Raw genomic sequence first — 57,671 nt, 5'->3', positions numbered from 1 at the left:
CGATCTCCATTTATTGTTGAAGGAATTATTATTGGATTGATTGGTGCAATGATCCCATTGTTTATTCTTTATCTGATCTATAATCAAGCAATTACCTATATTGGACAGAAGTTTAGTATTTTGTCGAATATTCTACACTTTTTGAATATTAATCATGTATTTGGTACGTTGATCCCAATATCATTAGCAATGGGAGTGGGAATTGGTTTGATTGGTAGTATTATCACAGTAAGAAAACATTTACGCGTGTAACTCATTGAAATGTATGCAGATTAAGAAAGGTATGTGCAAAATGAAAAGATGGAAGCGTTGGAATCAGCTCGGAATCTTTCTTCTTGTATCTCTTTTAACATTTACCTCCGTTTATACTGTTTTTGCATCAGAGATTAACGATGCAAAAACGGAAAAAAGTGATTTGGAAAAAAAGAAGAAAGAAACAGAGGCTAAGATTCAACAGTTAGAAAAAGAAAAAGGGAATATTGTCTCGTACATTGAGAAGATGGATCAACAACTGAATGAGTTGAATAAGGAGATTGTAGATCTGACAGAACAAATCGAAACAGAAACTGCAGAGTTAAAAACGACAAAAAAGAATTTAAAAAAGGCGCAAAAAACTGAAAAAAACCAGTATGAGACAATGAAAAAGAGAATAAAGTATATGTATGAGAATGGAAACACCAATTACATAGATATTATTCTCGGCGCAGCAGATATGTCAGATATGCTAAATCGTGCGGAATATATTGAGAAGATCATGGAATATGATCGTACGATGTTAACGAATTATAAAGAAACGAAGGTTGAAATTGAGAAAACAAAAAAGAAAATTGAAGAAAAGATTGATGAACTGGAACAGTTGAATGAAGAAGTTACTTACGAGAAAGAAACTGTTGAAAAGTTGATTGATAAGAAGTCAAAAGAAGTTGAAAAATATAATGCCAATATCGATGCTTCAGAAACAATGGTAAACAATTATACCAATGCAATTCAAGAACAGGAAAATCTGATTGAAAAGCTGTTGGAAGAAGAAAGAAAACGAATTGAGGCAGAGGAAAAGAGAAAGAAAGAAGAAGAAGAGAGGAAGAGAAAAGAGGAAGAAGAACGGAAGAAAAAAGAAGAGCAGAGCCAACAAAGTAATAATTCTAATAATTCGAGCAATAATAACTCCAATGGAAATAACTCGAATAATAATTCTGACTCCAATGATTCTAATTCTGGTGGTTCCAATTCCAACTCCCAAAGTGGATTTACATGGCCAGTACCTTCTAGTCATAAGATCACTTCTTACTTTGGTAACCGTGGGCAACCAACAAGTGGAGCTAGTACGTATCATCAAGGAATTGATATTGGTGCTCCTACAGGTACAGCAATCGTTGCTGCAAAAGCAGGTACCGTTGTTACAGCTTCATATAGTGCAGGAGCTGGTAATTACATTATGATCTCCCATGGCGATAGCGTTTACACTGTTTACATGCATTGTTCACAATTGCTAGTATCAGTGGGGCAGAAGGTTAGTGGGGGAGAAAAGATTGCTCTTGTGGGATCCACAGGAATATCAACTGGTCCACATCTACATTTTGGTGTTAATGTGAATGGAACATATGTGAATCCACTGAATTATGTGAATTAAGTTTGTTTGGTGAACCAGATGAAACATAGATTTACAAGATAGAAAAATGAAGCTCAAAGGAATCGAACGGACAAAAATAGGCTGACAAAGAAATCGGACTGACAAAGAAAGGATATGACAGCGTTTATGAAAAATCGTTATTTTCAAGGTATGCTGGTTGGATTGTTAGTATCAACATTGTTTTTTGGTATATTATTTGCTGGATACGTAAAGAGCACTTCAACAGAAGGCACAAGTGATGGAGGATCAAATACAGCTATAAGCGCATCAAATGATAGCGCCCTCTTGAATTCGAAGGTTCAAACAAAGGTAAATCAACTTACGGCTATAATTGACAAATATTATTTAAATACAATTGATAAAGAGAAGATGGCCGAAGGTGTGTACAAAGGAATACTAAATAGTTTAGAAGATCCCTACTCCGTATATTATACGGAGTCAGAATTTGCTGATTTGATGGAATCTTCTTCTGGAAGTTATTGTGGAATTGGAGCATATGTTAGCCAGGATATAAAAACAGGTATTATTACGATTGTCAAACCATTTGAGAATGGTCCTGCATATGAAGCGGGTATCTTACCTGGTGATATTGTATACAAAGTGTTAGGAGAAGAAGTTACAGGTAAGGATTTATCAGAGATTGTTGGTAAGATGAAAGGCAAGGAAGGTACAACCGTTGATATGGAGGTTGTACGAGAAGGGGAAGCAGATCCAATCAAGCTGACCATTACCAGACGTGAGATTGAAGTACCAACTATTACGTATGAAATGCTAGATGACCAGATTGGTTATATTCAAATTGCAGAGTTTGATGAAGTTACAGGTCATCAATTCCGTTCTGCTATTGATGATTTGGAAAAACAGGGTATGAAAGGTCTTGTTATCGATCTTCGTAATAATCCAGGAGGTTTGTTGGATACTGTATGTGATATGCTGGATCGAATGTTGCCGGAAGGGTTAATCGTATATACAGAAGACAAGAATGGAACTCGTACCGATGAAGTACGTTCTACGGCAAAAGAATCTTTTGATAAACCACTTGTTGTTATGGTAAATGGTAATAGTGCAAGTGCATCAGAAGTATTCGCAGGAGCAATTCAGGATTATGGTATTGGAACAATACTTGGTACTACAAGTTTCGGAAAAGGAATTGTACAATCGGTAATTCCTCTACCAGATGGAAGTGGCGTTAAAGTGACCGTTTCCAAATATTATACACCTAATGGTCGAAACATTCATGGAACCGGTATAGAACCAGATGTAGTAGTGGAACTTGATGAATCGTTGAAGACTAAGGTTACCGTAGAAAAATCAGAAGATAACCAATTACAGGAAGCAATCAAAGTGATTGAAGAAAAAGCTAATAAATAAAAGGCAATTAATTAACTAAAAGGCAAATACGTGAAGATTTAATACGGGAATATGAATATAAGGATAATGATGTAATTTTGTAATAAGGTAAGCGGTCAATAGGCAAGAAGAATGCAGATCAAGAATGTGTATTCTTCTTGCCTTTATTTGTGTACTTATCGTTATGATTCTCGATGAATAAGAAAAAAGTATAGAAAATCGGATAATTGTCATGGGTGACTTAATTTAGCAGTGTATGAAGTTATCAGAAATGTTTATATTATATAAGAAAGAAGCTTATTCGAAAATGAAAACATCACAATTGTACGGATGTGATGCTTAGAAGTAAATGTATATGAAGGTTAATCATATTCAATCTACTAATTACATGGAAGATACGAAGTTATAGTATTTCTGGTATAACATTATGTTTTGAGGGGGCTGGGATGAACAAAGTATACTTTTTAAAAACAGAACAAACATTCGAAAATATGTTGATTTTAGGAAATGCATATGATATAATTGGCATCAAAGTATGGATACGGAAAATAAATTATTTCAGTGATACAGTTACAAAAGAAAGGAAAGAGCATGGATCATTTTAATCTTGTATCAGAGTTTGCTCCTACGGGAGATCAGCCACAAGCGATTGAAGATTTGGTAAAAGGATTTCAAGAGGGAAATCAATTTCAAACGCTACTTGGTGTTACCGGTTCCGGTAAAACATTTACAATGGCCAATGTTATTCAAGCATTGAATAAGCCTACATTGATCATTGCGCACAATAAAACACTTGCTGCTCAGCTATACGGAGAGTTCAAAGAGTTCTTTCCAGATAATGCAGTCGAGTATTTTGTAAGTTATTATGATTATTATCAACCAGAAGCATATGTACCTTCTACAGATACATTTATAGAAAAGGATTCAGCCATCAATGATGAAATCGATAAACTGCGACATTCTGCTACAGCAGCGTTGACTGAACGGAGAGATGTTATAATTGTAGCAAGTGTCTCTTGCATCTATGGATTAGGTGCACCAGTAGACTACCAGAACATGACGTTGTCGTTGCGACCGGGTATGATGAAAGATCGTGACGATGTTTTGAGAAGATTAGTAGATATTCAATATGCCAGAAATGATATGGATTTCAAACGTGGTAGTTTTCGTGTACGCGGGGATGTAGTGGAGATATTTCCAGTTTCATCAACAGATACAGCGGTGAGAGTTGAGTTTTTTGGTGACGAGATTGATCGTATCACAGAAATTGATGTATTGACAGGAGAAGTAAAGTGTTCATTGGAACATATAGTTTTGTTCCCTGCCTCTCACTATGTTGTTCCACCTGATAAACTTAAGGAAGCCATTGGAAAGATCGAAGCAGAACTAGATGAACGAGTAATGTATTTTAAAAAAGAAGGAAAGTTATTAGAAGCACAAAGAATAGCGGAACGGACAAATTTTGATGTAGAGATGCTACGGGAAACAGGTTTTTGTTCTGGAATTGAAAACTACTCGGGACCGATGTCTGGACAAGCACCGGGGAGTACCCCTTATACGTTGATGGACTATTTTCCTGATGACTTTTTAATCATTGTGGATGAATCCCATATAACGATACCACAGGTACGAGGTATGTATTCTGGTGACCGATCCAGAAAAGAAACACTTGTAAACTACGGTTTTCGACTTCCATCTGCATTGGATAATCGTCCACTTAATTTTCAAGAGTTTGAGAGCAAGATTAATCAAATGATGTTTGTATCTGCAACACCGAACGTTTATGAGAAAGAACATGAACTTTTACGTACAGAACAGATTATTCGTCCAACAGGATTATTGGATCCAATCATCGAAGTGAAACCGGTAGAAGGACAGATTGATGATCTAATAGGAGAAGTGAATAAAGAGGTTGCCAATAAGAATAAGATCTTAGTTACTACATTAACGAAACGTATGGCAGAAGATCTGACAGATTATATGAGAGAAGTAGGAATCCGAGTTAAATACCTGCATTCAGATATCGACACCTTAGAACGTTCCGAGATTATTCGTGATATGCGACTTGATGTATTCGATGTCTTGGTTGGTATTAACTTATTGCGTGAAGGACTTGATATTCCAGAGATTACATTGGTCGCTATTCTTGATGCAGATAAAGAAGGTTTCTTACGTTCGGAGACTTCCTTAATTCAGACAGTTGGTCGTGCTGCACGTAACTCTCAAGGTCGTGTCATCATGTACGCGGATAAGATTACGGATTCCATGAATAAAGCAATTACAGAGACCAATCGTCGTCGAGAAATCCAACAACGTTACAATGAGGAACATGGAATTACACCTACAACCATTAATAAAAAGGTTCGTGAGTTGATTAGCATTTCCAAGAAAGTAGAAAAGGAAATGTACAGCATGGAGAAAGATTATGAATCCATGACAAAGAAGGAATTAGAAGCGGTAATTAAGAAGATAACCAAAGAGATGCATACAGCAGCTGCAGAACTAAACTTCGAATTGGCGGCACAATTGAGGGATAAACTACTTGAATTAAAGAAGCATCTTAATGAATTTTAAGAAAACATGGTGATGAGATGATAAAAGAAGAGATAAATCATAAAAAGTATATAAAGATCCGTGGTGCAAAAGAACATAATCTAAAAGATATCAGCCTAGATATTCCGAGAGATGAGTTTGTTGTACTTACAGGACTAAGTGGATCAGGTAAATCCTCTCTTGCATTTGATACCATTTATGCGGAAGGTCAGAGAAGGTACATGGAATCGCTATCTTCCTATGCTAGACAATTCTTGGGACAGATGGAAAAACCAAATGTGGAGAATATTGAAGGATTACCACCAGCGATATCCATTGATCAAAAATCAACCAATCGTAATCCAAGATCAACAGTAGGTACGGTTACCGAAATCTATGATTATTTTCGTCTGCTATATGCAAGAGTAGGTACGCCACATTGTCCAAAGTGTGGAAAAGAGATCAAAAAACAGACCGTAGATCAAATGGTTGATGAGATTATGAAACTGCCAGAGCGCACGAAGATACAGTTGTTAGCGCCTGTTGTCCGAGGAAGAAAGGGAGAACATGTTAAACTGTTTGAGCAAGCAAAACGAAGTGGTTATGTTCGTGTAATGGTTGATGGCTCTCTTTATGAGTTGAATGAAGAGATTAAGTTAGACAAGAATAAGAAACATAATATTGAAATCATAGTTGACCGTCTTGTTGTGAAAGAAGGAATTGAAAAGCGTTTGTCGGATTCCATTGAAAGTGTGTTGAAACTGGCAGATGGATTGCTTTTTGTGGACGTCATTGATGGAGAACAATTAACATTTAGCCAAAATTTTGCATGTCCAGATTGCGGTATTAGTATAGATGAGATTGAACCTAGAAATTTCTCCTTTAATAATCCATTTGGTGCTTGTCCAGATTGTTATGGTATTGGTATTAAGATGGAGTTTGATGAAGAGCTTATGATCCCAAATCGATCGTTAAGCTTATCACAAGGAGCAATTACGGTATTAGGCTGGCAATCAGCCACGGATCCTTCTTCTTACACATATGCGATTTTAAAAGCTTTGGCAAAAGAGTATGAGTTCAGTTTGGACACTCCTTATGAACAATTATCGGAAGATGTTCGTAATATGCTGATCTATGGTACGAACGGAAAAAGTGTGAAGGTTTATTATAAAGGTCAACGTGGAGAGGGAGTTTATGACGTAGCATTCGAGGGATTAATCAAGAATGTAGAACGTCGTTATCGTGAAACGGGATCTGATAGTACAAAACAAGAGTATGAAACCTTTATGAAAACGACGCCATGCAAATGTTGTGGTGGAAAGCGGTTGAAGAAGGAATCTTTAGCAGTAACGGTTGGAGATCGCAATATTTCTGATCTTACAGAATTATCAGTTCGGGATTTATCTAAGTTTATGAATGAATTAACGTTGACTCCTATGCAGTTGAGTATCGGTAAATTAATCTTAAAAGAGATTCGTGCCCGACTTACATTCTTGATTGATGTAGGATTGGATTATTTATCGCTTGCAAGAGCAACGGGTACTTTATCAGGTGGAGAAGCACAACGTATCCGTCTTGCTACACAGATCGGTTCTGGTTTAGTTGGCGTGGCATATATCTTGGATGAGCCAAGTATAGGACTTCATCAGCGAGATAACGATAAGTTATTGAAAACGTTGAATAATCTGAAGGATTTAGGTAATACATTAATTGTTGTGGAACATGATGAAGATACGATGTTTGCAGCAGATTATATTGTAGATATTGGACCTGGAGCAGGTTCTCATGGCGGGATGGTTGTAGCGGAAGGAAATGCACAGGATATAATGAAAAATCCAAACTCTGTAACAGGAGCATATCTTAGTGGAAGAAAACGAATACCAATACCAAAAGAACGAAGAAAGCCAACAGATTATATTAAGATTAAAGGTGCCAAAGAGAATAACCTTAAGAATGTTAATGTAGATATACCGTTAGGAATTATGACATGTGTAACAGGGGTATCAGGATCAGGAAAGAGTTCTCTTGTTAATGAGATTTTATACAAACGGTTGGCTAGGGACTTAAATCGTGCACGTTGTATTCCTGGCAAGCATACAGATATTATTGGCATTGAAAAACTGGATAAAGTCATTGATATTGATCAATCGCCAATCGGTCGTACGCCACGATCCAATCCAGCTACTTATACAGGCGTATTCGATCAAATTCGTGATTTGTTTGCAACAACACCAGATGCAAAGGCAAAGGGTTATAAAAAAGGACGATTCAGCTTCAATATCAAAGGTGGTCGTTGTGAAGCTTGTGGTGGAGATGGAATCTTAAAAATCGAGATGAACTTCCTTCCAGATGTATATGTTCCTTGTGAAGTATGTGAAGGGAAACGTTATAATCGTGAGACATTAGAAGTGAAGTACAAGGGAAAAAATATTTATGATGTTCTAGATATGACAGTTGAAGAAGCATTAAAGTTCTTTGAGAATATGCCATCCATTCGTAGGAAGATTGAATCCTTAAATGACGTTGGTCTATCCTATGTGAAACTGGGGCAACCATCTACAACCTTATCCGGTGGAGAAGCGCAAAGAATCAAACTTGCTACAGAATTAAGCAAACGTAGCACTGGTAAGACTATTTATATATTAGATGAGCCAACTACTGGATTACATTTTGCGGATGTTCATAAATTAATTGAAATTCTAAGAAGATTATCAGATGGAGGTAACACGGTTGTAGTAATCGAACACAACCTCGATGTGATTAAGACAGCAGACTACATCATTGATATTGGACCAGAAGGTGGCGATCAGGGTGGAACAGTCATTGCCACAGGAACACCAGAGGAAATTACCAAATGCAAAAAGTCCTATACAGGAATCTATATTAAGAAACAGTTGGAGCGAGAATATCCAATGGAAGAGGAATAGAAGAATAAACGCCACAGAAAGAGAGGTCTTTTTGTGGCGTTTTAATTCCCCTTTCTATCTAGTTAAAAGATGACAGGTATGGTATAATAGGGTAGTCAAAAAGAGAATAGGAGTTCAAATAAAGGTAGAGTCATGAAACTTGAGAATAGAAAAGTGACGAGGTGAGAGTGGGATGAAAAAAGTTTTACCAATTATTTTGGTACTTTTATTATTTTGCAGTGGGTGCAGACAAAGTAAAACACCTGACGCAAACAATAAGGGAGAGCAACAAACAATAACAGAAGAGGATAAAGATAAACATAGAAATGGGGAAGAAGTACAGAGAGCTCATCTAAATCTGAAAGACAATGAATGGTATTTTATTGGAGATAATGATTTAGATTATGGATATGAAAAGGTAGTATTCTTTGATTCTGATATGAATGTAATGAAGTACTTTGAGAACGCAGTACTTCCCAATAATTCCATGGGTACTATAGATACAAGTAAACCGGTTGTTTTGGGTGTATTGGATGAGGAGAAAAGAAAAGGAACCATCATAGAACCAAATCAATATACGTATGGATTGTATGACCTAAAAAATGACTTGTGGATTATTCCTATGGAGTACAGTTCCCTTATACGATATGATAACGATTGTTATGTAGCTACACTTTATAATGAAGAGTTGGATACGACTACAATGACGATTTATGACCTTCAGGGAGATGTATTGAATGAAGGCGTTGATCTAACGAATCGATATGTAGCATGTTTGGGTTCTTATCTATGGACCGTTTCCTATGATGGAGAACAACCGATTGAAATCTATGATTCGATGGGGACTTGTACAAGAACGCTTGCAAAAAGTTATGGAATGGTACATGGTGCGTATTTTGTAGCATCAAGTATGGATACGGGCGATATTATATATGATGGCGCGGGAGAACCGGCAGTAACGAAAGAGATCGTAGTGAAAACCTGCAAGCTAAAAGATGTAGAGAACGAACATTTCTTTGTAGTGAATTACAATGATTATAGTCAAATGATAGAGGCTCAAATTGGTAAATACCAGTTGATTTTAAAGAAGGATGGCAGTTTAGTAAGCTGTATTAATCAAGAAGAATATCCAGATAAGAGAGTTTCAGTGGAATATTGGCTGTACTGTGTAACGGATAGTACGAATGTAGTGGATAGCCAGAAGGAAGACGCAGTGAAAGTTGCTGGAGTCGATGGTGTTGACTTTAATGAAGAAGCAGATGAAGAGTCTATAGGTGATGAAAGCGATTCGCTTGATTCGGATAATGAGGAATATGGAATTGTTACAGACAAGGAAGAGACAATTTATGATGAAACGAAGAACGAAGGTAACATTGCCTATTACGACCAAGAGGGAAATCATTTGGTAACTACAACAGGAGAAGAGTTCCAAGGACATCTTCAACCATATGGTGTAGACTTTACACCACATGCATTATTCTATAAAAATGAAAATGGGTTTGAAATCTATGATTATGAATGTCAAGAAACCTATCAATACGCGATTAAAGAGTTTGGAATTGTTGAGATTCAGTCTCCTTTACAAGGATACTATATGATTACAAATGAACTGGATGAAGAAACGAATATCAGCATTTATTATAAAGATACTTTACTCGCAGAAGGTTCAAACTTAGTTATCCAAGTTCTCAACGGCGATATGATCATTAGTGATTATTCAGAAGAGTATGCTTTAGATGAAGTCTCGCAGATTTATGATCGAAAAGGAAGGAAAGTTTACGAATCTCCATGTTATGAAGCAATTGAGCAGATTGGTACAAATTATCTTCTTGTACAGAGAGAGGGAATACGAACAATTGTTGATTATGATGGAAATGTAGTATGTGCTTTTGATGGAGAAATCCAGGTGCAGCCCCAAGAATAAGGAAATACAGTAAATGTTAAAAAAATATCAATTAATGGTTCCTTTTTGGATTCAAATGCGTTATAATAATAGCGATATACAACATAGGACGTTTAGTGTATGATTGTTAGTCATAACAGGCGTACCGAAGAAAATGAAATGTAAAAACATTTGACTCGTTGGATACAAAATTATCAGAATGAAAGATATGGAGGATGAAATATGTTAGTATCAGCAAAAGACATGCTTAACAAAGCAAAAGCAGGAAAATATGCAGTAGGTCAATTCAACATCAACAACTTAGAATGGACAAAAGCAATTTTACTAACAGCACAAGAAAACAATTCACCAGTAATTCTTGGTGTTTCTGAAGGCGCTGGAAAATACATGGGTGGATATCATGCAGTTGTTGGTATGGTTAAAGGTTTAATTCAAGACCTTAATATTACAGTACCAGTAGCTTTACACCTTGATCATGGCAGCTTTGAAGGTGCTAAGAAATGTATCGAAGCCGGATTCTCTTCTATCATGTTTGATGGTTCACACTATCCAATCGAAGAAAATATCGCTAAGACTACAGAACTTGTTAAAACTTGTAACGACTTAGGCTTATCATTAGAAGCTGAAGTTGGTTCAATTGGTGGAGAAGAAGATGGAGTAGTTGGTGCAGGTGAATGTGCAGATCCAGAAGAATGTAAACAAATCGCTGATCTTGGTGTTACAATGTTAGCAGCTGGTATTGGTAATATCCATGGAAAATATCCAGCTAACTGGGCTGGTTTAAGCTTTGAAACATTAGCAGCTGTAAGCGAAAAAGTTGGAGCTATGCCATTAGTACTTCATGGTGGTACTGGAATTCCAGAAGACATGATTAAAAAAGCAATCTCTTTAGGTGTTGCTAAGATTAATGTTAATACAGAATGTCAATTATCATTCGCAGAAGCTACTCGTAAATATATTGAAGCTGGTAAAGATCTTGAAGGTAAAGGTTTTGACCCTCGTAAATTACTTGCTCCAGGATTTGAAGCAATTAAAGCAACAGTTAAAGAAAAAATGGAACTTTTCGGTTCAGTAAATAAGGCTTAATAACTCAATGATTATTGCTTAAGAAATAAAGCTTTATTATATTTAATAATTTTAACTAAATAATTATAGCAATTTCGTGTAAATAAAAGGAGGTCAAAATGTATTTTGACCTCCTTTTTTAATATATAGGAAAGTTCTCGAACTTTCCTATATATTAAACCCTTTGGGGAATGCGCACTAGCACTTAACTTAAATTACGCTGTAATTAGATGAGTTTCTGTCCACAGTTAGGACAGAAGTTGGCTTCGCCAGTTTTTTGACCGCAATTCGGACAGAAATTAGGTTTGCTAGTAGAAGGATTCCCTTGAACAGGAGCTGCTTGCATAGGAGCGCCCTGCATAGTATTACCTTGATTCATATTTTGCATCATTTGATTAGCCATGTTCATACCCATCATCATACCAGCCATATCTGCAGCTGTACCACCACCACGTACATTACCATTGGCAATACCGTCAACCATTGAAACTTGCTGATAAGTATTCATATTACCGATCATGCTGTGAGAAGCATTTTTCTCAATCATTTTTTGAATACTTTCTGGGTAGTTGAAGCTCATGATCTGGAAAGCAGTTATGGTCATACCTTGATCAAAAAGTTGCATATCAAGATCTTCTTTGATACCTTTCGCAATATCAAAAGACATTGCTTGGAGGTTGAACATATCTTTTCCTTCTTTAACAATCCATTTCATAAGTAATTGATCTAATATAGCTGTAATTCTCAGCTTAACATCTTCTACAAAATAAGAAGCCTTAACACCGGCAATCTTATCGATCAGTTTAATATAGTCATTAATTTTAAAACTAAATGTACCATTCGCACGAATAGGCATTCCACCTGGCAATTGAGGAGTTGGAATATTGATTGGATTCTGCGTACCCCAGCGAACAAGGAATTCTTTTGTGTTTATGAATAATACTTCAGCACGCATACCACTATTAAACCCAAATTTGAATCCTTTTAATGTAGAAAGGAATGGAATGATCTGAGATTCAATATCATAATCCCCTTCATCTGTGAAGATACCTTCAATCTTGCCGTTGTATAGAAAAATTGCATCTTGACCAGGTCGAATAATCAAACGGCTTCCTTTCTTAATTTCTTGATTTGACCATTTATAGAAAATCATATCTTCGCGGAATTCGTTCCATTCAACAACGTTTGAAAATTGATTAGAGAATAAGCCCATAGTAATTAACTCCTTTTAAATTTATTTTATCTTGATTCACAGTATGAGGGTTGGAATGTAACCGGACCCTCATTGATTTATATTGCTACGCAATTTGTATTCTAGCAATAGGATAACACTTTTTAGCGTATGTACGCAATTCTATTAAACGAATATTTAAAAACCGCGTTCGTGTCCGCTCGAAAAAGAACTTCCAACGCCAGTTTTACCACCGGAATTATTGTTGTCTGGTTTTTTGGTTCTTGTTCGTGTGGTTCGAATGTAATTGTCAAAGCAGCCAGTAAGTTTTGAATGTCCTTGATCAAGATAGGTACCAGAGTTTGTTGTAACTTTACCACCTGAATTGAATACCATTATACCTACTACAACTGCACCAATCACCACAGCAATTAACAATTGAAACCATAGTTTGAAGAAGATATTATCAGGATCATAACCAGGTTTTAAGCCAAGGTAATAGTTTGCTTTTTGAATATATGTTTTGCAAGCCCCCTTGTAATCTCCATCATGCAGTTTTGGAGTTGTGAGATCTAAGATCTTGTCACAGCGACGGGTGTCCAAACGTTCATTTGCATTTTCGTAAGCAAAGATATTTGTTTTCCGGCTTTGCATATCAACTAAGAATAGAACACAATCATTTTGATAGCCATCTGTATCGTGGATATATTGGTCGTAGTATGCACCGGCATAATCAGTACGCGAGTAACCTTCTGTATCAGCGGTTGTAAGAACTACAATCGATACAGATTTCTTTTCGCTGTATTTCTCTGCAAGAGAAGCAAGTTCTGTTTCCTCGGCATCGCTTAATAGATCAGCTAAATCGATAATATATGGGGAAGAGCTATCCTCTGCGGAAATTTGTAATGGGTGTATAGAAGCTACAACAAAACAAATTAAAAATACAATACGAGATAGAAGAGATTTACGTAATGTTTTCATTAGAACAAGCCACCTCCCATTAACATAGCGATTATTTTAATAATGATAAAACTAATTCCTGTTATGCCACCGAACCAAGCGGCAATCTTGCCTTTGCTTAGAGGAGGCTTGCCGACGATCTTACCTGTTTCACCGTTCATAGCAAAGATGTGTTCAGAATCTTTGTAATCATAGCATACCAGCCATACGGGAAGAAGCGCATAGAAAGCATTCTTAGGTTGGATATGTATGTTGCGATTGAATACATTTACTGTTGTATACCCGTGTATACTGTTGCGAAGGTATGTATCTACATATTGTGCAACACGTTTCTGTACACGAGGGAAAAGATCTTTGTCGTTGTAGTTGTATTTCTCTGCAATATAGCCAGCTAAATATGGCATGTTAAATGGTTTTAGATTGCTATAATCAAAGGGCTCTAGCTTATCCATCAGATTATCATTCATCTTTTCGGATGCATCTACAGGAATCTTCAGATAATTCAAATCTGCGCTTCGGTAGACATTATAATGCTGTGTCTCCGTAACGATATAATCCCCTTCGGAATAGGTTCTTACACGAGTACATGCAGCGTTCATTTCTCCATTACTATGAAGGTCGTATAGCCAAAATGGTACATAAAGACCTGTCATACTTTTAATTCGATCAGCGGTCATAAAACCTTTTGGTGTAAGCCTACCATTTTTGCACCATTTTTTAAAGGCTTCTTGAGCTTGTGATTTATTGATCTTAAAAGGTATGATATAGTAAGGAGCAGATTGCCCAGAAAGACGATCTGCAAGTACAACGGGAGCTCCACAGAAACTACAAGTAGTTGCAGTGGTATCTGGTTCCGTTATTAGAACGGCACCACAATTATTACATACATATTGATTGACATCGGATTCGTAGAAACTAGATGCTGTATCATTGGAATAATCATCGGTGTGTGTAGTATTTCCTTCTGCATTTTGTTTCATCGTATCAATATTAGTTGCAAATCCGCAACTTTCACACAAGAGTTTGCCTGTTGTACTGTCGAATTTCATGTCGGCACCACAACTAGGGCATTTGTATTGTACGACCATAAGCTCTCTCCTCATTCACTAACTATTTAGTAGATAATTATTATATAAAACATTCTATGATGTAACGGACAAATTATTTGTCTAAAAACAATCGCAAGCGGCTCGTTTGCACTACCATGCTCATGTTTAAAAAATTAAACAATCAAGTGCACTTTTGTGAAAGTGCAACATGAAATCACCTCTAAACCTATGCATCATCCTATATATTCGTATAAAATGGAAATAGGGCGTTGTAAAGGAGCATACGTCACTCTACAACACCCTTATCTTTATTTGCCTAAGCTTGCTTTAAGTGCAGCTAATTCATCATCGACAGCAGAAGAGGATGTAGAATATTTGGCTGTTAGATCAGCAATATCATCTTTTGGTCCACGATTTAATTCTGCCATTGCGTTTGCAGAATCAAGCATCTTGTTAGCCTTTGCTTCCATGCGGTCAAATGCGGAGATGGAATTGTTGGCACTGTTTACACTAGAACCAATTTTGTTGATACGCTCTTGTGTTTTAGCGACAGCGATTTTACCTTTAATCATATCTTTGCGTGATTCTAATTCGTTGATATCAGCTACCAACTTATCATGCATTTGTCTCATCTGTGCTGCATTTGTACTTGCAGTTGTATAAGCTTCCTGTAAACCAGTTTGCTTATTTGTTAGGCTAGCTTTTCTTTCTAAGAACTTACGTGCATCATCTTCGTTACCAGCTTCAATCGCTTTTACAGCGAAGTTTTGCATTTTATTAATTTCGCTAGTACATTCGTCTAGTTCTCGTTTGGCGCGTTGCTCCTCTGCCATAATAGATGCAGTTTCAGCTTTTACCTTACCTAAATCGCTGTTTAAATTGCGTAAGCACTGATCTATCATCTTTTCAGGATCTTCTGCTTTATCAAGGAGTGCGTTGATATTACTTGCCATAATATCTTTAAATCTTGTTAATATACCCATTACATGTAACCTCCCTATAATTATATTTAATTTATGTGATTAACTATCAATCTTACAGTAATAGTTTAGTATTTTTTCCTAATATCGTCAAGTTAAAAAGCTATTAGAAAGCTTATGATAGTATTAAGAATTCTACTGTGAACGTATGGTTTTCTATTAAGAAGATATCTAGTAGAATAATAGGAATGTACGTACAAACTTGGTTCCGCATGTAGTTAGTATAAGTATATACAAAGTGATATGAAATCATAAAACTAGATGTGCTTGTCTAAATGGAGAAAAGCGTGTATAATCCCTAATAGTATCGCGTGAAATAGGAAAACTATGTGTGACAAGCAATTGTAAGTACAAAACGTACCTATTAATATAGAAGAAAGTGAGTTAATTAAAATGTGGTTAGCAGATGGCTGGAAAGACTATGAAGTAATTGACACGTCGAAAGGCGAAAAATTGGAGAGATGGGGAAAATACCTGTTGGTAAGACCGGATCCGCAAGTGTTGTGGGATACCCCAAGAAAAGAAAAGGGATGGAAGAAGATGAATGGACATTATCATCGCAGTAATCGTGGCGGTGGAGAGTGGGAGTTCTTTGATCTTCCGAAACAATGGACGATTCAATATAAGACCCTTACATTTAATTTACAACCATTTAGTTTCAAACATACAGGTGTATTCCCAGAGCAAGCAACGAACTGGGATTGGTTTTCGGATAAGATCAGACATGCGGGAAGACCTATAAAAGTTTTGAATTTATTTGCTTATACAGGTGGTGCAACATTATCAGCCGCCGCTGCAGGAGCAAGTGTGACACATGTAGATGCTTCTAAGGGGATGGTCACTTGGGCAAAAGAGAATGCAAAATCATCTGGTTTGGGAGATGCGCCAATACGATATATTGTAGATGACTGTGTTAAATTCGTGGAACGAGAAATAAGACGTGGGAACAAGTATGATGCAATCATAATGGATCCACCATCGTATGGAAGAGGTCCAAAGGGAGAAATATGGAAGATTGAAGAATCGATTTATCCATTCGTCCAATTATGCACAAAGGTTCTTTCGGATCACCCATTATTCTTTTTGATTAATTCTTATACAACTGGTCTACAACCAGCAGTATTGGCATATATGCTTGGAACAGAAGTAAGCCCACGTTTTGGTGGAACTGTAAGAGCAGATGAGATTGGACTTCCGGTGAAAAGCAATGGACTAGTTTTACCATGTGGAGCATCAGGAAGATGGGAATCAAAATAACAAAGTAAATATAGTTATTAATATAGGAAGAAAAAGATACGAAAAGAGTTATTGAAAAAAGATAAAGTGGGTACACTAGTGAGAAAGTAAAAGAATAGTTTCCTAATATATTATTTGACACATATGATAGTAAAATAAAAATATGAAGAAAAATATTGTGCATATTTCAATGTCAAAATTTTAAAAAAAAGCTTGCAATTCCTTTATTCTTCCTGTATAATAACTACTGTTGTGACATTGATAGCGTAGAAGCGTGAGGTTGCTGTGCAAGACACAGGTTTTCCGTGGAGCGAATGTCAAGTTATGAAACTGGCGACAAGTCACTGTACAAATCAATAATTCTGCGATTGCAGAAAAGTGTGTGTGTATGATTAGAAGGTTCTAATCGCCTCGCAAAAACGACTTCAATTATGAGATGGTTTATATGCGATACACACGGATACGTGTACAGTCACCGCTTGTCGTACTGATATTAAGTGCGAAAAGGAGGCGACTTTTTTTATGGCAAGTCAAGTAATGAGAATTACACTTAAGGCGTATGATCATCAATTAATCGATCAATCAGCTGGAAAAATTATTGAAACTGTAAAGAAGACAGGATCTAAGGTGAGTGGACCTGTGCCACTACCAACTAAGAAAGAAGTAATTACTATTCTTAGAGCTGTTCACAAGTACAAAGATTCCAGAGAACAATTTGAGCAAAGAACTCATAAGAGATTAATCGATATCATCACTCCAAGCCAAAAAACAGTTGATGCATTATCTAAATTAGAAATGCCAGCTGGTGTGTATATCGACATCAAAATGAAAACAAAATAGTTTTCAAAAGAAGTAAGTATGAAAAGCAAGTAATCCTTTAGGGTTTATATATAGAGACCAAGTGTCAGGGGATGCCTGGCCCAAGCACTCAAAAGTAAGCCATCTAGGATGATTACACGAAAATTGTGTAATCCGCTGTAGATTAAACAGGAGGTGCATTCGTAATGAAGAAGGCAATATTAGCTACGAAAGTCGGAATGACTCAAATCTTCAATGAAGATGGAGTATTAACTCCAGTAACTGTATTACAAGCTGGTCCTTGTGTAGTAACTCAAGTGAAAACAGTAGATAATGATGGATACAGTGCAGTACAAGTTGGTTATGGCGACATCAGAGAAAAATTAGTCAACAAACCACAAAAAGGACACTTTGCAAAAGCAGGTGTAGCAAACAAGAGATTCGTTAAAGAATTCAGATTTGACAATGCGGAAGAATATGCTGTAGGACAAGAAATCAAAGCAGATATCTTCACAGCAGGTGATAAAATCGACGCAACTGCTAAGTCAAAAGGTAAAGGATTCCAAGGTGCTATTAAGAGACATGGTTTATCTAGAGGACCTATGGCACATGGTTCTAAATACCACAGACATGCTGGTTCAAATGGTGCTTGTTCAGATCCAAGTAAAGTATTCAAAGGCAAAAAAATGCCAGGACACATGGGTGCTGTTAAAGTAACGATTCAAAACCTAGAAGTTGTTAAAATAGATGTAGAAAATAACCTTATCTTAGTTAAAGGTGCTGTACCAGGACCTAAGAAATCTGTGGTTATGTTAAAGAATTCAGTAAAAGCAAACTAATTGCTTTAAGGAAGGAGGAACACACTAATGGCAAACGTATCTGTTTACAATATCGAAGGAAAAGAAGTTGGTTCAATTGAACTTAACGACGCTGTCTTCGGAGTTGAAATAAATGAACATTTAGTTCATATGGCAGTTGTTCAACAACTAGCTAATAAACGTCAAGGAACACAAAGCGCAAAAACTCGTTCAGAAGTTCGCGGCGGTGGAAGAAAACCTTGGAAACAAAAAGGAACTGGACATGCAAGACAAGGTTCTACAAGATCTCCACAATGGACAGGTGGTGGAGTTGTATTTGCTCCAAAGCCTCGTAGCTATTCATTCAAGATGAATAAACAAGAAAAATTAGCAGCAATTCAATCTGCTTTAACATCAAGAGTAAATGCTTCTAAATTAGTAGTTCTTGATGAGCTTAATTTCTCTGAAATTAAAACAAAACAAATGAAAGCTGTACTTGATAACTTAAAAGTAAGCAAGGCATTAGTTGTTTTAGGAGAGAAGAATGATAATGTAGCTTTATCTGCAAGAAATATTCCTACAGTAAGAACTGCATTAACAAATACAATCAACGTATATGACATCTTAAAGTATGATACAGTAGTATTAACAAAAGATGCAGTAGCAAAAATTGAGGAGGTGTACGCATAATGGCAGATTTAAAATATTATGATGTTATACTTAAACCAATCGTTACTGAAAAAAGCATGAACGCAATGAGCGATAAGAAGTATACATTCTCAGTTCATACAGAAGCTACAAAAGCTCAAATTAAAGAAGCAGTTGAAAAAATGTTCGAAGGAACAAAGGTTTCTAAAGTTAATACAATGAATCTTGACGGAAAACAACGTAGACGTGGTGCTAGCGTTGGTAAGACTGCTAAGACAAAGAAAGCTATCGTTCAATTAACAGCTGATAGCGCTGATATCGAAATCTTCGAAGGACTATAAGATTAGGTTTTCGAAGTTAGAACGTAATTGACAATATGGTTTTTTATAACCGATAAGAATAAAAATGATGTGAGAAACGTCATCACGTAGTGAAAGGAGTGCAAAACATGGGAATTAAAAAGTTTAACCCATATACACCTTCCAGAAGACATATGACTAGCTCAGATTTCGCTGAAATCACAAAAGCTACTCCTGAGAAATCTTTAGTAGTTTCATTAAACAAAAACGCTGGTCGTAACAATCAAGGAAAGATTACAGTAAGACACCAAGGCGGTGGCTCAAGAAGAAAATATAGAATCATCGATTTCAAGAGAAAGAAAGATGGTATCCCAGCAACTGTTGTTAGTATCGAATACGATCCAAACAGAACTGCTAATATCGCATTAATCTGTTATGCAGATGGCGAAAAAACTTATATCCTTGCACCAAACGGTTTACAAGTTGGTACAAAGGTCATGAACGGTGCAGAAGCTGAAGTTAGAGTTGGTAACTGTTTACCACTTCAAAACGTTCCAGTTGGTACACAAGTTCACAACATTGAATTATATCCAGGTAGAGGTGGACAATTAGTTCGTTCTGCTGGTAACTCAGCTCAATTAATGGCTAAAGAAGGTAAATACGCAACACTTCGTTTACCATCAGGCGAAATGAGAATGGTTCCAATCATCTGTAGAGCAACAATCGGTCAGGTTGGTAACATCGATCATGAACTTATTAACATTGGTAAAGCAGGTCGTAAACGCCATATGGGTATCAGACCTACAGTTCGTGGTTCTGTAATGAACCCTAATGACCATCCACATGGTGGTGGTGAAGGTAAGACTGGTATCGGTCGTTCAGGCCCAGTTACTCCTTGGGGTAAACCAGCTCTTGGCTTAAAGACAAGAAAGAAAAACAAACAATCTAATAAGATGATCGTAAGAAGAAGAGACGGTAAGAATATAAAGTAATTTAAGGAGGTAGAACCTATGGGTCGTTCACTTAAAAAAGGACCATTTGCTGATGAAAGCTTACTTAATAAAGTAGATGCTATGAACGCAGCTGGTGATAAATCAGTAATCAAAACTTGGTCACGTCGTTCTACAATCTTCCCTCAATTCGTTGGACACACGATTGCTGTTCATGATGGAAGAAGACATGTGCCTGTATATGTAACAGAAGATATGGTTGGACATAAGCTAGGAGAATTCGTAGCTACAAGAACCTATCGCGGACACGGAAAAGACGAAAAGAAATCAAGAAGATAATTAATTATAAATGATCGTCAGTGGCGAAAACTGACAGAATTGTTTCACTTTGAAAGGAGGTTTCATCCATGGCAAAAGGACATAGATCCCAGATAAAGAGAGAAAGAAATGCGAACAAAGATACTAGACCATCAGCAAAGTTATCATATGCTAGAGTGTCAGTTCAAAAAGCTTGTTTCGTATTAGATGCCATCAGAGGTAAGGATGTACAAACAGCACTTGGTATTGTAGCTTACAATCCAAGATATGCTTCAAGTTTAATAGAAAAATTATTAAAATCAGCAATTGCAAACGCTGAAAATAATAACGGTATGAGTGTTGAAAATTTATATGTTGAAGAGTGCTTCGCAAATAAGGGACCAACAATGAAGAGAATCAAACCAAGAGCACAGGGTAGAGCTTACAGAATCGAAAAGAGAATGAGCCATATCACTGTAATTCTTAATGAAAGATAGTTTGTTCGAACAAACTAATTGAAGGAAAGGAGCTTACAATGGGACAAAAAGTTAATCCTCATGGTTTAAGAGTCGGCGTTATCAGCGATTGGGATTCTAGATGGTATGCAGAATCAGATTTCGCAGACAATCTTGTTGAAGACTACAAAATCAGAAAATATCTTAAAAAGAAATTATATTCAGCTGGTGTTTCTAAAATCGAAATCGAAAGAGCATCAGATAGATTAAAAGTGATCATCTTCACTGCAAAACCAGGTGTTGTAATTGGTAAAGGCGGTTCAGAGATCGAAAAATTAAAAGTAGAAGTTCAAAAATTCACTTCTAAGAAATTAATGGTTGACATCAAAGAGGTTAAAAAACCTGATACAGATGCGCAATTAGTAGCAGAAAGCATTGCTTCTCAGCTTGAAAATCGTATTTCTTTCAGAAGAGCAATGAAATCTACAATGGCTAGAACAATGAAAACTGGAGCAAAAGGTATCAAGACAGCTGTTTCTGGACGTTTAGGCGGAGCAGATATGGCTCGTACTGAATTCTACAGTGACGGTACTATCCCTCTACAAACATTACGTGCGGACATTGATTATGGATTTGCAGAGGCAGATACTACTTATGGTAAACTAGGTGTTAAAGTTTGGATTTACCATGGTGAAGTACTTCCAACTAAGGCAGCTAAGGAAGGGAGCGATAAATAATGTTAATGCCAAAAAGAGTAAAGCGTAGAAAACAATTCCGTGGATCTATGGCAGGTAAAGCCATGAGAGGTAATACAATCTCTAACGGTGAATACGGTATTGTAGCTTTGGAACCAGCTTGGATTAAGTCAAACCAAATCGAAGCAGCCCGTATTGCTATGACTCGTTATATCAAACGTGGTGGTAAAGTTTGGATTAAGATTTTCCCAGATAAACCAGTAACAACAAAACCAGCTGAAACTCGTATGGGTTCCGGTAAAGGAACACTAGAATACTGGGTAGCTGTTGTTAAGCCAGGTCGTGTAATGTTCGAAATCTCTGGAGTAGCTGAAGAAGTGGCTAGAGAAGCATTACGTCTTGCAACACACAAGTTACCAGTTAAGTGCAAAGTAGTTTCTCGCGCAGACTTAGAAGGAGGTGCGGGCAGTGAAAACTAAGAATTATGTTCAAGATTTAAATACAAAGTCAGTAGCTGAATTATCAGAAGAATTAGTAGCTGCTAAAAAGGAACTTTTCAACTTAAGATTCCAAAACGCAACAAACCAATTAGATAATACAAGCAGAATCAAAGAAGTTAGAAAGAACATCGCTAGAATTCAAACTGTACTTTCAAAACAAGTTAATGCTGCTGAGTAATCCTAGAAAGGAGGAATTGTTGTGGAAAGAAACCTTAGAAAGACTCGTGTAGGTAAAGTAGTAAGTGATAAAATGGATAAGACAATCACTGTTGCTGTAGTGGATCACGTTAAACACCCATTATACAACAAGATCATGAAAAGAACGTATAAGTTAAAAGCACATGACGAAAATAATGATTGTCATATTGGAGATAGAGTTAAAGTAATGGAAACAAGACCTTTATCTAAGGATAAAAGATGGAGACTTGTAGAAATTATTGAAAGAGCTAAATAATTTCTGAAAGGAGTAGTAATAGCATGATACAACAAGAATCAAGACTTAAAGTTGCTGATAACACTGGTGCTAAAGAATTACTTTGTATCAGAGTATTAGGCGGATCTACAAGAAGATACGCAGCTATTGGCGATATCATCGTTGCTTCTGTTAAAGATGCAACACCAGGCGGTGTTGTTAAAAAAGGTGACGTAGTAAAAGCTGTAGTTGTACGTACAGTAAAAGAAACTCGTCGTAAAGACGGATCATATATTAGATTTGATGAAAATGCTGCAGTAGTAATCAAAGATGACAAGAATCCAAGAGGAACTCGTATCTTTGGACCAGTAGCAAGAGAATTAAGAGAAAAACAATTCATGAAAATCGTTTCATTAGCACCAGAAGTATTATAAGGAGGTGTCGGCTGTGTCAACAACAAAAATCAAAAAAGGTGATACTGTTAAAGTAATCGCTGGTAAAGATAAAGGCAAAGAAGGCAAAGTTGTATCCGTAAAAGACGGAAAGGTATTAGTGGAAGGCGTTAACACTGTAACTAAACATGCTAAACCTAGCCAAGCTAATCCAAACGGTGGTATCTTACACCAAGAAGCACCAATTGATGCATCTAACGTAATGTACGTTGTTAAAGGCAAAACGACTAGAATCGGTTTCAAAGAAGCTGATGGTAAAAAAGTTCGTTTCGCTAAGTCAACTGGCGAAGTTATCGACTAATTAAGAGAGGAGGTCTCATAAGTTGAGTAGATTAAAAGAAACTTATTTAAACGAAATCGTTGAAGGTATGACTAAGAAATTCGGTTATAAGAATGTTATGGAAGTACCTAAACTTGATAAAATAGTAATTAACATGGGCGTTGGTGAAGCAAAAGACAACGCAAAAGTTTTAGATACAGCAGTTAAAGATCTTGAGATCATCGCTGGTCAAAAAGTTGTTTTAACTAGAGCTAAGAATTCAGTAGCAAACTTCAAAATCAGAGAAGGAATGCCTATTGGATGTAAAGTAACTCTTAGAGGCGAAAGAATGTATGATTTTGCTGATCGTCTTATTAATTTAGCATTACCTCGTGTACGTGACTTTAGAGGTGTAAATCCTAATGCATTTGATGGTAGAGGAAATTATGCACTTGGTATTAAAGAACAATTAATTTTCCCTGAAATTGAGTATGATAAGGTTGATAAAGTTAGAGGTATGGATATCATATTTGTAACAACAGCTAAAACAGATGAAGAAGCTCGTTATTTATTAACATTATTCGGTATGCCATTCAAAAAATAGTTAGGAGGGAAAATTCATGGCTAAAACGTCAATGAAGATTAAACAACAACGTCCAGCAAAATTCTCTACAAGAGAATACAACCGTTGTAGAATCTGTGGTCGTCCACATGCTTATTTAAGAAAATACGGAATCTGCAGAATTTGTTTCCGTGAACTAGCATATAAAGGACAAATTCCAGGTGTTAAAAAAGCAAGCTGGTAGAATTAAGGAAGGAGGCAATTTAAATGACAATGAATGATCCAATCGCAGATATGCTTACAAGAATTCGTAATGCGAATACTGCTAAACATGATACTGTAGATGTACCTGCTTCTAAAATGAAAGTAGCTATCGCTGAAATCCTTTTAAAAGAGGGATACATCAAGAGTTTTGAAATTGAAGAAGTAGACGGATTTAACAATATCCATATTACATTAAAATATGGTAAAGATAAAAATGTTAAGATCATTACTGGTCTTAAGAGAATCTCTAAACCAGGTCTTCGTGTATACGCAAGCAAAGAAAACTTACCAAAAGTTCTTGGAGGTTTAGGAACAGCAATCATCTCTACAAACAAAGGTGTTATCACTGATAAAGAAGCTAGAACTCTTAACGTGGGTGGAGAAGTTTTAGCATTCGTTTGGTAGAAAACGGCTAGGAAGTAGCTGTTAAGCATGAGAATCTATGATTCTCATGTGCTCATTCCTAATCAATAATAGAGTATCATTTATTATAGAGTAGGAATAAACAAACTAAAGTAACAAATATGTTACTGACACTAAAAACATGTACGCATTTGCTGGCAGGTAACTGCAACAGATACAAAGCATGCGACGTAATATCATAGGAGGTGCAACATGTCACGTATAGGAAGAATGCCTATCGCTATCCCTGCAGGCGTTACTGTAACGGTAGCAGAAAATAACAAAGTGACTGTTAAAGGTCCAAAAGGTACTCTTGAAAGAGTTTTACCAGCAGAAATGGACATTAAAGTTGAAGGCGAAGAAATTGTTGTAACAAGACCAAGTGATTTAAAGAAAATGAAATCTTTACACGGTCTTACTAGAACATTAGTTTCTAATATGGTAACTGGTGTAACAGCTGGTTATGAAAAAGTTCTTGAAGTCAACGGTGTTGGTTATAGAGCTGCAAAACAAGGAAAAACATTAACATTATCTTTAGGATATTCTCATCCAGTAATCATGGAAGACCCAGAAGGAATCGAAACTGTTCTTGACGGACAAAACAAGATCACTGTTAAAGGTATAGATAAAGAAAAAGTTGGCCAATACGCTGCTAATATCAGAGAAAAGAGACAACCAGAACCTTATAAAGGTAAAGGTATTAAATATGCTGATGAAGTTATTAGACGTAAAGTTGGTAAGACTGGTAAAAAATAATTAAAGGAGTGTAAAAACAATGGTTAGTAAAGAATCAAGAAGTAAAGTTCGTGTTAAAAAACATAGAAAATTACGTAATCGTTTCTCTGGTACTGCTCAGAGACCACGTTTAGCTGTGTTTAGAAGTAATAATCATATGTACGCTCAAATTATTGATGATACAGTTGGTAATACTTTAGTATCAGCTTCAACTTTACAAAAAGAAGTAAAAGCTGAACTTGATAAAACAAATGACGTAGCAGCAGCAGCATATTTAGGAACTGTTATTGCGAAAAAAGCATTAGAAAAAGGTATTACTACAGTTGTCTTCGATAGAGGCGGATTTATATATCAAGGAAAAGTTAAAGCATTAGCAGACGCAGCAAGAGAAGCTGGTCTAGAATTCTAGGGTAAGGAGGAGAATAGATGAAACGTACAATCATTGATGCTAGTCAAATGGAATTAGAAGATAAAGTAGTATCAATCAAACGTGTTACGAAAGTAGTAAAAGGTGGACGTAACTTCAGATTTACTGCATTAGTTGTTGTTGGTGACAAGAATGGACACGTTGGTGCTGGTTTAGGAAAAGCAGCTGAAATTCCTGAAGCAATTCGTAAAGGAAAAGAAGATGCGATCAAAAAATTAATCTCATTACCTATGGACGAGAATGGAAGTATTCCACATGACTTCATTGGTAAATTCGGAAGCGCTTCTGTATTGCTTAAGAAAGCTCCAGAAGGTACTGGTATTATCGCAGGAGGTCCAGCTCGTGCCGTTATCGAACTTGCAGGTCTAAAGAATATCCGTACAAAATCATTAGGATCAAATAATAAACAAAACGTAGTACTTGCTACAATCGAGGGATTGAATCAGTTAAAGACTCCTGAAGAAGTAGCTAAGCTTCGCGGTGTTTCAGTTGAAGAGCTACTAGGTTAGTAGGAGGTTAATGAAATGGCAGAAAAATTAAAAGTTACTTTAGTAAAATCTACAATTGGTGCCATCCCAAAACACAGAGCGACAGTTGAAGCATTAGGACTTAAAAAATTAAACAAAACTGTTGAAATGCCAGATAACGCTGCAGTTAGAGGTATGGTAAATCAAGTTAGACATTTAGTAAAGGTTGAAGAAATATAATCATTAATTAGTAAGGAGGTGCACACATGAATTTATCAGAATTAAGACCAGCTGACGGTGCAAAACACAGCGATAACTTTAGAAGAGGTCGTGGACACGGTTCAGGTAACGGTAAGACAGCAGGTAAAGGTCACAAAGGACAAAAAGCTCGTTCAGGAGCTCCAAGACCAGGTTTTGAAGGTGGACAAATGCCTTTATACAGACGTTTACCTAAGAGAGGCTTCACTTGTAGAAACTCTAAAGAAATCGTTGGTATTAATATTGATACTCTTAACAGATTTGAAGACGGCGCTGTTGTAACAGTTGAAGCGTTAATCGAAGCTGGAATCGTAAAGAATCCAAGAGATGGCGTTAAGATTCTAGGAAACGGAGAACTTACTAAGAAGCTTGATGTTAAAGTTGACGCATATAGTGCAAGTGCTGTTGAAAAAATTCAAGCTCTTGGTGGAAATGCTGAGGTGATTTAAGGATGTTGCAGACAATCCGAAATGCGTGGAAAATTAAAGATATAAGAAAAAAATTAATCTATACTTTTATAGCACTCGTTATTGTTCGAATCGGTTGTCAACTTCCTATCCCAGGGGTAAATAGAGCTGCAATATCACAGTTCTTTAGCAATCAAGCTAATTTGGGGTTCTTTGATGCATTGACTGGTGGTTCATTTACCACCATGTCAATCTTTGCATTAAATATCACACCATACATTACTTCATCAATCATTATGCAGCTTTTAACTATTGCTATACCTAAGTTGGAAGAAATGCAAAAAGACGGGGAAGATGGAAGAAAGAAGATTGCAGAGTATACACGTTATGTAACAGTTGCGTTAGCAGTGATCGAAAGTGTTGCTATGTCAATCGGATTTGGTAACTCAGGCTATTTAGACGGTGGACTTACATTTACAGGTGTTGTTATGGTTGCAGTTTCCTTAACAGCAGGTTCAGCTTTCCTAATGTGGTTAGGTGAGAGAATTACACAAAAAGGTGTAGGAAATGGTATTTCAATTATCTTATTAATAAATATCGTTTCAAGAATACCAAGTGATATGAACACACTTTACAAAAAGTTTGTTGATGTTGATAGTTCAGGAAATGTAGTTAATTCAATACTTGCAGCAGTAATCATTTTAGCAGTTATCGTTGCTATGGTAGTATTTATCATTATCTTACAAGATGGTGAAAGAAGAATACCAGTGCAATATGCTAAAAAGGTGCAAGGAAGAAAAATGGTTGGTGGACAATCATCAAGTATTCCTTTAAAAGTAAACACAGCTGGTGTTATTCCAGTAATTTTTGCTGGTTCATTATTACAATTCCCAATTATTATTGCTAGTTTATTCGGAACGAATCCAGCTTCTGGTGCAGGCGCAAGCTTTGGTCAGAAAATACTTAAAATTATGAACCAAGGTGCTTGGTGTAACTTCACAAGCTTCGGCGAATTCAAGTACACATTTGGCTTAGTGGTTTATATTGTATTATTGATTTTCTTTGCATATTTTTATACTTCTATTACTTTTAACCCAATTGAGGTTTCTAATAATATGAAGAAACAAGGTGGTTTCATTCCAGGTATTCGTCCTGGTAAACCAACCACGGATTACCTTACAAAAGTACTTAATAATATCATCTTCATCGGAGCAGTTGGTTTAACAATTGTTGCAGTTGTACCAATCTTCTGTTCAGGTGCATTTGGTGCTGACGTATCTTTCAGTGGAACATCATTAATCATTATTGTTGGTGTAGTTCTTGAGACTATGAAACAAATTGAATCACAAATGCTTGTTCGTCACTATAAAGGTTTTCTAAACGATTAATAAGAAAAGTAGTAAGCTGTAGTGATTCGTCCTGCAGCTTTTACTTCTATTATGAATTATATTTTGTTACTGATTGATCGAAAGATTGGACAGTCATCCGCTCTAATGGGGCTACTTTCTCGTATTTAAAGGGGTAATAAAGTCATGTTATTCATATTTATTTGAAGATTATGATCAGCCCTTGTATCAATGTTTTTATTAAGATAATTTAGAATAATTAGGATTGACTATCGAATCGGATGGTAATACTAGTATGTAAGGGAGGAAAATTATGAAGATTATTATGTTAGGTGCTCCAGGTGCAGGTAAAGGAACACAAGCAAAACAAATCGCCGAGAAATATAAAATTCCACATATCTCAACAGGAGATATATTCCGAGCAAATATTAAAAATGGTACAGAGCTTGGTAAGAAAGCTAAAACATTCATGGATCAAGGATTATTAGTTCCAGATGAACTTGTTGTAGATCTAGTAGTAGATCGTGTGAGACAAGAGGATTGTACCAATGGCTACGTACTTGATGGATTTCCAAGAACAATACCACAAGCAGAAGCTTTGGATGCTGCTTTGGAAGCAATTGGTGAAAAGATTGATTATGCAATCAATGTGGAAGTACCAGATGAGAACATCGTACGTAGAATGTCAGGTAGAAGAGCTTGTGTAGCATGTGGTGCAACATATCACTTGGTTCATATTCCACCAAAAGCAGAAGGAATCTGTGATAAATGTGGAAAAGAATTAATTCTACGTGATGACGATAAACCAGAAACTGTTGAAAAACGATTAAATGTATATCATGAACAAACACAACCATTAATTAATTACTATACGGATAAAAAAGTATTAGTAGAGGTTGATGGAACCGTAGATATGGCTGATGTATTTGCGGCTATCGTTAAGATTCTAGGTGAATAGAAATGTCTGTTACGATTAAATCAAATAGAGAAATTGAATTAATGAAAGAAGCAGGTAAAATACTTGCAGTCGTGCATGATGAATTAAAACAATATGTAAAACCAGGTATAACGACAAAGGATATTGATAAAAAGGGAGAAGAGATAATTCGCAGTTATCACTGCATTCCCTCTTTCTTGAATTATAATGGTTATCCTGCCTCAATATGTGTTTCGGTTAATGATGAAGTTGTTCATGGAATACCTTCAAAGCACCGTTATATACAGGAAGGGGATATCGTTAGTTTAGATGCTGGAGTTATTTACAATGGGTATCATTCAGATGCAGCAAGAACCTGGGCAGTTGGAGAGATTAGTGAAGAAGCTAAGAAACTAATTGAAGTTACTAGACAAAGCTTTTTCGAAGGGATTAAATTCGCAAAAGAAGGAAATCACCTAAATGATGTATCCAGTGCAATACAGGAGTATGTAGAGTCTTTTGGATTTTCAGTTGTTAGGGACTTGGTAGGACATGGAATAGGAACAGCATTACATGAAGATCCTGAAATCCCAAACTTCCGACAGAAAAGAAGAGGGATTAAACTGCAGGCAGGTATGACGCTTGCAATAGAACCTATGGTAAATATTGGACGTTATGATGTGGAATGGCTTGATGATGATTGGACAGTAGTTACAGAGGATGGTTCTTTGTCAGCACATTATGAGAATACGGTTTTAATTACAGATGGGGATCCCGTGATCCTGTCATCAAAAAATGAAGCGTAGGAGAATGTAAATGTATCAGAATGAAAGGTTTCAAGTTGGAAAACTGGCTTTTTCCAAGGCGGGACATGACAAAGATAGTATATATGTAATAATCAAGTCCGATCAGGAATATGTATATCTAGTGGATGGAGTTTATAAAAAACTAGAAAAGCCAAAGAAAAAAAGAATTAAGCACATTCAAATCATTAATGAAATTCCTGCAAATATAGCGGAATGCTTAGAAACAGGAAGAAAAGTAACGGATGAGGATATTAAAAGAGCAATTAAAATATTCTCAAAACAATAGAGAGATTGTAACCACGGGATAGGATATCCCCTTTGATGGAATTTAGGAGGTTTATGAAATGTCAAAAGCAGATGTAGTTGAAATTGAAGGAACAGTAATTGAAAAATTACCGAACGCAATGTTCCAAGTTGAATTAGAAAATGGTCACAAAGTATTAGCACACATCAGTGGTAAATTAAGAATGAACTTCATTCGTATATTACCAGGAGATAAGGTAACATTAGAATTATCACCATATGATCTTTCTAAAGGAAGAATTATCTGGAGAGATAAATAAATAGGTGATATCACGATATTAAATCAAAGGGTACTCTTTCTTCTATATAAGAAGTGTTCAGATACCTCAATTTGATTTTATATAAATAATGCTTGCTATTTACAATTATAAGTGGTATAATGGGAGCTGACTTTTGTGAAAGGAGTGAATTTCGATGAAGGTAAGGTCATCAGTAAAACCAATTTGCGAAAAATGCAAAGTTATTAAAAGAAAAGGAAGCGTAAGAATTATTTGCGAGAATCCTAGACACAAACAAAGACAAGGCTAATATCCAATAAAAAGCGGAAGGGCTTTTTATTGTTTCGTATATATATTTTCGATCATAAATAGTTCTTGCTTTTTGTGTTACAATCTGCTAGTTAGACTAGCACGTATGTGTAAACATACGATGAATATTTGTCATATGAAAACTTCATATAGGCGATATTCCATTGTGATATTGTGGATAACAGGAATGTTATGCACTTTTTACTGTGTTTAGCAGTAAATGGTGTGACTTGTTATTTGTTATACGTTGGCGGTTTTTTGCCTATGCAATTATCTGTTCAATGTATAAGCAAGCATGAGTTTTTACTTATGTTTGTCACAATTTAAAGCGGCTGATGTAATGAAACACCTGGAAAGGTTGTACATTACAAAATAGAAGATATGGAAGCATATGTTCTATTCTAAAGTAGGGGTACTGTCCCCCAAACGACAAGTAAAATAAAACGGCGTTAAGAAGTGACGTAGTATGCATTTCACCATGTAGGCAAATTTGCTATATGATATTACAAGCTGTCTTAACCGTATAATGAATGAAATTATGGAGGTGTAATACGCGCATGGCTCGTATCAGTGGTGTAGATTTACCAAGAGAAAAACGTGTTGAAATCGGTCTTACTTATATTTATGGAATTGGTAGAGTAAGTTCTAACCGTATATTAGCAGAAGCTAATGTTAATCCAGACACTCGTGTTAGAGATTTAACTGATGAAGAAGTTGCTAGAATTCGTGATGTAATCGATGCAAATCATACTGTTGAAGGTGATTTACGTAGACAAATCGCACTTAATATTAAGACATTACAAGAAATCGGATGTTACAGAGGAATCCGTCATAGAAAAGGTCTTCCTGTTCGTGGACAAAAGACTAAGACAAATGCTAGAACTAGAAAAGGTCCTAAGAGAACTGTTGCAAACAAGAAGAAATAATTATCTTAATTTATTTATTGTGTATACAAATTGTTCTTATGTATCTCATAGAATTACGGCTTCTATACAGAGAAGTCGATCACATGACGAGAAAGACTTGTTTTATACAATAACAGCATAGAACATAGGGAATAAGATCAAGTTGATATGTACAATTAGTTCAGCAAAATTAAAGAAATAAAAATCCAATAGGAGGGTTTGGAAATGGCTAAAAAAATAGCAAAAAAAGTGACTAAAAAACGTGTTAAGAAAAACGTTGACCGTGGACAAGCACATATTCAGTCATCTTTTAACAATACAATTGTTACGCTAACTGATGCAGAAGGAAATGCTCTTTCATGGGCTAGTGCAGGTGGATTAGGATTTAGAGGATCTAAAAAATCTACTCCATATGCAGCTCAAATGGCAGCTGAAACAGCAGCAAAAGCAGCAATTATCCATGGTTTAAAATCTGTAGAAGTTATGGTTAAAGGACCAGGTTCAGGAAGAGAAGCAGCTATCCGTGCACTTCAAGCTTGCGGTATCGAAGTAACAAGCATCAAAGATGTTACTCCAGTTCCACATAACGGTTGTAGACCACCAAAACGTAGAAGAGTGTAGTCGAAATTACGATTTTTTATAGAAACGCTATAACAACAAGAATCTTTACATGGAAGCAAGGAGCGAAGTTGTTGCAACATAGGTAAATAATGTATAAAGTACATGTTTACTGGTAAAGATTTAAGTTAATAGATTAGGAGGTAACTAATAGCATGGCAAGAGACATGAGTCCTGTTTTAAAAAGATGTAGATCACTTGGTCTTGATCCTATTTACCTAGGAATTGACAAGAAATCTAATAGAGCTCCAAGAGCTGGTAAGAAATTAAGCGAATATGGCTTACAATTAAAAGAAAAACAAAAAGCAAAATTTATCTACGGTGTTTTAGAAAAACCTTTCAGAAATAACTTTGCTAAAGCTAAGAAAATGAAGAACGGAACAGCTGGTGAAAACCTTATGATCCTTCTTGAACTTAGATTAGATAACGTTGTTTACCGTTTAGGATTAGGTAGAACTAGAAAAGAAGCAAGACAGATCGTTGACCACAAACACGTTTTAGTAAACGGCAAATGTGTTAACATCCCTTCTTACTCAGTAAAACCTGGTGATGTTATTGAAATTAAAGAAAAATGCAAGAGCGCACAAAGATACAAAGATATTTTAGAAACAACTGGTTCTAGATTAGTACCAGCTTGGTTAGAATCTGATCATGAAGCTTTAAAAGGTGTTGTTAAAGAAATGCCTACAAGAGATCAAATTGATGTTCCAGTTAACGAAATGCTTATCGTCGAGTTGTATTCTAAATAATATATAGTTTTCATTTGTATCATTGTAGAGGTAGAATTGATTTGGTTGCTGTCTCTACGGTATACTGCAGTTACTAATTATGTAGAGGTGTCTATATCAAATCACGGAAATGTGATTTGATATAGGTTGAGTATATATAATAGTTAAGTGGAAGTTATATGTTATGAATGATTACCCTCAATAATTCAACCCAAAAGGAGGGTCCAATAGTGTTTGATTTTGAAAAACCAAAAATAGAGATTGCAGAGATTTCTGAAGATAAAAAATATGGACGTTTTGTAGTTGAGCCACTTGAAAGAGGTTACGGAACAACATTGGGTAATTCCTTAAGAAGGATTATGCTTTCTTCTTTACCAGGAGCAGCAGTAAGTCAAGTTAAGATTGACGGTGTTGTTCATGAATTCAGTACAATTCCTGGTGTGAAAGAAGACGTTACGGAAATAATAATGAACATCAAGAGCTTAGCAATCAAGAATACTAGCGAAACGAATGAGCCAAAGACTGCATATATTGAGTTTGAAGGTGAAGGAGTTGTAACAGCTGGAGATATCCAGGCCGATCCTGACATTGAAATTTTAAATCCAGATTTAGTTATTGCAAACTTAAGCGGTGGTGCTGATAGCAAACTTTATATGGAATTAACAATTACTAAGGGTAGAGGTTATATCAGCTCTGACAAAAATAAAAACGATGATCTACCAATCGGTGTGATCCCTGTTGATTCAATCTACACTCCAGTGGAGCGTGTTAATTTAACAGTTGAGAATACTCGTGTTGGTCAGATTACGGATTATGATAAGCTAACATTAGATGTTTATACAAATGGTACCTTAGTACCTGATGAAGCAGTTAGTTTGGCTGCAAAAGTTCTTAGCGAGCATCTGAATTCTTTTATTGATCTTTCTGAAAATGCGAAAACTGCAGAAGTTATGGTAGAAAAAGAAGATAATGAAAAAGAAAAAGTTCTTGAAATGAATATTGATGAGCTAGAATTATCTGTTCGTTCATATAACTGCTTGAAGAGAGCTGGAATTAATACTGTTGAAGAATTAACAAACAGAACTTCAGAAGATATGATGAAGGTAAGAAACCTTGGCCGTAAATCCCTTGAGGAAGTACTTGCTAAGTTAAAAGAACTTGGTTTATCACTAAACTTAAGTGATGAATAAAATAACGATACTGAACTAGTATCCCACAATACATTGTTTTGTGGGCGCCATACTGCAAGAATGCAGAGTGGTGTATCATTTGCAATTAATATAGATGAATATAATAACTGCAAATAATAGTCATAAGGAGGTAAGAAAATGGCAGGCTATAGAAAACTTGGAAGAACTTCAAGTCAAAGAAAAGCTTTACTTCGTAATCAAGTAACAAATTTATTATATCATGGTAAAATCGTTACTACTGAAGCAAAAGCAAAAGAAATCCGTAAAATTGCTGAGGGCATGATCGCACTTGCTGTTAAAGAAAAGGACAACTTCGAAACTGTAACAGTTAAGGCTAAAGTTGCTCGTAAAGATAAAGATGGTAAGAGAGTGAAAGAAGTTGTTGATGGTAAAAAGGTAACAGTTTTTGATGAAGTTGAAAAAACAATCAAAAAAGACAACGCTTCTAGATTACATGCAAGAAGACAAATGTTAAAAACTCTTTACACTGTAACAGAAGTTCCAACTGAAGCAGCTGGAAAGAAAAAGAATACAAAATCTGTAGATGTAACAGATTTATTATTCAATGAAATTGCACCTAAATATGCTGATCGTAACGGTGGTTACACAAGAATCGTTAAAATTGGTCAACGTAAAGGTGACGCAGCTATGGAAGTTCTTATTGAATTAGTATAAGAATAACGTAGATCATATGTATAAAGGAATGGAGTAATCCAATCTTCTCATAGAAGAAGCAATCGAGCAGGAATTTATTTCTGTTTGGTTGCTTTTTTTGAATTTTTATATCTATTGGACTATAGAATTGCAATTGGATAACATGGTATAGTATAATTGTTTGGTGTGAGAGTCTAAAATTATTGTCATTCATGCGTAATAGTTATGTCGCATTAAGAGAGAATAATTTATTGATGTTCTTACCACGTAAAAATTAATGAGAGAATCTAATTGCAAAATGAGGGAGGAAAACAATGTTACAAAAGGTCAGAAAGAGTATTATGAAGAAAGCCATCATTAAAGTAATTGTGTGTATTGCAGTTATTGTAGGTGCACTATTATTTACGGATATGGCTGCGATCAAACTTGTGAAGGGTCCAGAAACGGTTAATATTAATAGTATTGATCTGGATCAATTTAAAGGGAAATATGTAGAAACGAAGATTGGATATATTTATGATTACTATCTTGAGGAAGAAACGTATACAAAATATAAAGATGGATCACGTTCTGCGGGAACAATAACAGCACGATATTATTTAACAGCAGTAAATGAACAGCAATACATAACTGTATTAGCAGACGGAAAAAAACTGATGGACAAATTTATGACTGTTCTAGACAAAACAACAGCAGCATTAGACAATGGAACAGAACTTGATGAAATTACATATAAAGGAACATTTACAAAATTAACAAACAGAGAATATTCTGAATTAAAGAGTTACATGACAAGCTATGGAATAACGGAAGATATGTACTCTGATTATGTATTTAAGGTAAATTATATTGGTAACTGTGAGGAAACCAATATGGAATTAAGTATTATTGTAATGGCAGTGGCACTACTATTCTTAATTGTGACTATCATACGTGCATTTAGTGGTCGTTATGTAAAAGCTATGAAGAAGTTTGCTGCACAAAATGGAATCACTTTTGATCAATTATGTATGGAGTTAGAAGCTGCAACAGAGATTAATGATGTATGGGTAAATGCAAGATATACAGCGTATGTAAAAGGAAATAAAATTCGTGTCTTGAAAAATGAAAATTACATCTGGGCTTATTATAAAGAAACAAAACAAAAGAGAAAAGGAGTTACCTACTATACACGTCAGGTAGCCTTAGTGGATCGTAATAAGAAAACAACACTTGTACTTGTTAAGACAGAAGATGATGCACGAAGAATTTTAGAAAGTTATTCGGCTACTCAAGAACAGATGGTTTTGGGATATAATGATGATTTAAACAATTTGTTCCGTAATAATTTTGACCAATTCGTTTTATTACCATATCAGAATAGAGAAACAAACGAAGAATCAGCATCAGCTTATGAGTATGAGCAACAGGAGAATCAAGACAACCAACAAAATCAGGGATTTGGATACCAGAACGATGGATTTAGTGATATGAATGGAACGCAAGAATTCCCAACACAAGAGAACAATACAGAAGAGTAGTTACTCATAAGACCACAACGTATTAAATAGTATGAATGTGCGTTGAATGAAAAAGATGATACAAATAGAATAAAAGGATGCAAACAGAATAAATTGAGGTGACAATCTTCTTTCCTATTCAAAGTAGTAGATCCATATGATTGGATTTCTATGAATAGGATTGGAGGTTGTCTTTTTATATTTCACTAATCATATACACAGAATATGAAATACATCGTATAGTAGTTTTTCTGAAACCTTGGAAGAAGGCATTGCATTTCCTAGGAGAATACCGTACAATGTAAAAAGTAAAGAAGCCCGTGACTCTTGTTGGGATAGCTGTATATGCAGCTGAATATGCAAGGATGGATAAATGTAGTCAAGTGATGATTTATAGAAAAGGAAGGCTTCAAGTTGTCAAATAATAAATGAAAAATGATGATTAAAAGTAATTGTATATAGAACAAAGTAGAATGATGAATGAAAAAGAGGGTAACTATTCAGAGACAATTTAGCAAACACTGCGTGATTCCTCTGAATAGTTACATATGAGGAATCGTTTATGGGAATTATTAAGGCAAAAAAGTTAGTACATGAATATATACGTAGAGACGAAGAGGGAAATGCAGTAGGAATCAATCGTGCTCTTGATGATCTTGATCTTGATATACAGAAAGGGGACTTTGTCGCTATTTTAGGACATAATGGCTCTGGTAAATCTACCTTAGCAAAACACCTGAATGCTATTCTTATGCCTACAGAAGGAACGTTGTGGGTGAATGGATACGATACGAAAGAGGAAGAACATATATGGGATATCAGACAATCTGCAGGTATGGTATTTCAAAATCCCGATAATCAAATTATTAGTACCATTGTAGAAGAAGATGTGGGATTCGGACCGGAGAATCTAGGTGTGCCAACGGAGGAAATCTGGAGACGAGTTGATGAAAGTTTACGTGCAGTTGGCATGTTAGAATACAGAAGTCATTCACCTAATAAGTTATCAGGTGGACAGAAACAAAGAGTAGCAATCGCTGGAATCATGGCGATGAAACCGAAGTGTATCGTATTAGATGAACCAACTGCAATGTTGGACCCCGATGGAAGAAAAGAAGTTATACGAACGATTACAGAGTTAAACAAGCAAGAAAATGTGACCATTCTATTGATTACACACTATATGGAAGAGGTTATCGGTGCGGATAAGGTAATCGTAATGGATCAAGGGAAAATAGTCATGCAAGGAACACCAAGGGAAATCTTCACACAGGTAGAGGAATTGAAGAAGTATCGTTTGGATGTTCCCCAAGTAACAGAACTAGCATATGAACTTCGAAAAAGTGGACTTGCAATCGCAGAAGGAATCTTGTCGGTGGATGAATTAGTGAACGAAATCACAAGATTGTAGACAGGAGGTGTAAGAATGTCAATTACCTTAGATCATATAAGTTATAGTTATAGTATTGGTACAGCATATGAAAAACATGCCCTAAAAGATATCAATCTAACCATTAAGGATGGTGAATTTATTGGATTGATTGGACACACAGGTTCGGGAAAATCAACATTAATACAGCATTTGAATGGGCTAATGAAAGCCACAAGTGGCTCAATCTATTATAATGGAAAAGATATATATGATGAAGATTATGATATGAAGGAATTACGAAGTAAAGTTGGACTAGTGTTTCAATATCCAGAGCATCAGTTGTTTGAGACAACGGTGATTAAGGATGTAAGTTTTGGACCAAGAAATCAAGGATTACCACAATTGGAGATTGACTTACACTCCTATGAGGCTTTAAAGCAAGTTGGAATAGGTGAAGACTTAATTGATTGTTCTCCATTTGAACTGTCTGGTGGTCAAAAAAGAAGAGTTGCAATCGCAGGAGTACTGGCGATGCGACCGGAAGTATTGATCCTTGATGAGCCAACAGCAGGATTGGATCCAGCAGGACGTGATGAAATTCTGGATCAGATTGCAAAACTTCATAAAGAGAGAAAGATTACGGTAATCCTAGTATCTCATAGTATGGAGGATGTTGCAAAATATGTTGATCGTATATTGGTAATGAACAAAGGGGAACTCGTATACAGTGATGTACCAAGAAAAGTGTTTGCAAATTATAAGGTGTTAGAAAGTATAGGACTTGCAGCGCCCCAAGTCACCTATGTGATGCATGGATTACGAGAACAGGGAATAGCAGTGGATACCAATGCAACAACCATTGACGAGGCAAAACGAGAAATCCTTAAATGGGCACATCGTGAGATTATAGAAGGGTAGGAAAGGACATGATTAGAGACATAACAATTGGGCAGTATTACCCAAAAGATTCCTTCATTCATAAATTAGATCCACGAACAAAGATTATTGGAACATTTGTATTTATTATTTCATTATTTTTGTTTCGAAATAAATTCCTACCATATGTTGTTGTCATTGGTTTTTTGGGTCTAGTAATTGGAGCTTCACAAGTACCAATCAAACATATAGTAAAGGGACTGAAATCAATTATATTCCTTATGGTATTTGCCATTGTGTTCAATGTATTCTTAACATCGGGTGAAGTGTTATGGCAGTGGGGAATATTAAAGATAACGAAAGAAGGTCTTGAAAATGCGGGGTTCATGGCACTTCGTTTGACCTTATTAATCATGGGATCATCAATCATGACATTTACGACCACACCGAATCATTTGACTGACGGATTAGAGAAGATTATGAACCCGTTAAAACGTATTAAGGTACCTGTTCATGAAATCTCCATGATGATGTCGATTGCCCTTCGTTTTATCCCGATTTTATTAGAAGAAACAGATAAGATCATGAAGGCACAGATGGCGCGTGGAGCAGATTTTGAGTCAGGCAATCTGATAAAGAAGGCAAAAAGCCTTGTACCTCTTTTGGTTCCATTATTTGTATCAGCATTTCGGAGAGCGAATGATCTGGCGATGGCAATGGAAGCAAGATGCTATCGTGGTGGAGAAGGAAGAACAAAGATGAAACCCCTGAAATATCGTAAAGAAGACTTTATTAGTTACTTGATTTTAGTTTTGTACCTGGTTTCATTAGTGGTTGTTAAGAAAGTAAGTCCGGTTTAAATGGAAGTTAGGAGTAATAGGTAGTATGAAACGGATTAAGTTAGTAATCGCATATGATGGAACAAATTACTGTGGCTGGCAGAAGCAGCCGAATGCAATTACCATAGAAGAAGTAGTAAATAAACACTTAACTAGATTATTAGGAGAAAATATCGAAGTAATTGGGTCAAGCCGAACGGATTCTGGTGTACACGCACTGGGAAATGTTGCGGTTTTTGATACGGAAACCAAAATTCCAGCAGAAAAGATTGCTCATGCATTAAATCAAAAGTTGCCAAAAGATATTGTCATTCAATCATCATGTGAAGTACCATTGGACTTCCATCCTAGATATCATAAGAGTTGTAAGACCTATGAATATCGAATATTAAATCGCGAGTACCCATTACCAACTATGCGGTTATACTCACATTTTGTATATAAGAAATTAGATATAGATAAGATGCAAGAAGCTGCTAACTATCTAATTGGCGAGCATGATTTTAAAAGTTTTTGCTCCATTAAGGCGCAAGTACAGAGTACAGTGAGAATCATCTATAGTTTGAAGATTCATAGAGAAGGGGATGAAGTGATTCTACGTGTTCGAGGCAATGGATTTCTCTATAATATGGTACGAATTATTACAGGAACCTTAATTAAAGTTGGATTAGGAATGACAGAACCAGATCACGTTGCTAACGTGTTGGCTTCTAAGGAACGAATGATTGCAGGACCTAATGCTCCTGCGAATGGTTTAACCCTTGTGAATATTGAATATGATTATGAAGGGGATCAAAATAACAAATAAGATAGAATGAAAGTCAATCTATATGAATTGATGGTTAAACGAGGGTGTAATTAATTACATTTACGGATATCATCGATCCATATAGATTTTTTTATGATCAAATTGTCACTTGCTTAAGGACTTAATCGTAATAAATTAGAAAAAAAATAAAGAAATATTTAGAAGCGTAAACAAATATTAATTGTGCAACATGCATATAAATAAGAAATATTATACCAAAATTTTAACAAAAACAATAATGAATATTATGGGTTAACAGTAATATAATGTAGAATTAACAAGAATTATTATATGATATGTCAAAAAACAATAAAAAAAGAAGAAATAATTTTATTTGAATTGTATAAATTCTCTATGCTATAATGAGAGTACTAATTGGGGAACGGAACATTGGGAGTTGTTCGATCATGGTACAAATAATATGATGAAAGAAGGAAAAGTAGAGATGAAGTTCACATTACGAAAGAAGATTACATGTATGGTCTTAGTTCCAATATTGATCATTGGTTTTTCCGCAATTGCAGCAAGTACAAACATCGTAACAAAAATGATAAATAAGGAAATAAAAAATCAATTAAATGCAGCTTCTTTACTAGGATTTAATCATTATCAAAGTGTAAATGAGGCAGACTATTATGTGGATATCCAAGGCACTCTAAAAAAGGGTGTTGTACCAATTAAGGGTGATAATTCTGTTGTGGAGATGATTAAGTCTTACACGGGTGTTGATGCAAGTTTCTTTTATGGTGATACCAGAATGGCAACCACTTTAAAGGATGAGAGTGGCAATCTTATGGTTGATACGAAGATTGATGAGGCCGTTTATGAAGAGGTATTCACAAAAGGAAATAAGTATTTTGCAAAAGACATTAATCTAGGTGGAAAACAGTATTATGGATATTACATACCAATTAATCAGCCAAGTACAGGAGAAATTGTTGGTTGTTTCTTTACAGGAAAACCTTCCGAAGAAGTAACTAGCCAAATTAATAGTATCAAGTGGCAGATTTTCATTATAACATTGCTTGTAGGAATCGTTACGATGCTATTAATAACAATTGTTATTAATTTCATCAATAAAGGTCTTAAGAAATCAGTAAAACAATTACAAGCTGTATCAAAAGGTGATCTTAGTGCAACGGATTACAAACGCTTAAAGAGAACAGATGAGATTTCAGAGATTGCGAATGCTACAACGGATTTACAACAATCTCTTCGCAATGTAATTGGACAGATTCTGAATTCGGTACATGGTTTACATGAGGCGGCGGAAAAGATCAGTAACACATCGAGTGCAACTAAAAATACAGTGGACATTGTAGAACGTGCAGTAAGTGATATTTCAAAAGGTGCAATGGCACAGGCAGAAGAAACGACACAAGCGAACGAACATGTTATGGTAATGGGAACGAATATTATGGAAACGGTTAATGATGTAAATGATTTAACAGAACGTGCATCATTGATGAAACAATCTGGTGGAGAAGCAATTGACATATTAGAAGAACTACGTGCTACGAATATGCAAACAAAAGAAGCAATTGAAATGATCTCGAATCAGACGAATACAACCAATCTATCTGCTCAAAAAATCAGAGAAGCAACAAATATCATTACCGATATTGCAGAAGAAACGAACCTCCTATCCCTTAATGCAAGTATTGAAGCTGCAAGAGCAGGAGAACAAGGACGTGGATTTGCAGTGGTAGCTGCACAGATTCAAAAACTTGCAGAACAGTCTGATCATTCTGCAAAACAGATTCAGGAAATAATTAGTATCTTATTAATGGATTCCAATAAAGCGGTGGAAACCATGAATATGGTTACAGAGATCATTAATAAACAGAGTGAAAAAGTTGAAATAAGTAAGGAAAAAGTGGATAGTGTAAATGAAGGTATCCATTCCTTTACGAATGGAATCATTGAAATCAAAGAACGTACAAGCATATTAGATAAAGAAAGAGAACAGATTGTTGACGCGGTTGAAAGCTTAACAGCTATTGCACAACAAAATGCGGCGAGTGCAGAAGAAACTTCAGCATCTACAGGTGAACTTGCAAGTACTATGGATGATGTAGCTGAAGCGGTAGAAACGCTACGGAATATATCAGAAACATTAACAAAAGAAGTGCAAGTATTTAAAATGTAAATCATAAAGCTAGATACAACGTATTGCTACTTTTCAATGCATTGTGTATGATAAAGGTAAGGTCATGTATTCTATACAGGTACAAGTATGAGATACATGACCTTTTTACTTTTACATTATAATATACGCAAATAAGTAAACTAATCCAAAAATTAAAATAATAAGTTAAAATTGAAAAAAACTATTGCAAAAAGTCATCAATACGAGTATAATCATATGTGCTGACAAGCAAGATTCATTGATGGGTCATCGCCAAATGGTAAGGCACTGGACTCTGACTCCAGCATTTCAAGGTTCGAATCCTTGTGGCCCAGTAAAAGATGGACGTTGTAATTTCGTTATGAAGTTACAACGTTTTTTTATTTAATAGGAAAGTTCTCCAACTTTACTAATAAATAAACCCTCCGTGGGATGCACACTCGCACAAGAGGTAGATGTTAGCTGAGCTGACTGTGCTCGGCGCGGAGAACAAAGTGTACTTTGAAGCTATCTATTTTATACATCTCATTTCATATACATCTCAAATCATGTTAATCTAGAGTGAAATTAGTCTTACTCAAATCAAATCCAAAAGTAGTCGAAGATATAGTAAATGAAATATACAGAAAACAATATTTATACAATGTTAAAAACAGAATAAAAAAACAAAAATTAAAAATAAACAGAATATAAATTAAAAAAATTCGACCAATAAATACCATAATATACAATATCAGACATTAAACGATATGATTATAAAAAATACTGTATAAATAAAGTAGATATATTTAAATAATAAACAATGTCTAAAATCAAATACAAGTAGTACGTTATCTTTACAAATTGTGTATTCAATGATAAAATCGTAGTGACTATATATTGTTAGAAAATAGTATTGGGCAAAGGGGATACCTATTTTGGACAAGATATAGGCAGTATTAATTACCATAAAGTATATTTAGATATTTGGGGTATACTTTTTAGATGAAAATAGATCATACCAAAGATGAACGACAAGAGCGATAGACATGTCATAAGTTGAGTTCCTGGGAGGAATCATATTATGAAAGAATTGAATCAATAAGGAGGATATTACACAGATGGCAAGAAAAATGAAAACAATGGATGGTAATACAGCAGCTGCACATGTATCGTATGCATTTACAGATGTTGCTGCTATTTATCCTATTACACCATCATCCCCAATGGCAGATTATACTGACATGTGGGCAACACAAGGAAGAAAGAATATATTCGGACATACGGTAGTGTTATCTGAGATGCAATCAGAAGCTGGTGCAGCAGGAGCTGTACATGGTTCATTAACTGCAGGAGCATTAACAACAACATACACGGCTTCGCAAGGTCTTTTATTAATGATCCCTAATATGTATAAGATGGCGGGAGAACTATTACCAGGAGTTATTAACGTATCTGCAAGAACACTTGCAAGCCATGCACTTTCGATCTTCGGTGATCATCAAGATGTATATGCCTGTCGTCAAACAGGGTATGCAATGCTTTGTTCGAACAGTGTACAAGAAACAATGGATTTAGGGGCAGTTGCACATTTAACTGCAATCAAAGGACGTGTTCCATTTGTACATTTCTTTGACGGATTCCGTACATCTCATGAGATTCAAAAAATTGAGATGTGGGATTATGAAGATTTAAAGGAAATGTGTGACATGGAGGCAGTGGATGCATTCCGTCGTCGTGCACTGAATCCAGAGCACCCTGTACTTCGTGGTACAGCACAAAATCCAGATGTGTTCTTCCAGGCTAGAGAGGCTTGTAATCAATTTTACGATGCGGTACCGGATTTAACACAGCAGTATATGGATATGGTAAATGCTAAAATTGGTACGAATTATAGATTATTCAATTATTATGGCGCACCAGATGCAACACATATTATTATAGCAATGGGTTCTGTTTGCGAGACCATAGATGAGACAATCGATTATCTAATGGCAGCAGGAGAAAAGGTTGGTGTAGTTAAGGTTCGTCTTTATCGCCCATTTAGCGCAAAACATTTGTTACAGGTTATACCAGATACAGTGAAACAAATCAGTGTATTAGATCGTACGAAGGAACCAGGTGCGCCAGGAGATCCATTATATCTGGATGTAGTTGCAGCACTAAAGGATAGTAAGTTCCACAATGTTCCCGTATATGCTGGACGATATGGTCTTAGTTCAAAAGATACAACACCAGCGCAGATTATTGCGGTATATAAGAATACAGAGAAGAAACAATTCACCATTGGTATTATAGACGATGTTACCCATTTGTCTTTGGAATTAACGGAGAATCCAAATACAACACCAGAAAGCACGATTAGTTGTAAGTTCTGGGGATTAGGTGCAGACGGTACAGTTGGTGCAAATAAAAACTCCATTAAGATTATTGGAGATCATACCGATATGTATGCACAAGCTTATTTTGATTATGATTCAAAAAAATCAGGCGGTGTGACCATATCTCACCTTCGCTTTGGTAAAGATAAAATTAAAGCAACTTATTTGGTTGAGAAAGCGAATTTTGTGGCATGTCATTGTCCTGCTTATATTAGAAAGTACAATATGGTACAGGATCTAAAAGATGGTGGTACGTTCCTACTCAATTGTAGCTGGACACCGGAAGAAGTAGAAAAACATCTTCCAGGGCAGGTAAAATCTTATATTGCGAAACATAAGATTAAGTTCTATACCATTGATGGAATTAAAATTGGTAAAGAAGTAGGACTCGGTGGAAGAATCAATACAATTTTACAAGCAGCATTCTTTAAATTAGCACAGATTATTCCAACAGAGGAAGCGGTTAAGTATATGAAAGATGCCGCTACAGCATCTTATTCCAAGAAGGGTGATGATGTGGTTAAGATGAACCATGATGCCATTGACCGTGGAATTGAGGATGTAGTAGAGTTTTCTGTACCAGATTCATGGGCAAATGCAGAAGCAGAGGAAGTATTAGTAGCAGCAGAAGGAAGAAGAGAAGATGTTGTAGATTATGTGAATAAAATTCAGAATAAGATCAATTCACAAGAAGGAAATAGTCTTCCAGTATCTGCATTTATGGACTATGTGGATGGTACTGTTCCAGTTGGTTCAGCAGCATTTGAAAAACGTGGAATTGCAGTTGATGTTCCGATGTGGATTGAAGAAAATTGTATCCAATGTAATTTCTGTTCTTATGTATGTCCACATGCAGTTATTCGTCCTGTTGTTATGAACGAGGAACAGGCAGCGAATGCTCCAGAAGGAGCTTCTATGAAAGATATGACAGGGGTACCAGGTCATAAGTTTGCCATCAGTGTTTCTGTTCTAGATTGTACAGGTTGTGGAGCATGTATCCAAGTTTGTCCAGGAAAGAAAGGCGAGAAAGCATTAGCCTACCAGCCAATTGAGAAAATGCTGGATCAACAAAAGATGTTTGACTATGGAGTTGAATTAGAAGTACCGGAAGTTGTGAAAGAGAAATTCAAGGAAAACACAGTGAAAGGTAGTCAGTTTAGACAACCATTATTAGAATTCTCAGGAGCTTGTGCTGGATGTGGAGAAACACCATATGCCAAATTAGTGACGCAACTTTTTGGAGAACGTATGTATATTGCTAATGCAACAGGTTGTTCTTCCATCTGGGGTGGTTCTTCACCATCAACACCTTACACGGTTACAAGTGAAGGAAAAGGACCAGCATGGGCAAATTCATTATTTGAGGATAATGCGGAATTTGGTTTTGGTATGAGTCTTGCGCAGGAAGCATTAAGAGGAAGATTAATCTCTTCGGTGGAAGCATTGTCTAAGGTAGTAAAAGAAGACGAAATCAAGGCTGCATGTGAACGATATCTAGAAACAAAAGAAAATGGAAGTGCCAATTCCATTGCTTCAAAAGAGTTAATCCAACTTCTTGAAACAAATGCATGTAAGGAAGAGGAAGCACAAGTAATTCTACGGGATAAGGATTTCTTATCTAAAAAGTCACAATGGATCTTTGGTGGAGATGGTTGGGCATATGATATTGGCTTTGGTGGATTAGACCATGTAATTGCCAGCGGTCAAAATGTGAATATCCTTGTATTTGATACCGAGGTATATTCCAATACAGGTGGACAATCATCAAAAGCAACACCAACAGGAGCAATTGCTCAATTTGCTGCAGCAGGTAAAGAAGTGCGTAAGAAAGATCTTGCAGCAATTGCCATGAGCTATGGATATGTCTATGTAGCACAGATTGCCCAAGGAGCAGATTTTAACCAATGCTTGAAAGCGTTTGTAGAAGCAGAAAGCTATGATGGACCATCTGTGATTATTGCATATTCTCCATGTATTAATCATGGAATTAAAGGTGGACTTATGGTAGCACAAGCGGAAGAAAAACGCGCCGTACAAGCAGGTTATTGGCATCTATTCCGTTTTGATCCACGTCTTGCTTTAGAAGACAAGAATCCGTTCCAACTTGATTCAAAGGAACCAACGGCTGATTTTAAAGAGTTTATTAACGGGGAAGTTCGTTATAACCGTTTATATCGAACAAATCCAGAACGTGCGGAATGGTTATTCGATAAAGCAGAAAAAAATGCGAAAGAAAAATATAAACAGTTAGCACAAAAAGCTGGTCGTTTAGAATAAGAGAAAGAAACAACCTTTGTTAAAAGAACAAATCTTTTAATAAAAGGTTGTTTCTTTTTGTTTAGAACGATTAAATCAATGATCAGGTTAAAACCTAGGCTATAGCATTTATTTGGTTTTTGAATAGTAAGATACGATGTGACAAATATACAGTAGACATTAATCATATATGTTTGTTAATATATAGACAAAATGCAAAATATAAGTATAATAAAATTATATAGAATACAGAAACATGAGATAAGATACTTTTGGAAAGGATAGGGTGATCGATGTGAAAGGATTGGTTCTGTATGGAGCAAACTGTACGGTGGAGGTATGGGAAAAATTAAAAACCCATTTAGAAGGAGAGGAACTTACATATGTGGCATATCCTCACGAAGTAACAGAACATGCCAATGGGGTAGAAGAAATTACGAAATGGGTCTTTGATACTTATGGAAAACAGCAATATGATTATATTATAGGACATAGTATGGGGGGGATAATTGGTTTAGAACTACTATCTCTCTATGATATGGAGTGCAAGAAGGTAATCTTAATCGAATCCAATCTACGTCCGGCAGAACTATTTTATCGAAATTTGTTGACGGATACACATATGGAACAGTATGGAGAAGAAGTGGTAGCGATGATCAGAGGAGAGGCACCATTCTATAGCTCGCAATTAAAGGAAGCTTTGCAAGAGGAATTTGACTATACAGAACATGTAAAGAAGTTGAATGTACATAAGAAGGATACACGCATTTTCGGTATATACGGTGATCGTGGAGTCCGAAAATATGAGAGACGATTACAGGACCTATGTCTCGATAGAGAGACAGAAAGAAAAATTACATTTTCTTTTATAAAGGATGCTTGTCACATGCCAATGCTTGAAAATCCCGTTGAATTAGCAATGTGTATACGGGAAATTATATATGAGAACGGAAGGAGACATTAAATGAATTTCCGTATGTAAGCTTATTCTATAAAGAGACCCAAGAGTTATGGAATCAACACCCAAAATTAGATTACAAAGTGACAATTGTCATATGGTTCTATGACTTCGTGCACTGTTTAATTTTTTCAGTTTGGATATAATAGAATAGAACCGGTTAATGGGGTATAAGTTACTGAGAGTAGAAATATACTTTTACAAAAAGAATAAAGGAAGCTTATGCCAAAGGATTATGTATTTTTTGCATTAAGTGAATGGAATGAGAATTTTATTGAAGAAGAGGAGATGGTTGTAAAACCGTATACCAAATTACTAAAACGAATTTCTATAAAATGGTATTATCAAAACTTAATAAAGCATCTGCCTATGAAGCTTGGAAAACTTATCTTCTTAGAAGAACATATTCCATGTGTCATGTTACCCTTTACCAAGGAAGAAAAAGCAAAACTAAATGAAGAGTACATAGAGAGATATATAGAAAAAGTTATGCAGCGGTTGGAGACAAAACGGGCGTATTGCATTGGAGAGTTGCAAGAACGGAATAAGGAAAAGATCGAGAGGGAGCGAACTTTACTTAAGTACCTGTATTTGTCACAGATTATAAAAGAAAATAAAAAACGGCTGGTTATACAAGATAAAGATGTGAAACTAGTTATCATCGATTCTGGTGATAAAAGAGTTGAGCATGTACTAGAGCGGTTTAGCGAGAATTTAAATTCTTTAACAATTATTACGGATCGGGAAGAATATTTTGCTTCATTTAGAGAAATGATATATGATACCACAGGATTAGTTGTAGAAGTTGAAGGCCTACAAGTAAGAAACCACATCGAGGGGAATATTATTATAGATTTATGCAGTGAAAGTTATAAGCTGTATAATTTCTTTCCTCATGGAGCCTGTGTGATTGATGTAAATAGTTCATCGAAGAAACGGCAGTATCTTCAGGGAAGAAGAAAAGATTTGAGAATTATTTATGATGTGGAGTTGTTGTATCAGGGGAATATCATTATGAGGGATTTGATGGTAAATTATCTTCGGGCAAAAAGTTTGCATGTTGAGGTATTGTATGCAGATTATGATCGACTAGTGAATCTAGAGGATATATATCAATTTTTGCAGGCAAGTAAAATTGCGTTCAAGGAACTTATAATCTAGTTTAGAACCCTTGGAAAAGTAGCTGAATTACTGATATTCTTGACATTGAGCGGTTCATACGTTATAATACAAGGAATGTACAATGAGAAAGTGTCAGTTACGATATATGTAATAGAATAATTTCAGAATGACTATTTTGGAGGTTGGGTTTAACATGGCAGATAAGAAAAATATTTTAACCTATGAAGGTTTGAAGTTACTTGAGGATGAACTACAAGAATTAAAAGTTAATAAAAGACGTGAAGTAGCTCAAAAAATCAAAGAAGCCAGAGAACAAGGTGACTTATCAGAAAATGCGGAATATGATGCAGCAAAAGATGAGCAAAGAGATATCGAAGCGAGAATCGAAGAAATCGATAAAATCTTAAAAAATGCTGAAGTTGTTGTTGAAGATGAAGTAGACTTGAATAAGATTAATATCGGATGTCGTGTAAGAATCATGGATATGGAATATGACGACATTTTAGATTATAAATTAGTAGGTTCGACAGAAGCAAATAGCTTAAAAGGTAAGATTTCCAATGAATCACCAGTAGGAAAAGCTTTAATCGGTAAAAAAATTGGTGATGTAATTGAAGTTGAGACACAAGCAGGTGTAATAAGATACAAGATACTAGAAATTCAAAGATCTAACTAGGCCAGTTAGGTTACATAAAGGAGTGAGTAATTTGGCTGAAGAAAAGAAAGTAGTAGAGCAGGACATTAATGAAATTCTTAAGGTGAGAAGAGCAAAATTAGCTGACCTTCAAGAAAGAGGAAAAGACCCTTTTCAAATAATGAAATATGATGTAACACATCATAGTATGGAAGTGAAAGATCATTTTGAGGAATTAGAAGGAAAAGAAGTGCGCGTAGCAGGACGTATCATGTCAAAACGTGTTATGGGAAAAGCTTCTTTCTGTAATATAGCAGATGTACAGGGCAATATTCAATCGTATGTAGCAAGAGATAGCATCGGAGAAGAAGAATATAAAGAATTCAAAAAGTATGATATTGGTGACATTGTTGGATTAGCTGGTACGGTATTCAAAACAAAAACAGGTGAGATATCAATTCATGCAACAGAAGTAATCTTATTATCAAAGAGCTTACAAGTATTACCTGAGAAGTTCCATGGATTAAAAGATACCGATGTACGTTATCGTCAAAGATATATTGACTTAATTGTGAATCCAGAAGTAAAAGATACATTCATCAAACGTTCTTTAATCCTTCGTGAGATTCGTAATTACTTAGATAATAAGAGTTTCATCGAAGTAGAAACACCTGTACTTGTACCAATCGCAGGTGGTGCTTCTGCAAGACCATTTACAACACATCACAATTCCTTAGACCAAGATATGAATCTTAGAATTTCTCTAGAATTATATCTGAAGAGATTAATCGTTGGTGGTTTGGAACGTGTGTATGAAGTAGGACGAGTATTCCGTAATGAAGGATTATCTGTAAGACATAATCCGGAATTTACTTTATTGGAGTTATACCAAGCATATACGGATTACTATGGAATGATGGATCTTGTTGAGGATCTCTATCGTACCGTTGCTATGAAAGTTCTTGGAACAACACAGATTTCTTACGAAGGTGTTCCAATTGACTTATCAAAACCATTCGAACGATTAACAATGGTTGATGCTGTTAAGAAGTATGCCGGTGTTGATTTTAATGAAATTGAATCCGATGAGCAAGCAAAAGCAATTGCAAAAGAACACCATGTAGAGTTCGAAGAGAGACATAAGAAAGGTGATATCTTAAATTTATTCTTCGAAGAGTTCGTTGAAGAAAAATTAGTTCAACCAACCTTTGTTATGGATCACCCAGTTGAGATTTCTCCTCTTGCAAAGAGAAAACCATCGAATCCAAATTATACAGAACGTTTTGAATTATTCATTACGAAGAGAGAAATGGCAAATGCATTCTCTGAATTAAATGATCCAATTGACCAACGTGGACGTTTTGAAGCACAAGAAGCAAATCGTATTGCTGGTGATGATGAAGCGGATCATTTAGATGAAGATTTCTTATGCGCATTGGAATATGGTATGCCACCAACAGGCGGTATTGGAATTGGTATTGACCGTTTTGTTATGTTACTAACGGATTCTGCAGCAATTCGTGATGTTTTATTATTCCCAACAATGAAGAATAAGAATAATGACACAAAAAGTAACGAATAAATTGAAATGATCAGAAATGTCCAATCAGTTTATATAGATGTCTATTGAAAGATAACGAAAGAATAATTCGTATTATCAAGAAATGGATAACGAATGAAAAGGGAGTTGTCACATGGAAGGTACGAGAGTCACGGAACACAGATAATGTGAGAGTGATGCCGAAATCTTTGTGTGGAACTCCCTTTTATATGATGGAAAGGCAGTGCAAACCATTGCTCGAAAAGAAAGGTGGAGTAGATATGGAGAATACATATAGAGGACCAAATAAAGCACTTATTATCATTGTCGTGATCATTGGAATCCTAATTCTAGGTTCAGAAACGGGATCAGGAAAAAAAGTAGACGATTCTTTTCAACCAAGTGGTGATATCCATAATATCGTTGTGGATAATGGAGATGCAGATATTAAGATTGTTGAAGGGGATTCATTCTTTGTAAAAGGAGAAGATTTACCAGAAGATGATTATTCTTTTACACAAGAAGGTGATACATTAAAAATAACCGTGGATTCGAATGAAAGCCATTTCCCATTTATCCATATTGGTTTTTTTGAATCATCAGCAAAAGTAACGATCACAATTCCTAGTAATACAGAGTTTGATACGATTAAGGTCGTGAATGGAAGTGGTAATCTAACAACGAATAGCAGCCTTGTAATGACAAAAGGTGATTTTGAAATTGGCTCAGGTGACGTTGAGATCTATTCTATAAAAGCGGATACCCTATATTGCAATGTAGGCTCAGGTAATATTGAAGTAACAGAATTGAATGCACTAGATATAAAAGGTTCTGTGGGATCTGGTGATCTTGCACTTGGTTATGTGGAATGTAAAACAATGAGCATGGATATCGGTTCTGGTGATATGACTTGTAAGAGCATAGAGGCTGATGACTGTATGGTAGAGATGGGTTCTGGTGATATGGAATGTGATAATATAGCCATTGTGAACATGGATGCAGAATTGGGTTCTGGAAACTTAGAGTTAAAGGGACAATTAACTGGAAGCAGTAGTTTAGAATGTGGAAGTGGCGATATTGAGTTAGATTTGGCTGGAAATATCGATGAGTATTCGTTTGTTCTCGATGGAGATGATATTCGGATTAATGGAGAAACTTATAGTGAACATTACAAGAGTGATGTGATGACGGATAAGAAATTAACGCTAAAAGCTGGTTCAGGAGAGATTGAGGTTTCTATTCGATAGAGAAAAGCACAACGGTTTGATTCATAAGAATATAAGTTGAAATTGTAAAGGAAAAGATCATGTTTTGGAAATTATGAAGCATGATCTTTTTCTATTATAGTTTCATTGTAGTGTTTTGTAGCATAAGGATTATTGAAAACATAAAAGAAAAAGAAGATTTCAAGAAAAATACCAAAGAAGAAAGGAAAAAGCATAGGTAGAAAAGTATAGGTAAAAAGCATAGACAAAAACATAGATAATTAAAAGTAGATAGGACGAAAGAAAACATAGATCAGTAGAACAAAAGCATAGATAAAAAGTATAATAATGAGTAAGATAGAAAAGATATTGAATAAAGAATAAAAGCAGTTGACAGATGTGTGAAATAGGTATACTATAAAAATATACATAAATATACAATAGTCATGTATAATGATCAGAAAATAATGTATACAATGCAAATATAGTCTAAAGAATAATGCTTTGTAGGTAAAACAAGGTAATGTTTAAGTAAATGAAACCAGTATATAAAACGAGTAAATGTATAATTATAAGGAGTGATTGTATGAATTTAAAAGGTCGTAGTTTTCTAACATTAAAAGATTTTACACCAGAAGAGATTACATATTTTATTGATCTAGCAGCAGATTTGAAAGCAAAGAAGAAAAAGGGCATTACAGGAACAAGTTTAAAAGGAAAGAACATTGCATTAATCTTTGAAAAACCTTCTACAAGAACAAGATGTTCGTTTACTATCGGTTGTATTGATGAAGGTGGACATCCAGAATATTTGGGTAAAGATGATATACAATTAGGTCATAAAGAAAGCGTGGAAGATACAGCACGTGTTCTTGGAAGAATGTTTGATGGTATTGAATTCCGTGGCTTCAAACAGGATACAGTTGAGAAATTAGCGAAATACAGTGGCGTGCCAGTATGGAATGGATTGACAGATGAATATCATCCAACACAGATTCTTGCAGATTTCCTTACCTTAAAAGAACAGTTTGGAAAATTAAAAGGATTAAATCTTGTTTTTGTTGGTGATGGAAGAAATAATATGGCAAATAGTTTAATGATTGGGTCATCTAAATTAGGAATTAATTTTACAATTCTGGCACCAGAGCAACTATGGCCAACAAGCGAATTGGTGGATACTTGTAAGGTGTATGCCAAGGAAGCGGGGTCTACGATCACAATTACAGATGATTTGAATGCAGTAGAAGGTGCGGATGCAATCTATACAGATGTATGGTGTTCCATGGGAGAAGAGGATAAGGCAGCAGAGCGTATTGCCATGTTATCTCCATATCAGGTAAATCATCAATTATTTGCGAAAACAAAGAAAGATTCTACAATCTTTTTACACTGCTTACCAGCGGTAAAAGGTAAAGAAGTAACAGAAGAATTATTTGAACAGTTTGCAGAGGTTGTATTTGATGAAGCCGAAAACCGTATGCATACCATTAAAGCAGTTATGGTAGCAACACTTGGTGAATAGACTACAATCGTAAACTTCGCACTTGAATGTTTAGAACGAGTAGGCGATTGCTACTCTGCGTGAAGTTTTGGATGAGCGAAGTTGTGTTACAATAAATAAACTCCCGATTATAATGTCGAATGAGGTGTTCTTCAAAAAGAGCTATAGGATAGTAGATTTTTGGAGGCATTCAAAACGAATGGATCGGGAGTTTTTTTATTAATATTTCATAAAGTAACGTACAAACGTATTAAAGTATGTTATACTAGTATAAATGAGCTTATATAACTGACTTCACATTTAAAATTCGTGAGAAACATGTTGTTATAGGAATATCACCCATTTTGAAAGGAGAAGCACTATGAAAGAATTTGAGTATGCTGATATTACAAAGGAGGTAAAAGAATTAGCAATTCTTTGTAAGAAAAACAGCAGGATCGACCCAGAATTATACGGAAAATACGAAGTGAAACGAGGATTACGTGACATTAGTGGTAAGGGAGTACTGACAGGATTGACGGAAATTTCGGAAATCGTTTCATATTCCATTGTGGATAGTGATCTAGTCCCTTGCGAAGGAAAGCTCTATTATCAGGGTGTGAATGTAAAAGATCTGGTAAATGGATTTATTGAAGAAAAGAGATTTGGTTTTGAAGAGACGGTATATTTACTCTTGTTTGGAGAGCTACCTGATAAAGAACAGTTAAGTAACTTAACGGGCTTACTTGCAAAATATCGAGAAGAATTACCAACAAGTTTTGTTCGGGATATTATTATGAAAGCACCAAGCCGAGATATGATGAATACATTAGCAAGAAGTGTTTTAACCTTATATTCTTATGATGAGTTGGCGGATGATACTTCTGTCGAGAATGTGTTACGCCAGTGTTTACAGCTGATTGCACTATTCCCATTACTTTCTGTATATGGATATCAGGCGTTTAGTCATTATCATGATGGAAATAGCTTATTTATACATTCACCAAAACCGGAATTATCTACAGCAGAGAATATTCTACATATATTAAGACCTGATAGCAAGTTTTCTCATTTAGAAGCAACAATCTTAGATCTTGCCCTTGTACTTCATGCAGAGCATGGCGGTGGTAACAATTCAACATTTACAACACATGTAGTAACGTCATCAGGTACGGATACGTATTCTGCAATTGCAGCATCTTTGGGATCATTAAAGGGGCCAAGACATGGGGGTGCGAATATTAAGGTCGTTAAGATGTTTGAGGATATGAAGGAAAAGGTAAAAGACTGGGAAAGCGAAGAAGAAGTTGGACAGTATCTGTCAGACCTGTTGAATAAGAAAGCGTTTGACCATGCTGGGCTGATCTATGGTATGGGTCATGCAGTTTATTCTATATCTGATCCAAGAGCAGATATACTAAAGGGATTTGTTAAAAATCTTTCAGAAGAAAAAGGACTTCAGAAAGAATATGCTTTATATAGTATGGTAGAGAGGTTAGCACCAGAAATCATAGCAAGGGAAAGACGAATCTACAAAGGTGTTAGTGCCAACGTGGATTTCTATAGTGGTTTCGTATATCGTATGTTAGACCTGCCAATGGAACTTTATACACCAATTTTTGCAATTGCTCGTATAGCAGGTTGGTCGGCACATCGTTTAGAAGAGATTATCAATGATGGGAAGATTATTCGTCCTGGTTACAAGAGTGTTGCAAAACATAAAGAATACAAAACAATGGAAGAACGGACTGTGCAGGAGGAGAACGCGGACATTCGGTTAGCGTAGATCGTATTGGGACATCGTCCTAAATTATGTATAGTTATGAATCATAAAATGAATAATGACTTATGACATAGGAATCATTAAACCAATGGCATAAGTAAAGTATAGAAAGCTGTTGTACAATTCCTTTCCGACATAGGAAAGTTAATAGTGCAGCAGCTTTCAAAATGTGTTATCATGGAAAAATAGGGTTATCTTATCGATTATGATAGGAAAATCAGATTTATTAATTGTGATCATTTGGTTATAGAAAAGGAAGAAAGGAAATAATTATATGAAATGGAAAGAATTTATTCGAGCTAATAAATTGCTACCTGATATTATTAATGTTGTATTAGGGCTTGTAGTCATCGTACTTTTTGTACTTGTAATCGTAATACCAGATAATTATGGTTTAATGGCAGCGCTTATGATCGTTTCAGGTCTGATGAGCATGTCTAATAGTCTGAGAAAGTCCAAAGTTGAAGGACAAAAAAGAATGTGTGTATTTTACGGAATTGTAGGATTTATCATCTTTGCATTTGGCTTATACTACTTTCGGTTAGCATTGGCGTAGGGAAGGGGTAAGCTGACAAATGAAGACGGAAATCTTAACGATTTTAAGTAAACAGGACGGTTATGTGTCAGGACAGGATCTTTGTGAGCAACTTGGCGTATCCAGAACGGCTATATGGAAAGTTATGAAGCGACTAAAAGAAGAAGGATACGAGATTGATTCCATATCAAACAAAGGGTATCGATTGCTTCATGAACCGGATTGTGTGACGAAAGAAGCCATTCTTAGCAGACTACAAACCAATTATATGGGGAAGAATGTATTTTCCTATGAGGAAGTGACATCAACCAATACAATTGCAAAACAATTAGCAGAAGAAGGACAACCAGAGGGAAGTTTGGTTGTAGCAGAAAAACAAACCCAAGGAAAAGGCCGCAGAGGACGAAGTTGGGTAGCTAAGAAGGGGTCAGGCGTGTTTATGACCATTGTTTTGAAACCGCAAATAGCACCAACCAATGCGGCTATGATAACTATTGTAACTGCTTTAGCACTAAACGATGCCATAAAAGAATTAACGGAACTGGATTCTAAGATCAAGTGGCCCAATGATATTGTATTAGGGAAAAAGAAGGTAGCAGGAATTCTTACAGAATTAAGTGCTGAAGTGGATTATATTAATTATGTGGTTGTGGGAATCGGTGTGAATGTGAATACAGAAGAATTTCCAGAAGAATTAGCAGATAAAGCAACCTCGATTTTTTTAGAAGCAGGAAAGAACGTGAATCGAGCCAAATTGATTGCACGTACGATGTTTTATTTAGAAACATATTACGAACAATTTTTGAAAACACAAGATTTAAGCTTATTGCAAGAAGCGTATACCAAAGTATTGATTAATATGGATCAGGAAGTACAGATTTTAGGAAGTGAAGATTCCTTTACGGGAGTTGCAAGAGGCATTACAAAGGCAGGGCATCTATTAGTGGAAAAACCGAATAAGGAGATCGTAGAAGTTTACGCGGGAGAAGTATCGGTACGAGGACTCTATTCGTATACGTAAAAATCGAATAGAGACTTACAAAGACGTATTCAAGGCCCTATTGGGATTGGTCATTTACGTATAGATCGAACCAGAGTATTGACCCTTGTCATAATGTCTGGTAAATAGGCAGTACAATTGTCACATGACAATTGTCACGACTTTGTTTTCTTGCTTTCAAGCCATTGCACAAATAAAAATTATGAAGTATAGTATTGATAGAACGTAGGGTGCACACTTACAGAAGCTATGGAATAGTAGTTATATAAATATAAAATGTGAATGAGCAAGGATAGTGTCAAATGATTTATGAAAAAAATGAGCAAAGAAAAAAGGCTCAGATGAACCTTGAAAATTGCAGATATTATAGGTTGTGGTAGCTTGCCGCCACCCTTGACAGCACGAAAAAGAACTGCT

General features: G+C 35.7%; 61 protein-coding genes and 1 tRNA gene (1 of these 62 running past the window's edge). 58 read left to right on the top strand and 4 right to left on the bottom strand.

All coding sequences use genetic code 11. The annotated features are described in order from the left end of the window. The 8 genes from ftsX to fba form a co-directional block, all read left to right on the top strand. On the top strand, positions 1-252 hold the end of the coding sequence (ftsX, locus tag HBB17_RS02640; protein ID WP_167955528.1) for a permease-like cell division protein FtsX. 657 nt of this gene lie to the left of the window's left edge; 252 of the gene's 909 nt are visible here — the last part of the coding sequence; its start codon lies off the left edge, out of view; the stop codon is at positions 250-252. Between the two features lie 13 nt (positions 253-265). Further along, the gene (locus HBB17_RS02635) at positions 266-1,630 is read left to right on the top strand and encodes a murein hydrolase activator EnvC family protein (protein WP_167955526.1); all 1,365 of its coding nucleotides are present in this window, start codon (positions 266-268) and stop codon (positions 1,628-1,630) included. 126 nt (positions 1,631-1,756) lie between these two features. Further along, on the top strand, positions 1,757-3,001 hold the full coding sequence (locus tag HBB17_RS02630; protein ID WP_167955524.1) for a S41 family peptidase: 1,245 nt from the start codon (positions 1,757-1,759) through the stop codon (positions 2,999-3,001). A gap of 425 nt (positions 3,002-3,426) precedes the next feature. After that, entirely contained in the window at positions 3,427-3,585 is a 159-nt protein-coding gene (locus HBB17_RS02625) for a hypothetical protein (protein ID WP_167955522.1), read from the top strand. Then, positions 3,572-5,554, top strand: coding sequence for an excinuclease ABC subunit UvrB (gene uvrB, locus HBB17_RS02620; protein ID WP_167955520.1), 1,983 nt, complete (start codon positions 3,572-3,574; stop codon positions 5,552-5,554). The genes HBB17_RS02625 and uvrB overlap by 14 nt, the downstream gene beginning before the upstream one ends. Before the next feature lie 17 nt (positions 5,555-5,571). After that, positions 5,572-8,439: an excinuclease ABC subunit UvrA gene (uvrA, locus tag HBB17_RS02615; RefSeq protein WP_167955518.1), complete on the top strand. Its 2,868-nt coding sequence runs from the start codon at positions 5,572-5,574 to the stop codon at positions 8,437-8,439. A gap of 172 nt (positions 8,440-8,611) precedes the next feature. Continuing rightward, a complete protein-coding gene (locus HBB17_RS02610; protein WP_167955516.1) occupies positions 8,612-10,342 on the top strand; it encodes a hypothetical protein in 1,731 nt (576 codons plus the stop codon). 201 nt (positions 10,343-10,543) lie between these two features. Beyond that, entirely contained in the window at positions 10,544-11,407 is an 864-nt protein-coding gene (fba, locus tag HBB17_RS02605) for a class II fructose-1,6-bisphosphate aldolase (protein WP_167955514.1), read from the top strand. Between the two features lie 205 nt (positions 11,408-11,612). Here the strand turns inward: fba and HBB17_RS02600 are convergent, their stop codons facing one another. The 4 genes from HBB17_RS02600 to HBB17_RS02585 form a co-directional block, all read right to left on the bottom strand. Beyond that, positions 11,613-12,599 (bottom strand): SPFH domain-containing protein, encoded by a 987-nt coding sequence (locus HBB17_RS02600; RefSeq protein ID WP_167955512.1) that lies wholly within the window; start codon positions 12,597-12,599, stop codon positions 11,613-11,615. A gap of 156 nt (positions 12,600-12,755) precedes the next feature. Beyond that, positions 12,756-13,538 carry a TPM domain-containing protein gene (locus HBB17_RS02595; RefSeq protein WP_167955510.1) on the bottom strand — a complete coding sequence of 261 codons (783 nt, stop codon included), beginning with the start codon at positions 13,536-13,538 and terminating at the stop codon, positions 12,756-12,758. After that, complete coding sequence (locus HBB17_RS02590) at positions 13,538-14,605, bottom strand: TFIIB-type zinc ribbon-containing protein (protein WP_167955508.1); 1,068 nt, start codon at positions 14,603-14,605, stop codon at positions 13,538-13,540. Before HBB17_RS02590 ends, HBB17_RS02595 begins: the two co-directional genes overlap by 1 nt. A 269-nt stretch (positions 14,606-14,874) precedes the next feature. Then, a complete protein-coding gene (locus HBB17_RS02585; RefSeq protein WP_167955506.1) occupies positions 14,875-15,549 on the bottom strand; it encodes a PspA/IM30 family protein in 675 nt (224 codons plus the stop codon). A 390-nt stretch (positions 15,550-15,939) separates the two neighbouring features. Between HBB17_RS02585 and HBB17_RS02580 the strand changes: the two genes are divergently transcribed. The 50 genes from HBB17_RS02580 to HBB17_RS02335 all read left to right on the top strand — a co-directional run bounded on the left by HBB17_RS02580 (position 15,940) and on the right by HBB17_RS02335 (position 57,275). After that, positions 15,940-16,803, top strand: a complete 864-nt coding sequence (locus HBB17_RS02580) for a class I SAM-dependent methyltransferase (protein WP_167955505.1) — start codon at positions 15,940-15,942, stop codon at positions 16,801-16,803. Between the two features lie 501 nt (positions 16,804-17,304). After that, entirely contained in the window at positions 17,305-17,622 is a 318-nt protein-coding gene (gene rpsJ, locus HBB17_RS02575; RefSeq protein WP_167955503.1) for a 30S ribosomal protein S10, read from the top strand. A 164-nt stretch (positions 17,623-17,786) separates the two neighbouring features. Continuing rightward, positions 17,787-18,419 carry a 50S ribosomal protein L3 gene (rplC, locus tag HBB17_RS02570; protein ID WP_167955501.1) on the top strand — a complete coding sequence of 211 codons (633 nt, stop codon included), beginning with the start codon at positions 17,787-17,789 and terminating at the stop codon, positions 18,417-18,419. Positions 18,420-18,446: 27 nt separating this feature from the next. Continuing rightward, entirely contained in the window at positions 18,447-19,067 is a 621-nt protein-coding gene (rplD, locus tag HBB17_RS02565; protein WP_167955499.1) for a 50S ribosomal protein L4, read from the top strand. Continuing rightward, a complete protein-coding gene (gene rplW, locus HBB17_RS02560) occupies positions 19,067-19,366 on the top strand; it encodes a 50S ribosomal protein L23 (protein WP_167955497.1) in 300 nt (99 codons plus the stop codon). Before rplD ends, rplW begins: the two co-directional genes overlap by 1 nt. Positions 19,367-19,473: 107 nt before the next feature. Then, the gene (rplB, locus tag HBB17_RS02555) at positions 19,474-20,316 is read left to right on the top strand and encodes a 50S ribosomal protein L2 (protein WP_167955495.1); all 843 of its coding nucleotides are present in this window, start codon (positions 19,474-19,476) and stop codon (positions 20,314-20,316) included. 18 nt (positions 20,317-20,334) lie between these two features. Further along, positions 20,335-20,613, top strand: a complete 279-nt coding sequence (rpsS, locus tag HBB17_RS02550; RefSeq protein ID WP_167955493.1) for a 30S ribosomal protein S19 — start codon at positions 20,335-20,337, stop codon at positions 20,611-20,613. Between the two features lie 68 nt (positions 20,614-20,681). Next, on the top strand, positions 20,682-21,068 hold the full coding sequence (rplV, locus tag HBB17_RS02545) for a 50S ribosomal protein L22 (RefSeq protein WP_167955491.1): 387 nt from the start codon (positions 20,682-20,684) through the stop codon (positions 21,066-21,068). Between the two features lie 38 nt (positions 21,069-21,106). Next, a complete protein-coding gene (rpsC, locus tag HBB17_RS02540; protein WP_167955489.1) occupies positions 21,107-21,763 on the top strand; it encodes a 30S ribosomal protein S3 in 657 nt (218 codons plus the stop codon). Next, positions 21,763-22,200, top strand: coding sequence for a 50S ribosomal protein L16 (gene rplP, locus HBB17_RS02535; protein ID WP_167955487.1), 438 nt, complete (start codon positions 21,763-21,765; stop codon positions 22,198-22,200). Before rpsC ends, rplP begins: the two co-directional genes overlap by 1 nt. After that, a complete protein-coding gene (rpmC, locus tag HBB17_RS02530) occupies positions 22,190-22,399 on the top strand; it encodes a 50S ribosomal protein L29 (RefSeq protein WP_167955485.1) in 210 nt (69 codons plus the stop codon). The genes rplP and rpmC overlap by 11 nt, the downstream gene beginning before the upstream one ends. 21 nt (positions 22,400-22,420) lie before the next feature. Next, the gene (gene rpsQ / locus HBB17_RS02525) at positions 22,421-22,675 is read left to right on the top strand and encodes a 30S ribosomal protein S17 (protein ID WP_167955483.1); all 255 of its coding nucleotides are present in this window, start codon (positions 22,421-22,423) and stop codon (positions 22,673-22,675) included. Positions 22,676-22,698: 23 nt separating this feature from the next. Beyond that, a complete protein-coding gene (rplN, locus tag HBB17_RS02520) occupies positions 22,699-23,067 on the top strand; it encodes a 50S ribosomal protein L14 (protein ID WP_167955481.1) in 369 nt (122 codons plus the stop codon). Between the two features lie 13 nt (positions 23,068-23,080). Then, positions 23,081-23,386 (top strand): 50S ribosomal protein L24, encoded by a 306-nt coding sequence (gene rplX / locus HBB17_RS02515; protein WP_167955479.1) that lies wholly within the window; start codon positions 23,081-23,083, stop codon positions 23,384-23,386. 22 nt (positions 23,387-23,408) lie between these two features. Then, positions 23,409-23,948 (top strand): 50S ribosomal protein L5, encoded by a 540-nt coding sequence (gene rplE / locus HBB17_RS02510; protein ID WP_167955477.1) that lies wholly within the window; start codon positions 23,409-23,411, stop codon positions 23,946-23,948. 16 nt (positions 23,949-23,964) lie between these two features. Further along, the gene (locus HBB17_RS02505; protein WP_002566501.1) at positions 23,965-24,150 is read left to right on the top strand and encodes a type Z 30S ribosomal protein S14; all 186 of its coding nucleotides are present in this window, start codon (positions 23,965-23,967) and stop codon (positions 24,148-24,150) included. Between the two features lie 23 nt (positions 24,151-24,173). After that, on the top strand, positions 24,174-24,575 hold the full coding sequence (gene rpsH, locus HBB17_RS02500) for a 30S ribosomal protein S8 (RefSeq protein WP_167955475.1): 402 nt from the start codon (positions 24,174-24,176) through the stop codon (positions 24,573-24,575). A gap of 210 nt (positions 24,576-24,785) precedes the next feature. Next, entirely contained in the window at positions 24,786-25,328 is a 543-nt protein-coding gene (gene rplF / locus HBB17_RS02495) for a 50S ribosomal protein L6 (protein WP_167955473.1), read from the top strand. A gap of 19 nt (positions 25,329-25,347) precedes the next feature. Then, on the top strand, positions 25,348-25,716 hold the full coding sequence (gene rplR, locus HBB17_RS02490) for a 50S ribosomal protein L18 (protein WP_167955471.1): 369 nt from the start codon (positions 25,348-25,350) through the stop codon (positions 25,714-25,716). Between the two features lie 17 nt (positions 25,717-25,733). Further along, on the top strand, positions 25,734-26,243 hold the full coding sequence (rpsE, locus tag HBB17_RS02485; protein ID WP_167955469.1) for a 30S ribosomal protein S5: 510 nt from the start codon (positions 25,734-25,736) through the stop codon (positions 26,241-26,243). A 15-nt stretch (positions 26,244-26,258) separates the two neighbouring features. Further along, the gene (gene rpmD / locus HBB17_RS02480) at positions 26,259-26,441 is read left to right on the top strand and encodes a 50S ribosomal protein L30 (protein ID WP_167955468.1); all 183 of its coding nucleotides are present in this window, start codon (positions 26,259-26,261) and stop codon (positions 26,439-26,441) included. A gap of 26 nt (positions 26,442-26,467) precedes the next feature. After that, positions 26,468-26,908, top strand: a complete 441-nt coding sequence (gene rplO, locus HBB17_RS02475) for a 50S ribosomal protein L15 (protein ID WP_167955466.1) — start codon at positions 26,468-26,470, stop codon at positions 26,906-26,908. A gap of 2 nt (positions 26,909-26,910) precedes the next feature. Next, the gene (secY, locus tag HBB17_RS02470; protein WP_167955464.1) at positions 26,911-28,254 is read left to right on the top strand and encodes a preprotein translocase subunit SecY; all 1,344 of its coding nucleotides are present in this window, start codon (positions 26,911-26,913) and stop codon (positions 28,252-28,254) included. 271 nt (positions 28,255-28,525) lie between these two features. Continuing rightward, positions 28,526-29,170 (top strand): adenylate kinase, encoded by a 645-nt coding sequence (locus HBB17_RS02465; protein ID WP_167955462.1) that lies wholly within the window; start codon positions 28,526-28,528, stop codon positions 29,168-29,170. Positions 29,171-29,172: 2 nt separating this feature from the next. Beyond that, positions 29,173-29,934: a type I methionyl aminopeptidase gene (map, locus tag HBB17_RS02460; RefSeq protein WP_167955460.1), complete on the top strand. Its 762-nt coding sequence runs from the start codon at positions 29,173-29,175 to the stop codon at positions 29,932-29,934. A gap of 10 nt (positions 29,935-29,944) precedes the next feature. Continuing rightward, a complete protein-coding gene (locus HBB17_RS02455; protein ID WP_167955458.1) occupies positions 29,945-30,220 on the top strand; it encodes a KOW domain-containing RNA-binding protein in 276 nt (91 codons plus the stop codon). A 58-nt stretch (positions 30,221-30,278) separates the two neighbouring features. Beyond that, complete coding sequence (gene infA / locus HBB17_RS02450) at positions 30,279-30,497, top strand: translation initiation factor IF-1 (RefSeq protein WP_167955456.1); 219 nt, start codon at positions 30,279-30,281, stop codon at positions 30,495-30,497. A gap of 154 nt (positions 30,498-30,651) precedes the next feature. Continuing rightward, positions 30,652-30,765 (top strand): 50S ribosomal protein L36, encoded by a 114-nt coding sequence (gene rpmJ, locus HBB17_RS02445; protein WP_167955454.1) that lies wholly within the window; start codon positions 30,652-30,654, stop codon positions 30,763-30,765. 556 nt (positions 30,766-31,321) lie between these two features. Beyond that, a complete protein-coding gene (gene rpsM, locus HBB17_RS02440; protein WP_167955452.1) occupies positions 31,322-31,690 on the top strand; it encodes a 30S ribosomal protein S13 in 369 nt (122 codons plus the stop codon). 204 nt (positions 31,691-31,894) lie between these two features. Beyond that, positions 31,895-32,290, top strand: a complete 396-nt coding sequence (rpsK, locus tag HBB17_RS02435) for a 30S ribosomal protein S11 (RefSeq protein ID WP_167955450.1) — start codon at positions 31,895-31,897, stop codon at positions 32,288-32,290. A 152-nt stretch (positions 32,291-32,442) separates the two neighbouring features. Then, positions 32,443-33,036 carry a 30S ribosomal protein S4 gene (gene rpsD / locus HBB17_RS02430; protein WP_167955448.1) on the top strand — a complete coding sequence of 198 codons (594 nt, stop codon included), beginning with the start codon at positions 32,443-32,445 and terminating at the stop codon, positions 33,034-33,036. Between the two features lie 209 nt (positions 33,037-33,245). Further along, positions 33,246-34,205, top strand: a complete 960-nt coding sequence (locus HBB17_RS02425) for a DNA-directed RNA polymerase subunit alpha (RefSeq protein ID WP_167955446.1) — start codon at positions 33,246-33,248, stop codon at positions 34,203-34,205. A gap of 138 nt (positions 34,206-34,343) precedes the next feature. Next, the gene (locus HBB17_RS02420) at positions 34,344-34,880 is read left to right on the top strand and encodes a bL17 family ribosomal protein (RefSeq protein WP_167955444.1); all 537 of its coding nucleotides are present in this window, start codon (positions 34,344-34,346) and stop codon (positions 34,878-34,880) included. 293 nt (positions 34,881-35,173) lie between these two features. Next, positions 35,174-36,379, top strand: coding sequence for a DUF6709 family protein (locus HBB17_RS02415; RefSeq protein ID WP_167955442.1), 1,206 nt, complete (start codon positions 35,174-35,176; stop codon positions 36,377-36,379). A 541-nt stretch (positions 36,380-36,920) separates the two neighbouring features. Next, positions 36,921-37,769, top strand: coding sequence for an energy-coupling factor transporter ATPase (locus tag HBB17_RS02410; protein ID WP_167955440.1), 849 nt, complete (start codon positions 36,921-36,923; stop codon positions 37,767-37,769). A 15-nt stretch (positions 37,770-37,784) separates the two neighbouring features. Beyond that, positions 37,785-38,648: an energy-coupling factor transporter ATPase gene (locus HBB17_RS02405; protein WP_167955438.1), complete on the top strand. Its 864-nt coding sequence runs from the start codon at positions 37,785-37,787 to the stop codon at positions 38,646-38,648. Between the two features lie 8 nt (positions 38,649-38,656). Beyond that, the gene (locus tag HBB17_RS02400) at positions 38,657-39,466 is read left to right on the top strand and encodes an energy-coupling factor transporter transmembrane component T family protein (RefSeq protein ID WP_167955437.1); all 810 of its coding nucleotides are present in this window, start codon (positions 38,657-38,659) and stop codon (positions 39,464-39,466) included. A 25-nt stretch (positions 39,467-39,491) separates the two neighbouring features. Beyond that, positions 39,492-40,253 carry a tRNA pseudouridine(38-40) synthase TruA gene (truA, locus tag HBB17_RS02395; protein WP_167955435.1) on the top strand — a complete coding sequence of 254 codons (762 nt, stop codon included), beginning with the start codon at positions 39,492-39,494 and terminating at the stop codon, positions 40,251-40,253. Between the two features lie 421 nt (positions 40,254-40,674). Next, positions 40,675-42,402: a methyl-accepting chemotaxis protein gene (locus HBB17_RS02390; RefSeq protein ID WP_167955433.1), complete on the top strand. Its 1,728-nt coding sequence runs from the start codon at positions 40,675-40,677 to the stop codon at positions 42,400-42,402. A gap of 242 nt (positions 42,403-42,644) precedes the next feature. After that, positions 42,645-42,716 (top strand) — tRNA-Gln (locus tag HBB17_RS02385). A 765-nt stretch (positions 42,717-43,481) separates the two neighbouring features. Beyond that, complete coding sequence (gene nifJ / locus HBB17_RS02380; protein WP_167955431.1) at positions 43,482-47,018, top strand: pyruvate:ferredoxin (flavodoxin) oxidoreductase; 3,537 nt, start codon at positions 43,482-43,484, stop codon at positions 47,016-47,018. Between the two features lie 265 nt (positions 47,019-47,283). Continuing rightward, positions 47,284-47,961, top strand: a complete 678-nt coding sequence (locus HBB17_RS02375; RefSeq protein ID WP_167955429.1) for an alpha/beta fold hydrolase — start codon at positions 47,284-47,286, stop codon at positions 47,959-47,961. 216 nt (positions 47,962-48,177) lie between these two features. Further along, entirely contained in the window at positions 48,178-49,116 is a 939-nt protein-coding gene (locus HBB17_RS02370) for a hypothetical protein (RefSeq protein ID WP_167955427.1), read from the top strand. Between the two features lie 154 nt (positions 49,117-49,270). Further along, positions 49,271-49,753 carry a transcription elongation factor GreA gene (gene greA / locus HBB17_RS02365; RefSeq protein WP_167955425.1) on the top strand — a complete coding sequence of 161 codons (483 nt, stop codon included), beginning with the start codon at positions 49,271-49,273 and terminating at the stop codon, positions 49,751-49,753. Between the two features lie 31 nt (positions 49,754-49,784). Then, complete coding sequence (gene lysS, locus HBB17_RS02360; RefSeq protein WP_167955423.1) at positions 49,785-51,293, top strand: lysine--tRNA ligase; 1,509 nt, start codon at positions 49,785-49,787, stop codon at positions 51,291-51,293. A 188-nt stretch (positions 51,294-51,481) separates the two neighbouring features. Further along, the gene (locus tag HBB17_RS02355; protein WP_167955421.1) at positions 51,482-52,498 is read left to right on the top strand and encodes a DUF4097 family beta strand repeat-containing protein; all 1,017 of its coding nucleotides are present in this window, start codon (positions 51,482-51,484) and stop codon (positions 52,496-52,498) included. Positions 52,499-53,042: 544 nt separating this feature from the next. Next, a complete protein-coding gene (gene argF, locus HBB17_RS02350) occupies positions 53,043-53,978 on the top strand; it encodes an ornithine carbamoyltransferase (protein WP_167955419.1) in 936 nt (311 codons plus the stop codon). Positions 53,979-54,318: 340 nt separating this feature from the next. After that, on the top strand, positions 54,319-55,722 hold the full coding sequence (locus tag HBB17_RS02345; RefSeq protein ID WP_167955417.1) for a citrate/2-methylcitrate synthase: 1,404 nt from the start codon (positions 54,319-54,321) through the stop codon (positions 55,720-55,722). A gap of 271 nt (positions 55,723-55,993) precedes the next feature. Further along, complete coding sequence (locus tag HBB17_RS02340) at positions 55,994-56,275, top strand: hypothetical protein (RefSeq protein ID WP_167955415.1); 282 nt, start codon at positions 55,994-55,996, stop codon at positions 56,273-56,275. A gap of 19 nt (positions 56,276-56,294) precedes the next feature. Continuing rightward, positions 56,295-57,275: a biotin--[acetyl-CoA-carboxylase] ligase gene (locus HBB17_RS02335; protein WP_167955413.1), complete on the top strand. Its 981-nt coding sequence runs from the start codon at positions 56,295-56,297 to the stop codon at positions 57,273-57,275. Positions 57,276-57,671: the final 396 nt, after the last annotated feature.

The organism is Anaerosporobacter faecicola (assembly GCF_012070565.1).
Lineage (GTDB): Bacteria > Bacillota > Clostridia > Lachnospirales > Lachnospiraceae > Anaerosporobacter > Anaerosporobacter faecicola.
Note: the sequence above shows the minus strand (reverse complement) of the source record. Positions and strands in the feature narration are given on the sequence as shown.

Excerpts from the sequence above, each read along its gene's own strand:
- HBB17_RS02635 (WP_167955526.1), top strand. The coding sequence starts at position 266 with ATGCAGATTAAGAAAGGTATGTGCAAAATGAAAAGATGGAAGCGTTGG.
- HBB17_RS02630 (WP_167955524.1), top strand. The coding sequence starts at position 1,757 with ATGAAAAATCGTTATTTTCAAGGTATGCTGGTTGGATTGTTAGTATCA.
- HBB17_RS02625 (WP_167955522.1), top strand. The coding sequence starts at position 3,427 with ATGAACAAAGTATACTTTTTAAAAACAGAACAAACATTCGAAAATATG.
- uvrB (WP_167955520.1), top strand. The coding sequence starts at position 3,572 with ATGGATCATTTTAATCTTGTATCAGAGTTTGCTCCTACGGGAGATCAG.
- uvrA (WP_167955518.1), top strand. The coding sequence starts at position 5,572 with ATGATAAAAGAAGAGATAAATCATAAAAAGTATATAAAGATCCGTGGT.
- HBB17_RS02610 (WP_167955516.1), top strand. The coding sequence starts at position 8,612 with ATGAAAAAAGTTTTACCAATTATTTTGGTACTTTTATTATTTTGCAGT.
- fba (WP_167955514.1), top strand. The coding sequence starts at position 10,544 with ATGTTAGTATCAGCAAAAGACATGCTTAACAAAGCAAAAGCAGGAAAA.
- HBB17_RS02600 (WP_167955512.1), bottom strand. The coding sequence starts at position 12,599 with ATGGGCTTATTCTCTAATCAATTTTCAAACGTTGTTGAATGGAACGAA.
- HBB17_RS02595 (WP_167955510.1), bottom strand. The coding sequence starts at position 13,538 with ATGAAAACATTACGTAAATCTCTTCTATCTCGTATTGTATTTTTAATT.
- HBB17_RS02590 (WP_167955508.1), bottom strand. The coding sequence starts at position 14,605 with ATGGTCGTACAATACAAATGCCCTAGTTGTGGTGCCGACATGAAATTC.
- HBB17_RS02585 (WP_167955506.1), bottom strand. The coding sequence starts at position 15,549 with ATGGGTATATTAACAAGATTTAAAGATATTATGGCAAGTAATATCAAC.
- HBB17_RS02580 (WP_167955505.1), top strand. The coding sequence starts at position 15,940 with ATGTGGTTAGCAGATGGCTGGAAAGACTATGAAGTAATTGACACGTCG.
- rpsJ (WP_167955503.1), top strand. The coding sequence starts at position 17,305 with ATGGCAAGTCAAGTAATGAGAATTACACTTAAGGCGTATGATCATCAA.
- rplC (WP_167955501.1), top strand. The coding sequence starts at position 17,787 with ATGAAGAAGGCAATATTAGCTACGAAAGTCGGAATGACTCAAATCTTC.
- rplD (WP_167955499.1), top strand. The coding sequence starts at position 18,447 with ATGGCAAACGTATCTGTTTACAATATCGAAGGAAAAGAAGTTGGTTCA.
- rplW (WP_167955497.1), top strand. The coding sequence starts at position 19,067 with ATGGCAGATTTAAAATATTATGATGTTATACTTAAACCAATCGTTACT.
- rplB (WP_167955495.1), top strand. The coding sequence starts at position 19,474 with ATGGGAATTAAAAAGTTTAACCCATATACACCTTCCAGAAGACATATG.
- rpsS (WP_167955493.1), top strand. The coding sequence starts at position 20,335 with ATGGGTCGTTCACTTAAAAAAGGACCATTTGCTGATGAAAGCTTACTT.
- rplV (WP_167955491.1), top strand. The coding sequence starts at position 20,682 with ATGGCAAAAGGACATAGATCCCAGATAAAGAGAGAAAGAAATGCGAAC.
- rpsC (WP_167955489.1), top strand. The coding sequence starts at position 21,107 with ATGGGACAAAAAGTTAATCCTCATGGTTTAAGAGTCGGCGTTATCAGC.
- rplP (WP_167955487.1), top strand. The coding sequence starts at position 21,763 with ATGTTAATGCCAAAAAGAGTAAAGCGTAGAAAACAATTCCGTGGATCT.
- rplN (WP_167955481.1), top strand. The coding sequence starts at position 22,699 with ATGATACAACAAGAATCAAGACTTAAAGTTGCTGATAACACTGGTGCT.
- HBB17_RS02505 (WP_002566501.1), top strand. The coding sequence starts at position 23,965 with ATGGCTAAAACGTCAATGAAGATTAAACAACAACGTCCAGCAAAATTC.
- rpsH (WP_167955475.1), top strand. The coding sequence starts at position 24,174 with ATGACAATGAATGATCCAATCGCAGATATGCTTACAAGAATTCGTAAT.
- rplF (WP_167955473.1), top strand. The coding sequence starts at position 24,786 with ATGTCACGTATAGGAAGAATGCCTATCGCTATCCCTGCAGGCGTTACT.
- rplR (WP_167955471.1), top strand. The coding sequence starts at position 25,348 with ATGGTTAGTAAAGAATCAAGAAGTAAAGTTCGTGTTAAAAAACATAGA.
- rpsE (WP_167955469.1), top strand. The coding sequence starts at position 25,734 with ATGAAACGTACAATCATTGATGCTAGTCAAATGGAATTAGAAGATAAA.
- rpmD (WP_167955468.1), top strand. The coding sequence starts at position 26,259 with ATGGCAGAAAAATTAAAAGTTACTTTAGTAAAATCTACAATTGGTGCC.
- rplO (WP_167955466.1), top strand. The coding sequence starts at position 26,468 with ATGAATTTATCAGAATTAAGACCAGCTGACGGTGCAAAACACAGCGAT.
- secY (WP_167955464.1), top strand. The coding sequence starts at position 26,911 with ATGTTGCAGACAATCCGAAATGCGTGGAAAATTAAAGATATAAGAAAA.
- HBB17_RS02465 (WP_167955462.1), top strand. The coding sequence starts at position 28,526 with ATGAAGATTATTATGTTAGGTGCTCCAGGTGCAGGTAAAGGAACACAA.
- map (WP_167955460.1), top strand. The coding sequence starts at position 29,173 with ATGTCTGTTACGATTAAATCAAATAGAGAAATTGAATTAATGAAAGAA.
- HBB17_RS02455 (WP_167955458.1), top strand. The coding sequence starts at position 29,945 with ATGTATCAGAATGAAAGGTTTCAAGTTGGAAAACTGGCTTTTTCCAAG.
- infA (WP_167955456.1), top strand. The coding sequence starts at position 30,279 with ATGTCAAAAGCAGATGTAGTTGAAATTGAAGGAACAGTAATTGAAAAA.
- rpmJ (WP_167955454.1), top strand. The coding sequence starts at position 30,652 with ATGAAGGTAAGGTCATCAGTAAAACCAATTTGCGAAAAATGCAAAGTT.
- rpsM (WP_167955452.1), top strand. The coding sequence starts at position 31,322 with ATGGCTCGTATCAGTGGTGTAGATTTACCAAGAGAAAAACGTGTTGAA.
- rpsK (WP_167955450.1), top strand. The coding sequence starts at position 31,895 with ATGGCTAAAAAAATAGCAAAAAAAGTGACTAAAAAACGTGTTAAGAAA.
- rpsD (WP_167955448.1), top strand. The coding sequence starts at position 32,443 with ATGGCAAGAGACATGAGTCCTGTTTTAAAAAGATGTAGATCACTTGGT.
- HBB17_RS02420 (WP_167955444.1), top strand. The coding sequence starts at position 34,344 with ATGGCAGGCTATAGAAAACTTGGAAGAACTTCAAGTCAAAGAAAAGCT.
- HBB17_RS02415 (WP_167955442.1), top strand. The coding sequence starts at position 35,174 with ATGTTACAAAAGGTCAGAAAGAGTATTATGAAGAAAGCCATCATTAAA.
- HBB17_RS02410 (WP_167955440.1), top strand. The coding sequence starts at position 36,921 with ATGGGAATTATTAAGGCAAAAAAGTTAGTACATGAATATATACGTAGA.
- HBB17_RS02405 (WP_167955438.1), top strand. The coding sequence starts at position 37,785 with ATGTCAATTACCTTAGATCATATAAGTTATAGTTATAGTATTGGTACA.
- HBB17_RS02400 (WP_167955437.1), top strand. The coding sequence starts at position 38,657 with ATGATTAGAGACATAACAATTGGGCAGTATTACCCAAAAGATTCCTTC.
- truA (WP_167955435.1), top strand. The coding sequence starts at position 39,492 with ATGAAACGGATTAAGTTAGTAATCGCATATGATGGAACAAATTACTGT.
- HBB17_RS02390 (WP_167955433.1), top strand. The coding sequence starts at position 40,675 with ATGATGAAAGAAGGAAAAGTAGAGATGAAGTTCACATTACGAAAGAAG.
- nifJ (WP_167955431.1), top strand. The coding sequence starts at position 43,482 with ATGGCAAGAAAAATGAAAACAATGGATGGTAATACAGCAGCTGCACAT.
- HBB17_RS02370 (WP_167955427.1), top strand. The coding sequence starts at position 48,178 with ATGCCAAAGGATTATGTATTTTTTGCATTAAGTGAATGGAATGAGAAT.
- greA (WP_167955425.1), top strand. The coding sequence starts at position 49,271 with ATGGCAGATAAGAAAAATATTTTAACCTATGAAGGTTTGAAGTTACTT.
- HBB17_RS02355 (WP_167955421.1), top strand. The coding sequence starts at position 51,482 with ATGATGGAAAGGCAGTGCAAACCATTGCTCGAAAAGAAAGGTGGAGTA.
- argF (WP_167955419.1), top strand. The coding sequence starts at position 53,043 with ATGAATTTAAAAGGTCGTAGTTTTCTAACATTAAAAGATTTTACACCA.
- HBB17_RS02345 (WP_167955417.1), top strand. The coding sequence starts at position 54,319 with ATGAAAGAATTTGAGTATGCTGATATTACAAAGGAGGTAAAAGAATTA.
- HBB17_RS02340 (WP_167955415.1), top strand. The coding sequence starts at position 55,994 with ATGAAATGGAAAGAATTTATTCGAGCTAATAAATTGCTACCTGATATT.
- HBB17_RS02335 (WP_167955413.1), top strand. The coding sequence starts at position 56,295 with ATGAAGACGGAAATCTTAACGATTTTAAGTAAACAGGACGGTTATGTG.